General features: G+C 47.1%; 53 protein-coding genes and 1 tRNA gene (2 of these 54 cut by a window edge). 31 read left to right on the top strand and 23 right to left on the bottom strand.

What is annotated here, in order from left to right; translation table 11 throughout:
• A protein-coding gene (locus tag ABD031_RS07485; protein WP_343849949.1) for an aspartate kinase crosses the window boundary here: on the top strand, positions 1–1,019 show its 3' portion. It extends 250 nt beyond the left edge of the window; the window shows 1,019 of its 1,269 coding nt (coding positions 251–1,269); the start codon falls outside the window, past its left edge; its stop codon occupies positions 1,017–1,019.
• A 74-nt stretch (positions 1,020–1,093) separates the two neighbouring features.
• Positions 1,094–2,197, top strand: a complete 1,104-nt coding sequence (locus tag ABD031_RS07480; protein WP_343849947.1) for a Gfo/Idh/MocA family protein — start codon at positions 1,094–1,096, stop codon at positions 2,195–2,197.
• A gap of 27 nt (positions 2,198–2,224) precedes the next feature.
• Here ABD031_RS07480 and ABD031_RS07475 read toward each other — a convergent pair whose 3' ends face one another.
• The 3 genes from ABD031_RS07475 to ABD031_RS07465 are packed head-to-tail and all read right to left on the bottom strand — an operon-like array spanning position 2,225 to position 4,087.
• Positions 2,225–2,737 carry a GNAT family N-acetyltransferase gene (locus ABD031_RS07475; protein ID WP_343849945.1) on the bottom strand — a complete coding sequence of 171 codons (513 nt, stop codon included), beginning with the start codon at positions 2,735–2,737 and terminating at the stop codon, positions 2,225–2,227.
• The gene (locus ABD031_RS07470) at positions 2,734–3,609 is read right to left on the bottom strand and encodes a fructosamine kinase family protein (protein WP_343849943.1); all 876 of its coding nucleotides are present in this window, start codon (positions 3,607–3,609) and stop codon (positions 2,734–2,736) included. Before ABD031_RS07470 ends, ABD031_RS07475 begins: the two co-directional genes overlap by 4 nt.
• Positions 3,602–4,087, bottom strand: a complete 486-nt coding sequence (locus ABD031_RS07465; RefSeq protein WP_343849941.1) for a low molecular weight protein-tyrosine-phosphatase — start codon at positions 4,085–4,087, stop codon at positions 3,602–3,604. The genes ABD031_RS07470 and ABD031_RS07465 overlap by 8 nt, the downstream gene beginning before the upstream one ends.
• Positions 4,088–4,275: 188 nt before the next feature.
• Here ABD031_RS07465 and ABD031_RS07460 point away from each other — a divergent pair, with 188 nt between their 5' ends.
• Genes ABD031_RS07460 through panB form a run of 4 tightly spaced genes read left to right on the top strand, consistent with a single transcriptional unit; the run spans position 4,276 to position 7,815 of the window.
• Positions 4,276–5,523 carry a 3-deoxy-D-manno-octulosonic acid transferase gene (locus tag ABD031_RS07460; protein ID WP_343849939.1) on the top strand — a complete coding sequence of 416 codons (1,248 nt, stop codon included), beginning with the start codon at positions 4,276–4,278 and terminating at the stop codon, positions 5,521–5,523.
• On the top strand, positions 5,520–6,443 hold the full coding sequence (gene rsgA, locus ABD031_RS07455) for a ribosome small subunit-dependent GTPase A (protein ID WP_343849937.1): 924 nt from the start codon (positions 5,520–5,522) through the stop codon (positions 6,441–6,443). Before ABD031_RS07460 ends, rsgA begins: the two co-directional genes overlap by 4 nt.
• Before the next feature lie 54 nt (positions 6,444–6,497).
• Entirely contained in the window at positions 6,498–6,989 is a 492-nt protein-coding gene (locus tag ABD031_RS07450; protein ID WP_343849935.1) for a phosphoribosyltransferase family protein, read from the top strand.
• A gap of 4 nt (positions 6,990–6,993) precedes the next feature.
• Positions 6,994–7,815, top strand: a complete 822-nt coding sequence (gene panB / locus ABD031_RS07445) for a 3-methyl-2-oxobutanoate hydroxymethyltransferase (protein ID WP_343849933.1) — start codon at positions 6,994–6,996, stop codon at positions 7,813–7,815.
• Positions 7,816–7,979: 164 nt separating this feature from the next.
• Here panB and ABD031_RS07440 read toward each other — a convergent pair whose 3' ends face one another.
• The 5 genes from ABD031_RS07440 to ABD031_RS07420 form a co-directional block, all read right to left on the bottom strand.
• Entirely contained in the window at positions 7,980–9,185 is a 1,206-nt protein-coding gene (locus tag ABD031_RS07440) for a glycoside hydrolase family 57 protein (RefSeq protein WP_343849931.1), read from the bottom strand.
• The gene (locus ABD031_RS07435) at positions 9,182–10,471 is read right to left on the bottom strand and encodes a glycosyltransferase family 4 protein (protein WP_343849929.1); all 1,290 of its coding nucleotides are present in this window, start codon (positions 10,469–10,471) and stop codon (positions 9,182–9,184) included. The genes ABD031_RS07440 and ABD031_RS07435 overlap by 4 nt, the downstream gene beginning before the upstream one ends.
• Positions 10,472–10,483: 12 nt before the next feature.
• Positions 10,484–12,400 (bottom strand): amylo-alpha-1,6-glucosidase, encoded by a 1,917-nt coding sequence (locus tag ABD031_RS07430; protein ID WP_343849927.1) that lies wholly within the window; start codon positions 12,398–12,400, stop codon positions 10,484–10,486.
• Between the two features lie 345 nt (positions 12,401–12,745).
• Positions 12,746–12,821: transfer RNA gene (locus ABD031_RS07425), tRNA-His, on the bottom strand.
• A gap of 77 nt (positions 12,822–12,898) precedes the next feature.
• Positions 12,899–14,242, bottom strand: a complete 1,344-nt coding sequence (locus ABD031_RS07420; RefSeq protein WP_343849925.1) for a dihydroorotase — start codon at positions 14,240–14,242, stop codon at positions 12,899–12,901.
• A 47-nt stretch (positions 14,243–14,289) separates the two neighbouring features.
• Between ABD031_RS07420 and ABD031_RS07415 the strand changes: the two genes are divergently transcribed.
• Positions 14,290–15,651 carry a DEAD/DEAH box helicase gene (locus tag ABD031_RS07415; RefSeq protein WP_343849923.1) on the top strand — a complete coding sequence of 454 codons (1,362 nt, stop codon included), beginning with the start codon at positions 14,290–14,292 and terminating at the stop codon, positions 15,649–15,651.
• Positions 15,652–15,782: 131 nt separating this feature from the next.
• Here the strand turns inward: ABD031_RS07415 and ABD031_RS07410 are convergent, their stop codons facing one another.
• On the bottom strand, positions 15,783–17,279 hold the full coding sequence (locus tag ABD031_RS07410) for a M28 family peptidase (RefSeq protein WP_343849921.1): 1,497 nt from the start codon (positions 17,277–17,279) through the stop codon (positions 15,783–15,785).
• Between the two features lie 191 nt (positions 17,280–17,470).
• On the opposite strand from ABD031_RS07410, the gene gcvP reads away from it, so the two are divergent.
• The gene (gcvP, locus tag ABD031_RS07405; RefSeq protein WP_343849919.1) at positions 17,471–20,365 is read left to right on the top strand and encodes an aminomethyl-transferring glycine dehydrogenase; all 2,895 of its coding nucleotides are present in this window, start codon (positions 17,471–17,473) and stop codon (positions 20,363–20,365) included.
• A 65-nt stretch (positions 20,366–20,430) separates the two neighbouring features.
• Here gcvP and lipA read toward each other — a convergent pair whose 3' ends face one another.
• Entirely contained in the window at positions 20,431–21,309 is an 879-nt protein-coding gene (lipA, locus tag ABD031_RS07400) for a lipoyl synthase (protein WP_343849917.1), read from the bottom strand.
• A gap of 54 nt (positions 21,310–21,363) precedes the next feature.
• Entirely contained in the window at positions 21,364–22,092 is a 729-nt protein-coding gene (locus ABD031_RS07395; RefSeq protein ID WP_343849915.1) for a hypothetical protein, read from the bottom strand.
• Positions 22,093–22,162: 70 nt separating this feature from the next.
• Here ABD031_RS07395 and ABD031_RS07390 point away from each other — a divergent pair, with 70 nt between their 5' ends.
• Positions 22,163–22,567, top strand: a complete 405-nt coding sequence (locus tag ABD031_RS07390) for an OsmC family protein (protein WP_343849913.1) — start codon at positions 22,163–22,165, stop codon at positions 22,565–22,567.
• Between the two features lie 49 nt (positions 22,568–22,616).
• On the top strand, positions 22,617–23,525 hold the full coding sequence (gene sdaAA, locus ABD031_RS07385; RefSeq protein WP_343849911.1) for an L-serine ammonia-lyase, iron-sulfur-dependent, subunit alpha: 909 nt from the start codon (positions 22,617–22,619) through the stop codon (positions 23,523–23,525).
• On the opposite strand, the gene ABD031_RS07380 is transcribed toward sdaAA, so the two are convergent.
• The 4 genes from ABD031_RS07380 to ABD031_RS07365 all read right to left on the bottom strand — a co-directional run bounded on the left by ABD031_RS07380 (position 23,514) and on the right by ABD031_RS07365 (position 27,090).
• On the bottom strand, positions 23,514–23,972 hold the full coding sequence (locus ABD031_RS07380) for a hypothetical protein (RefSeq protein WP_343849909.1): 459 nt from the start codon (positions 23,970–23,972) through the stop codon (positions 23,514–23,516). The genes sdaAA and ABD031_RS07380 overlap by 12 nt on opposite strands.
• Positions 23,969–24,910 carry a calcium/sodium antiporter gene (locus ABD031_RS07375; RefSeq protein ID WP_343849908.1) on the bottom strand — a complete coding sequence of 314 codons (942 nt, stop codon included), beginning with the start codon at positions 24,908–24,910 and terminating at the stop codon, positions 23,969–23,971. Before ABD031_RS07375 ends, ABD031_RS07380 begins: the two co-directional genes overlap by 4 nt.
• Positions 24,911–24,914: 4 nt before the next feature.
• Positions 24,915–25,556: a uracil phosphoribosyltransferase gene (gene upp, locus ABD031_RS07370; protein WP_343849907.1), complete on the bottom strand. Its 642-nt coding sequence runs from the start codon at positions 25,554–25,556 to the stop codon at positions 24,915–24,917.
• Between the two features lie 259 nt (positions 25,557–25,815).
• On the bottom strand, positions 25,816–27,090 hold the full coding sequence (locus ABD031_RS07365) for an OmpA family protein (RefSeq protein ID WP_343849906.1): 1,275 nt from the start codon (positions 27,088–27,090) through the stop codon (positions 25,816–25,818).
• A 176-nt stretch (positions 27,091–27,266) separates the two neighbouring features.
• Between ABD031_RS07365 and ABD031_RS07360 the strand changes: the two genes are divergently transcribed.
• The 9 genes from ABD031_RS07360 to ABD031_RS07320 all read left to right on the top strand — a co-directional run bounded on the left by ABD031_RS07360 (position 27,267) and on the right by ABD031_RS07320 (position 35,310).
• Positions 27,267–28,175, top strand: a complete 909-nt coding sequence (locus ABD031_RS07360; protein WP_343849904.1) for a zinc-binding metallopeptidase family protein — start codon at positions 27,267–27,269, stop codon at positions 28,173–28,175.
• Between the two features lie 9 nt (positions 28,176–28,184).
• The gene (gene hpt, locus ABD031_RS07355; protein ID WP_343849902.1) at positions 28,185–28,724 is read left to right on the top strand and encodes a hypoxanthine phosphoribosyltransferase; all 540 of its coding nucleotides are present in this window, start codon (positions 28,185–28,187) and stop codon (positions 28,722–28,724) included.
• A gap of 18 nt (positions 28,725–28,742) precedes the next feature.
• On the top strand, positions 28,743–29,315 hold the full coding sequence (locus ABD031_RS07350; RefSeq protein ID WP_343849900.1) for an adenylate kinase: 573 nt from the start codon (positions 28,743–28,745) through the stop codon (positions 29,313–29,315).
• Between the two features lie 76 nt (positions 29,316–29,391).
• Complete coding sequence (gene obgE / locus ABD031_RS07345; protein WP_343849898.1) at positions 29,392–30,384, top strand: GTPase ObgE; 993 nt, start codon at positions 29,392–29,394, stop codon at positions 30,382–30,384.
• Positions 30,385–30,466: 82 nt separating this feature from the next.
• Positions 30,467–31,024, top strand: a complete 558-nt coding sequence (locus ABD031_RS07340; RefSeq protein ID WP_343849896.1) for a nucleotide exchange factor GrpE — start codon at positions 30,467–30,469, stop codon at positions 31,022–31,024.
• Positions 31,025–31,031: 7 nt separating this feature from the next.
• The gene (gene dnaJ, locus ABD031_RS07335; protein ID WP_343849894.1) at positions 31,032–32,141 is read left to right on the top strand and encodes a molecular chaperone DnaJ; all 1,110 of its coding nucleotides are present in this window, start codon (positions 31,032–31,034) and stop codon (positions 32,139–32,141) included.
• Between the two features lie 80 nt (positions 32,142–32,221).
• On the top strand, positions 32,222–33,106 hold the full coding sequence (locus ABD031_RS07330; protein WP_343849892.1) for a hypothetical protein: 885 nt from the start codon (positions 32,222–32,224) through the stop codon (positions 33,104–33,106).
• 7 nt (positions 33,107–33,113) lie between these two features.
• Entirely contained in the window at positions 33,114–34,007 is an 894-nt protein-coding gene (locus ABD031_RS07325) for an ABC transporter ATP-binding protein (protein WP_343849890.1), read from the top strand.
• Positions 34,000–35,310 carry an ABC transporter permease gene (locus ABD031_RS07320; protein ID WP_343849888.1) on the top strand — a complete coding sequence of 437 codons (1,311 nt, stop codon included), beginning with the start codon at positions 34,000–34,002 and terminating at the stop codon, positions 35,308–35,310. The genes ABD031_RS07325 and ABD031_RS07320 overlap by 8 nt, the downstream gene beginning before the upstream one ends.
• A gap of 182 nt (positions 35,311–35,492) precedes the next feature.
• Here ABD031_RS07320 and ABD031_RS07315 read toward each other — a convergent pair whose 3' ends face one another.
• Positions 35,493–35,963: a Dps family protein gene (locus ABD031_RS07315; protein WP_343849886.1), complete on the bottom strand. Its 471-nt coding sequence runs from the start codon at positions 35,961–35,963 to the stop codon at positions 35,493–35,495.
• Positions 35,964–36,193: 230 nt separating this feature from the next.
• Between ABD031_RS07315 and ABD031_RS07310 the strand changes: the two genes are divergently transcribed.
• A complete protein-coding gene (locus tag ABD031_RS07310; protein ID WP_343849884.1) occupies positions 36,194–37,429 on the top strand; it encodes an ATP-binding protein in 1,236 nt (411 codons plus the stop codon).
• 262 nt (positions 37,430–37,691) lie between these two features.
• Positions 37,692–39,272, top strand: coding sequence for a peptide chain release factor 3 (locus tag ABD031_RS07305; RefSeq protein ID WP_343849882.1), 1,581 nt, complete (start codon positions 37,692–37,694; stop codon positions 39,270–39,272).
• Positions 39,273–39,349: 77 nt separating this feature from the next.
• Here ABD031_RS07305 and ABD031_RS07300 read toward each other — a convergent pair whose 3' ends face one another.
• Positions 39,350–40,303: a metallophosphoesterase family protein gene (locus ABD031_RS07300; protein WP_343849880.1), complete on the bottom strand. Its 954-nt coding sequence runs from the start codon at positions 40,301–40,303 to the stop codon at positions 39,350–39,352.
• Between the two features lie 76 nt (positions 40,304–40,379).
• Here ABD031_RS07300 and ABD031_RS07295 point away from each other — a divergent pair, with 76 nt between their 5' ends.
• The gene (locus ABD031_RS07295; protein WP_343849878.1) at positions 40,380–40,814 is read left to right on the top strand and encodes a hypothetical protein; all 435 of its coding nucleotides are present in this window, start codon (positions 40,380–40,382) and stop codon (positions 40,812–40,814) included.
• 3 nt (positions 40,815–40,817) lie between these two features.
• Here the strand turns inward: ABD031_RS07295 and ade are convergent, their stop codons facing one another.
• The gene (gene ade, locus ABD031_RS07290; protein ID WP_343849876.1) at positions 40,818–42,455 is read right to left on the bottom strand and encodes an adenine deaminase; all 1,638 of its coding nucleotides are present in this window, start codon (positions 42,453–42,455) and stop codon (positions 40,818–40,820) included.
• 131 nt (positions 42,456–42,586) lie between these two features.
• Here ade and cmk point away from each other — a divergent pair, with 131 nt between their 5' ends.
• From cmk to ABD031_RS07245, 9 genes are all read left to right on the top strand, one after another.
• Complete coding sequence (cmk, locus tag ABD031_RS07285) at positions 42,587–43,291, top strand: (d)CMP kinase (RefSeq protein WP_343849874.1); 705 nt, start codon at positions 42,587–42,589, stop codon at positions 43,289–43,291.
• Positions 43,275–44,171: a 4-hydroxy-3-methylbut-2-enyl diphosphate reductase gene (locus tag ABD031_RS07280; RefSeq protein ID WP_343849872.1), complete on the top strand. Its 897-nt coding sequence runs from the start codon at positions 43,275–43,277 to the stop codon at positions 44,169–44,171. Before cmk ends, ABD031_RS07280 begins: the two co-directional genes overlap by 17 nt.
• Before the next feature lie 120 nt (positions 44,172–44,291).
• On the top strand, positions 44,292–45,641 hold the full coding sequence (locus tag ABD031_RS07275; RefSeq protein ID WP_343849870.1) for a Na(+)-translocating NADH-quinone reductase subunit A: 1,350 nt from the start codon (positions 44,292–44,294) through the stop codon (positions 45,639–45,641).
• 3 nt (positions 45,642–45,644) lie between these two features.
• The gene (locus tag ABD031_RS07270; protein WP_343849868.1) at positions 45,645–46,847 is read left to right on the top strand and encodes an NADH:ubiquinone reductase (Na(+)-transporting) subunit B; all 1,203 of its coding nucleotides are present in this window, start codon (positions 45,645–45,647) and stop codon (positions 46,845–46,847) included.
• A complete protein-coding gene (gene nqrC, locus ABD031_RS07265) occupies positions 46,834–47,589 on the top strand; it encodes an NADH:ubiquinone reductase (Na(+)-transporting) subunit C (RefSeq protein ID WP_343849866.1) in 756 nt (251 codons plus the stop codon). The genes ABD031_RS07270 and nqrC overlap by 14 nt, the downstream gene beginning before the upstream one ends.
• 30 nt (positions 47,590–47,619) lie before the next feature.
• A complete protein-coding gene (locus tag ABD031_RS07260; RefSeq protein WP_343849864.1) occupies positions 47,620–48,303 on the top strand; it encodes an NADH:ubiquinone reductase (Na(+)-transporting) subunit D in 684 nt (227 codons plus the stop codon).
• 15 nt (positions 48,304–48,318) lie between these two features.
• Positions 48,319–48,930, top strand: a complete 612-nt coding sequence (gene nqrE, locus ABD031_RS07255) for an NADH:ubiquinone reductase (Na(+)-transporting) subunit E (RefSeq protein WP_343849862.1) — start codon at positions 48,319–48,321, stop codon at positions 48,928–48,930.
• 122 nt (positions 48,931–49,052) lie between these two features.
• Positions 49,053–49,682 carry a 3-keto-disaccharide hydrolase gene (locus ABD031_RS07250; RefSeq protein WP_343849860.1) on the top strand — a complete coding sequence of 210 codons (630 nt, stop codon included), beginning with the start codon at positions 49,053–49,055 and terminating at the stop codon, positions 49,680–49,682.
• Positions 49,683–49,761: 79 nt separating this feature from the next.
• Positions 49,762–50,319: a DUF502 domain-containing protein gene (locus tag ABD031_RS07245; protein WP_343849858.1), complete on the top strand. Its 558-nt coding sequence runs from the start codon at positions 49,762–49,764 to the stop codon at positions 50,317–50,319.
• Here the strand turns inward: ABD031_RS07245 and selD are convergent.
• The 5 genes from selD to ABD031_RS07220 all read right to left on the bottom strand — a co-directional run.
• A complete protein-coding gene (gene selD / locus ABD031_RS07240; RefSeq protein ID WP_343849856.1) occupies positions 50,316–51,359 on the bottom strand; it encodes a selenide, water dikinase SelD in 1,044 nt (347 codons plus the stop codon). The genes ABD031_RS07245 and selD overlap by 4 nt on opposite strands.
• Positions 51,349–52,383 (bottom strand): tRNA 2-selenouridine(34) synthase MnmH, encoded by a 1,035-nt coding sequence (mnmH, locus tag ABD031_RS07235; RefSeq protein ID WP_343849854.1) that lies wholly within the window; start codon positions 52,381–52,383, stop codon positions 51,349–51,351. Before mnmH ends, selD begins: the two co-directional genes overlap by 11 nt.
• Before the next feature lie 169 nt (positions 52,384–52,552).
• Entirely contained in the window at positions 52,553–52,873 is a 321-nt protein-coding gene (gene trxA / locus ABD031_RS07230) for a thioredoxin (RefSeq protein ID WP_343849852.1), read from the bottom strand.
• Positions 52,874–53,006: 133 nt separating this feature from the next.
• Positions 53,007–57,296, bottom strand: a complete 4,290-nt coding sequence (gene dnaE / locus ABD031_RS07225) for a DNA polymerase III subunit alpha (RefSeq protein WP_343849850.1) — start codon at positions 57,294–57,296, stop codon at positions 53,007–53,009.
• Positions 57,297–57,635: 339 nt separating this feature from the next.
• Positions 57,636–57,671, bottom strand: the final stretch of a protein-coding gene (locus ABD031_RS07220) for an ATP-binding protein (RefSeq protein WP_343849848.1). The gene runs 1,134 nt beyond the window's last position; the window shows 36 of its 1,170 coding nt (coding positions 1,135–1,170); its start codon lies off the right edge, out of view; its stop codon occupies positions 57,636–57,638.

Below are 57,671 nucleotides of genomic sequence, written 5' to 3'. Positions count from 1 at the left end.
GACATGCTGTGTTTGCGCAGCTCGAGAACCTCTTCACCCAGCTCAACAATAAGCTGGAGCAAGAGCTGAACCGGGAAAACTACGACGAGTTTTACGATGCCATTGTCGGTTTTGGGGAGTTGATTTCTTCCCGAATTGTGGCGGAATACCTCTGCTCCCAAGGATCGATCGTACTCTGGCAGGATGCCCGCGAGGTGATCCATACCAATTCTGACTTTCGCTTTGCAAGGATTGACTGGGAGAAAACCAAAAGATCATGTCAGGCCATTTGGAAACCAATCCTGGAGAATTTCCCCATCCTGACCCAGGGATTTATCGGCTCGGACCCCAAAGGAAGACCGACGACGCTAGGACGCGAAGGTTCGGACTTCACTGCCGCCATCCTTGCGACAAGTCTGGATGCCGGCTCAGTCACTATCTGGAAAGATGTTCCAGGTGTGCTGAATGCCGATCCCAAGCTTTTCCTCAACACCCGGAAGTTTGACGAACTTGGCTATCGAGAGGCTGCGGAGATGACCTACTTCGGCGCTTCGGTCATCCATCCGAAAACCATTAAGCCGCTGGCAAATGCTGGAATCCCACTTTTTGTCAAATCGTTTCTAGACCCTGAAGCTTCTGGGACAAAAATACATGAAAATGTCTCGGCTCACGAAGTTTCTACAATTGTGCTGAAAAAAGATCAAATCCTTGTCAGCTTCAAAGTCACAGATTTTACGTTCGTCGAGGAGATGCACATTCATCGGGTTTACGAGCAGCTTCAAGCGCTAAAGCTCCGGGTAAATATGCTTCAGCTTTCTGCTATCAGTATTTCGATTGTGATCGACGCACAGCTTTTTAAGTTGGAGCAATTACTCGAAAAGCTAAAGTCTGATTTCGAAATCCGATACAATGAGGAGCTGGAACTCCTGACGATTTTGCATCCAAAAGCAGCGGAAATACCAAAGTTTTTGGACGGGTATGAAGTGCTTTTGGAGCAAGCGTCGAGAAATACATTTCAGGTGGTACGGAGAAAGGTCTGATCCAAACGCTACTAATTGAAATACCTTCGGAGATTTTTATAAATTCAGCAAACAAACCCAAAACCTATCTACCGATGACTACCAGAAGAATTTTTCTCCAGAAAGCGGGAATCTCCACTTTGGCGTTGAGCCTGCCTTATACAAACACACTTTCAGCGATGCAAACAGAAAAAGAAGATAAAATACTCCGGGTCGCCATCATGGGACTGGGAAGCTACGGAACCCGCGTGGCCGAGGCCATGAAGGATTGTAAAAGAGCTAAGCTCGTCGGCGTGGTCAGCGGGACACCATCCAAAATCACCGACTGGCAAAGTAAATATGGCATCCCTGCCAAAAACTGCTACAACTACGAGACCTTTGACCAGATCAAAGACAATCCGGATATCGACGTGGTGTACATGACCACGCCCAATTCCCTTCACAAACCACATTGCCTACGCATCGCCGCTGCCGGCAAGCACGTGATCAGCGAAAAGCCCATGGCGCTCAATGCCGCCGAAGGCCGGGAGATGGTTGCAGCCTGCAAGAAAGCCGGTGTCCACCTGTTGGTTGGCTATCGCATGCACTTTGAGCCAAAGACGCTGGAAGTGGTTCGCATGCAGCGGGCAGGTGAGTTGGGGGAAACTCTGTTTTTCCAAGGTCTGAGCGGCTTCATCATCGGAGATCCTACGCAGTGGCGACTCAATCGGGAGTTGGCCGGAGGTGGATCCATGATGGATATCGGGATCTATTCGGTCAATGGGACGCGATACATGCTGGGCGAGGAGCCGATCTGGGTGACGGCACAGGAGTCCAAGACCGACCCGGTTAAGTTCAAAGAGGGCGTGGATGAGACGATCACCTTTCAGATGGGCTTTCCCTCCGGTGCGATGGCTTCCTGCCTCTCTACCTATGCGCTGAATAACCTGGATAAGTTTTTCCTGAATGGTACCAAAGGCTTTGCGGAGATGCAGCCTTCCACAGGCTACGGACCGATCAAGGCCTGGACAAAAAATGGTCCCATCGAGCGCGAACACGTCACGCACCAGACGGTGCAGATGGATGAGATGGCGGCGATTATGCTGGATGGGAAAAAGCCCGTGATTCCGGTGGATGGAGAGGAAGGACTCAAAGACCTGGTGATCATCGACGCGATCTACGAAGCGGTGAAGACGGGGGAAAAGGTCATGCTGGGCTAAGTCGCTGGACTGGCTAATTTGTCCTGCCTAGCGTTTTTCTACTGGATTCAAAGTCAACTGCATAAAGACTAACGTCAGCCACTTTCCAAGTTTGAAAGCGACCTCCGGGAACCGGGCAACTTCTTTGAACCCCAGCCTTTCGTGAAAGCGATAGCTGCCCAAGTTCTCTGAATCCATGCCGGCAATCATTACGTGATAGCCTTTTTCCTTTGCGATAGAAATTATCTGCCGCATCAGTTTTCCTCCCAGACCTTGGTTCTGGGCCTTCGCGGTCAAGTAGATCGAGTGCTCAATCGTGGAGTTGTAGCCGGGTTTTGCCCGGAATTTTCCAAAGGTCGCATAGCCGCAGATCTCCCCATTTTGCTCCGCTACCAAGATTGGGAAGCCATCAATGATCTTCGAATCAAACATCGCGGTGACTTCCTCTAGTTTCTTGGGCTCGTAGTCGTAGTTGTGAAAGGTATTCAGGATGGAGTCGTTGATGATCTCTAGGATAGCTGGGGCATCACTTTCCTGATAGTGGCGGATCTGGAAATTCATGATTGAAAGCGTTTGACGATTTTTTCGATTCCGGGAAGGTAAGAGGTTCCAAAGAGGTTGAGATGGACGAGCAGCGGATAGAGATTGTAGATGCCCATCCGGCTTTCGAAGTCAGGTTCTAAAGGGACAATAGACTCATAGGCCTCATAGAATCTTGCATCAAACCCCCCAAATAGCCTAGAAAACGCCAAATCCATCTCCCGATGTCCGTAGTAGACGGCAGGATCGATCAGGCAAGGTTGTCCGTTACCGTCACAGATCACATTCCCAGACCATAGGTCGCCATGGAGCAATGCGGGCTTTTCTTTGGGGAATATTGCTTCGATTCTAGGGTAGATTGACTGGAGATTTTTCAGAAAATCCAAGGGAATCAACCTGTCAAAGTAGGCTTTTCCCACCATTGGCTCCAGCCGCTGCTCGATGAAAAAGTCTGCCCAGTTGTCAGATTGATGATTTTTTTGATGTAGGGAGGCGATGAAATTATCGTCAGCCAGTCCAAATTGCCGGGAGGCATTGAGGTGCAGATGGGCCAGTCCTAAGCCGAGATTTTCCCAATAATCCAACTGTTGCCGAGAGGAAGGGATAAATTCGGAGAGAAGGTAGTTATAGTCGCCGATTCTTCCGTGGCCAAATGTCTGGGGAACCCGAAGAAAAGTGGATTTTCGGAGAATCTGGAGACCATCAGCCTCTTTGACCAAGATATTTCTTTCGTGATCGAAGTTGAGTTTGAGGAAGTAAGGGCCTGCTGTGGTTTCCAGTCGGACACCCTGATTATGGTTGCCGGCCGCGACAAGGCTTGCGGATTTCAGCTGAGCTATCGGGCCGAGCGTTTGTGTGATTACTTGTTCGTAGATCTGGTGTTGCTCATGCATAGTTCTGATGAACGGCTTTGATTTTCGCCAGGAAGCTCTCGATAGAGGTGTCCAGAATCTGATAGATTTCATCAAATCCCTCCTCCCCGCCATAATAGGGGTCGGGAACAGACAGCCCTTCACAGCCATTGACAAAATCACGCATCAGGAAGATCTCTTTGTTGGGATAGTTATACTTGGCCGAAAGTGCTTGAAGGTTGGTCAGGTTGCTCTCGTCCATAGCGATGATGTAATCAAAATCCCTAAAATCAGTGCGATTTACCTGTCTGCCGCGGTGCGAGATATTAAGCCCCTTTCGGTTCGCACATTGCACAGATCGCTCGTCAGGAAGCTCGCCGATGTGATAGTCAGAAGTACCGGCGCTGTCTGATTTGAATTTGCGTGACAATCCCAAGGCCTGGATTTTATGATTGAAAATGGCCTCAGCAAGGGGTGAACGACAAATATTGCCCAAACAAACAAATAGTACTTTAATCATGAGTGAAGATAAACTTGGGCTGTTTTAGAATTGGTGATAAAACAGGACAGCATTGAATTTAAATATTTTTCAGGGTTTTTACACGGGCCAAATCCTAAAGTTGTCGACTTTTTTTGGCTGGCGATTTTTTTTGTTTTCCCCATTTTAAGAAAAAAGGGGGTTTTACGATCGAATGGCTACTTTTGAGAATGAAATTGATTTATCGCCTGCTTTTCTTTCTGATTCCAGGCATTTTGTCTTTGCTCAGGCCTTTTTCTTCCAAGCTGAATAATTTTTTGGAGGGCAGAAAGTTTGGGCTCTCAAAATTGAGAAATTTTCGTGATTCTTATCCCGGAAAGCTTGCTTGGTTTCACGTTGCATCTCTAGGTGAGTACGAACAAGCCCGGCCGTTGATTGCATCTCTGAAATCAAAAAGACCTGATTTGGGTGTTTTGGTTAGCTTTTTCAGCCCATCCGGTTTTGACCATGTTGTAAAAAAACCTCAGGCTAACGTTGACTTCATTACTTACATTCCACTGGATCGGAGAAGTTGGGCGGAGAAATTTGTCGAAATCCTGAAACCGGAGCTTACGTTTTTTGTCAAATATGACCTGTGGTTTCATCACATTCAGGCTTTGGAAAAGCACGGCAAACCGATCTTTTTGGTTTCTGCGAGCCTGCGCGAGGATCAAAGTTTCTTCGGGCCGCTGGGAGCCTTTTTCTGCCAAAATCTCTTTGCCATGGATTGGATTTTTACCCAAAATAAAAAAAGCATCGAGCTGCTTCGAGAGATTGGGTATACACGATCTTCTCTAGCTGGAGATACGCGTTTTGATCGTGTAGCTGCGACAGCCTCTGCTCCCCTATCAATGCCTCAACTCGAGCGTTGGATCCAAGGCAAGCCGACTGTTGTCGTTGGATCCGCCTGGGAGGAAGATATGAAGCTGTTGATTCCTCTGATCAATTCCCGTCCAGACTACCGCTGGATCATAGCACCTCATGATTTGAGCCCCGAGCCGATGGAGCGCTGGGCTTCGAGGATAGTGCTGGACTCAAAGCGATTTTCCATGTGGCGAGCCTCGGATACCAATTCAGTTCTGTTCATAGACAACATCGGGATGCTTTCGTCGCTGTACCAGTTTGCAAAGATTGCCTATGTCGGGGGTGCTTTTGGCAAAGGGCTGCATAATATCTTGGAGCCGCTTGGTTTCGGAGTGCCTGTAATCTTTGGGCAGGTAAAGAGGGCTTCGCGATTTCCAGAGGCGGAGCAGAGCCAAATAGAAGGGTGTGGATTTTCGGTTTCGGATGAAAGCTCGCTTTTTGAGATTTTTGGAAGAATGGAACAGACTGATTTTTATAATAATTCGGTCAACTCTGCCCAAAATTGGGTAAACTCAAATCTCGGAGCGGCAGATCGAATTCTTGAAAAAGTAACCTCGTTAATCCCTGCAAAATGAAAGGAAGAGTCATCAAATCAACCGGCAGCTGGTATGTCGTCCAGGTCGACGAAAAGGTGGTCTCTGCCCGCTTGAAAGGGAAGTTTAAGCAGGACGAGCTGAAGTTGACCAATCCGATAGCCGTGGGGGATTGGGTGGAGATGGAAGAAGAGACCGGCCAGGCGACGGCGGTGATTTCTGAGATTCTCCCGAGGGAGAATTACGTGATCCGAAAGTCTACCCGAAAGCAGCACTTTTCCCATATCATTGCCAGCAATCTCGACCAGGCCATCCTGGTCATCACCATGAAAAAGCCTCGGACATCCTTGGGATTCATCGATCGGTTTTTGGTCAGTACGGAAAGTTTTCGAATTCCGGCGATTCTTGTCGTCAACAAGATAGATCAATTAGAGGGCGAAGTGGAGGGGGAGTGGCTGCAGGATATTCATGAGATTTACGAGCCTTTGGGTTATTCGGTGTTGGAAGTTTCGGCGCTGAGAGAGGAGAATCTGATGGAGAAGTTTTTGCCTTTGATCCAAGGGAAATCAAGCCTGATCGCTGGCCATTCCGGCGTCGGAAAGTCCACGCTTCTAAATGCACTGGTTCCCGAAGCCAAACAAGACACCAAAGATATTTCTGGATACAGTGCCAAAGGGGTACATACCACGACGTTTGCGGAGCTTTTTGTTTTGCCAGAAGGCGGAGACCTGATCGACACGCCAGGGATCAAAGAGTTTGGGATCTTGGACGTAGATGACAATGAGCTTTCTCACTATTTTCCCGAACTGAGAAAATATCTGGGGCAATGCAAATACAATAATTGTACGCATATCAACGAGCCAGGATGTGTGGTGCTTCAGAAACTAGAGGAGGGATTCATACATCCCTACCGCTATCAGAGCTATGTGAATATTCTCAACGAGGAGGATAGCTTCCGCTGATCGGCTTTGAATCCAAACCAAATTGGCCTAATTTTCATTTTTCAAAATCAATCTATGAGCGAAGTACTCAATCATAAACAAGTCGGGCAAAAGATCACCCGCATGGCTTTCGAAATCTATGAGCGAAATCTGAATTCAGCCGGTGTGGTATTTGCCGGGATCACTGGGATGGGTATGACTTTGGCCAAGCTTCTTGCGGATGAACTCAAGCGTATTTCGCCTATTCAGGTGGAAGAGCTCGAAGTCATTTTGGACAAAAATGAAGTAGCTAAGTCCGAGATAGAACTTTCCCAGGAACTAGATCTGACCCACAAAAATATCATCTTGGTGGACGATGTGTTGAATACTGGCAAGACCTTGGTTTACGCCATGAAGCCGTTTTTAGACCTTGAAATCCAAAAAATGGAGATCGCGGTGTTGGTTAACCGCAGCCATGGATTTTTTCCACTTCGGCCGGATTATACCGGTTTTGAGCTTTCTACTACGTTCAACGAGCACATCAAAGTAGATGTCTCAGGTTCCCAACATTCGGTTCAGTTGCATTAATTCTATGTCAGTACACTCTTCTGCTAATATTAAGCGCATTACGACCCACACGCTCCAGGAGATGAAGCTTCGTGGGGAGAAAATCTCCATGCTGACCGCCTACGATTATTCCATGGCGAGGATTGTGGACGAGGCGGGTATCGACATCATCTTGGTAGGTGACTCTGCGTCCAACGTGATGGCGGGTCACGAGACGACTTTGCCGATCACTTTGGATCAGATGATCTATCATGCCTCCTCTGTGGTGCGCGCGGTTAGGCGGGCCTTTGTCGTGGTGGATATTCCCTTCGGAAATTACCAGGGTAACAGTTCTGAAGCACTGAGGTCAGCTATCCGGATCATGAAAGAGTCTGGCGCCCATTCCGTAAAAGTCGAAGGCGGCTCCGAAATTAAGGAATCGGTTCTCCGAATTCTCAGCGCCGGCGTGCCGGTGATGGGGCACTTGGGGCTTACGCCACAGTCGATCTATAAATTTGGCACCTACACTGTCAGGGCAAAAGAGGATACCGAAGCACAAAAGCTGATCGACGACGCCAAAGTCCTGGAAGAATGCGGTTGCTACGCCATTGTGCTGGAGAAAATACCTGCGGCCTTGGCGACCAAAGTAGCTGAGACAGTCTCAATCCCGGTGATCGGAATCGGTGCGGGTGGTGGAGTGGATGGTCAGGTTTTGGTTATGCACGATATGCTCGGCATCACTCAGGAGTTTAAGCCGCGTTTTTTGCGCCAATACGCAGATTTGCAGTCGGTAATGATGAATGCTTTCAAAAGCTATATCGCTGATGTCAAAGCGAAAGATTTTCCCAACGAGTCGGAAAGCTATTGAGTTTTGGTGGTTGGATTTATGGAATAATTTCAGCTCGGATTCGAGTGTTTTTCGGGTAGACTTGAATGAGAAAAGCCTTTTCGATTGGATGTCGAAAAGGCCTTTTAATTTAATAGGAATGTATATTAGCGAAGCTACAAACTGGCCGAGCGTGTAATTGAAGCCTAGCTTTGAAGTTCGGCATGTTTCTGTTTAACTCTCAGCATAAAGTCACTCAATACATTCATAAAGTTGATGAATGCATCATACGGCGTATCATAGGGACTGAAGTATTCGTGTACAGAGCCGTCAGAGAAGAACTTGGTACACATGTAGTAGAAGTGATCGGACGTTTGCAAGTATCCCCAGTCTCGCTGGATTTCGGGATCATCGATACCGTTCACGAGTTTTTCCAACTCATACAACCGGTCAAAAGCTTCGTCCTGCATGTCATTGCCCAGCCATGCCGTCAAATCACGTTCTTCGTCCGCCCAAGAGATCGGTACCGGGACATGGATCTTACTCACTGGAGAAACGTTGGCAGATACTTCTGAAGGTGTGGAAAAGCTAAAGTTGGATTGGCTTAGTACAGCCTCCGGGAGGTGTCGCATGAATTCGAAAATGCCGGTTTCTTCCCACTGATGCTCCCCGAAGGTTTCATAGTCCATAAATAGATTTAGAACCTGCTCTTCCTTTGGAATGGCGTTGATCCACTTGACAAATTTGTCTGTGGTCAGAGGATAGTCATTCCAGGATTTGTTGCTAAACCGGAAGGCAATGTCATCCGAAAGCAAGAAGTTCTTGAGCAACACTTTCAATTTCGGTTCGATCGAATTGGAATAGACATAATTGGGACTTTTCCATCCCAAGACGTGTTTTGCTCCTTCGGTCAAAACTGCCTCATAGCCGAGTTCGGCGACCATGGCCCCAATCTGATCTGAGTAGATCAGCTCGGTATTTCTGAAGACTTTGGGCGTATATCCATTGAAAAGCTGCTTGATTCGGTCTTGGTGTTTTTTTACCAGTAGCTGAAACTCATCCTTACTTTTCAGCGCAGCCAAAGAGTGTGTATAGGTTTCGTTCAGTAATTCTACCTGACCGGTGGCAACGAGCTTTTGGAAACTCTCCAACACATCGGGAGCGTATGCTTCCATCTGATCGAGAAAAGTACCAGATAGTGAAAAGGCTACTTTGAATTTTCCGTTGTACTGTTGGATGAGCTCCAGCAGCAGGGAGTTCATCGGCAGGTAACACTTTTGCGCTACTTTGCGGATTACATTTCGATTCAAGAAATCATCCCAATAATGATGGTCTTCCCCAATATCAAAAAATCGGTATGGTTTCAATCGAAAGGGCTGATGCACCTGAAAGTAAAAGCAGATGGTTCTCATGATCGTTCGGCTAAGGTTTTTTCGTAAACAGTGACAAGTTTGGCAGCTACGTGCTCCCACTTCAATTTTTTTAGTTCCTCGCTTCCCAATTCTTTGAACATCCGGGAGATCCCGTCATAGTGAAGTAGTGCAAAGATCGCATCAGCCATGGAATCGACGTCCCAAAAGTCCACCTTGATGGCGTTCCTGAGTACCTCTGCCACTCCTGATTGCTTGGAGATAATCACAGGAGTGTTGTGTCGGACAGCTTCGAGGGGAGCAATGCCAAAAGGCTCCGAGACTGAAGGCATCACATAGACGTCCGAGATCGCATACATGTGATCTACGTCGTCTCCTTTCAGAAATCCGGTGAAGTGAAAGCGAGTGGCCATTCGCAGTTCGGCCACCCGATCGATCATCCGATTGAGAAGGTCGCCGGATCCTGCCATTACAAATCGGACATTTGGATCGCGATCGATGACTTTTTTGGCAGCTTCTACAAAGTATTCAGGGCCTTTTTGAAAAGTGATTCTCCCCAGGAACGTGACGATTTTCTCAGGTACTTTTTTCTCATAGGCAGATTTGATGATGCTGGCATCGAGCACCGCATTGTGGAGGACGGTGACCTTGCTGGCTGGAATTCCGTACTTTCTGACTATGATGTTTTTGGTCAATTGGCTTACCGCTACGATATGGTCTGCTGCATGCATTCCTGCACGCTCGATGTCATAGACAGGTTGATTGACAGATTCGCCGGAGCGATCATATTCCGTTGCGTGTACGTGAACGACGAGAGGCTTTCCGCTGATTTCTTTTGCAGCAATCCCTGCCGGAAAAGCCAACCAATCGTGAGCGTGAATGATATCAAAACTGTTTTTGTCCCGGGCAATCTGAGCGGCCACCAGCGCATACCTGGAGACTTCCTCCATTAAATTTTTTCCATACTTGCCACTGAACTCAAACTTGTTGGAAAAGATGCTCTCATCTACATCTGTTCGGTCATGGATGGCGTAGTCGGTGAATTTTTTGAATTCGTCAGGACCTAGATAGGGTACCAAAAAACTGCTTACTTCCAAGTAAGTGAGGTTTTTCCAGAATTTCTTGAAACGCTTTTCGCGGTAGTCGATCCTGACATCGCTTGCATTGACAAAATCCGCCAGCGGCTCTTCATCACCCCACAGTTTGGGTACTACGAAGATCACTTCTTGGCCATGGTGGTTCATTCCTTTTACCAAGCCATAGCAGGCTGTGCCTAATCCTCCGGAAATATGAGGTGGGAACTCCCACCCAAACATTAAAACTTTCATAAAAAAGTCATTTTATATCCTTTTGACTAAGTCCATCATTCTAAGCAGTTCTGCTACGCTCCAAGCTTGTGATACGGAACCTTTAGGACGGTGTGGAGGATCTCCGTCGTAAATTTCTGCTACCGTTCCGACTCCAAATTGGGTCATGACTCCGTCAAAACCCTTGATTATTTTTTGAAAGAAATTCTTCGATGCTTTGCCATGCAGAGACAAATATCCATCTGCAAAATGTCCTAAGAGCCAAGTCCATGCAGTGCCGTTGTGATAAGCATGGTCTCTGCTGATCTGGTTGCCAAAATAGTATCCCTTATAGCCTGGATCGTCAGGAGAGAGTGAACGAAGGCCCCGGGTCGTCAATAGCTTTGATTTCACCATCTCTAGGATGATGTCATTTTTCTCTTCGCTGAGCATTTTGTAGGGTAGAGAGGTCGCAAAAAGCATGTTGGGTCGGATTGACCAGTCTTTTTCTTCGCCATTGACTACGTCTGCCAAATATTCATATTCCCAAGACCAAAACGCTCGCTCGAAGGAATTCCGAACCTTGGCGGCAAGGGTGGCGAATTCTTCTTCTTGTGTCAACTCATTGAAAAAGCACAGGGCGTTGTACCAAAGTGCCTGAATCTCTACCGGACAGCCGATACGGGGAGTGACCGGTCCATCTGGTGTGATGGCGTCCATCCAAGTGAGTGCCAGGTCAGGACGACCTCCCCAGATCAGACCGTCAGGCTGCATGTGGATATTGAAGTCCGTTCCATGCATGTATCCGTCGATGATGCCTCTTAGTTTACTGAGGTACCGATCTTTGATGGTTTTTGTGTCCCCTGTGTAGAGAATATATTGCTGCAGGCTCCAGAAAAACCACAGCGGAGCGTCTATTGAAGTCATGTTGGTAAAGTCGCCGCTGCCAATGTTCGGGAATAGAGGCCCTTTGAGATCCTTGGACATGGAGTCCATTATTTCCAGAAAAGTCTCCGTATCACCGCTGGTAAGGGTCAGGCCCGGAGCGGCTAGAAAGGTGTCTCTGCCCCACCAGCCGAACCATGGATATCCGGCGATTATCCTCGTGTCGCCATCTCTACGACGGATAAACTGCCCAGCTGAATTTCTCAGACAATTTTCGAAGTTGTTTCGTGGAATACGTCGAGAGATTTCTTTTTGAAAAGCGTTTTGGCGGGTTTTGGGGTCCGCTTCAGTTAACCCTGCGGAGAAAATAACCGACTCTCCCCTTTCAATATTGAATTCAAAAAAGCCTGGTGCAAAAAGGTCTTCCTGATACTCATAGCCCCGTTCACGTTCCTGAATGTATTCAATGTTGTGGTACCAGTCCGGCAAGGAAACGAACTCACCTTTCTTGGAGAGCTGCATGAAAAGCGGATCGTATTTGGGGTAAAGCTTGAACTTGACTCCATTTGGGGCTTTTTCAAAACTTTTATTAATCTGATCATTTTCCTTGATCAGGTTATGATATCCTCTGAAAGCCAGAAAGGGTTGAATCCTGATTTTGGTTGGCGAGTGGGCTTCAAGCAACGTGTAGCGAATCATCACCCGGTCACGATTGCTGTCCAAGATGAGCTCTTTTTGGAGAACCACACCGCCGACCCGATAGGTCAGTTTCGGGATAGGCTCAGAGTCAAAGTCTTCAAGGTATTTGTGACCTCTCGGTGAGTAATTTCCGGGATACTTGCTGATGCCCAGATTGAAGCTGGCTCCATGCTGAATGACAGTCTCATGGACGGTTGACAAAAAGACATGGTTTTGGGAATCGATCTGCGGCTGAGGAACCACCAGTAAGCCATGGTACTTACGTGTGTTACATCCGATAATGGTCGTACTCGTGTACGCGCCAGACCGATTCGTCCGAATAATCTCCCGGTCAAGGGAGTAATTCAGATTGATTAATTGGGTTTTATCAAAGTGGATATAACTCATAGGGGAAAAATTCTAAGAATTTAAAAATAGAGTTTTGTGGCGATAAGAAAAATTGTGAGTAAAAAATAAAAGGTTATGTTTTCATAACCTTCTTTTTGTGTAGATCTAAAATGATCAAGAACGAATCGCTTCTTTTTGAATTTCTTCGAAAATTCTTAGTGACTCTTCGAATTTCACAAAATAGTTGGTGACGACCCTGATATTAACCCGTTTTACCACCGGGAATCTTGGAGAGGACTTGTACAACGTAAACATCTGAGTGTGGTTTAGTTTTTTTCTTTTTTGACAAATGTTGTGCCAACTAACACCCGTAAAAAAAGCAAAACCCCTCTAAAAGAGGGGTTTGGGTGAAAGACCGGGTTCGAACCGGCGACCTCTGGATCCACAAACCAGCGCTCTAACCAGCTGAGCTACAATCACCGTGTGGCTTATTTGAAAAGGTTATTCTCAAATGGTCTGCAAAAGTAATAATTAAGACTACTTGGCGCAATACCAGTTTCAATTATTTCTCGAAAATGTGATTCTTTCCCCCTTCTTTTCTTCGTGAAACTTGCCGTCTTCGTACGCTAAGTGTCCAGAAACGATCGTATGGGTGACTTTTGAGCGGAAAGTGTGCCCTTCAAATGGCGACCATCCGCATTTAGAAAGGACGTTTTCCTTCGAAACTGTCCAAGGAGAATCCAGATTCACCAAGACTAAGTCTGCAAAATAATTTTCGCGGATGTAGCCTCTTCCCTGGATTTGAAACAGGATGGCCAGGTTGTGAGCCATTTTTTGGGCGATTTTTTCCAAGCTGATTTTTCCTTGATGATAAAAATCCAACATCGCCACCAGGCTATGTTGATTGAGCGGGCCTCCGGAAGGAGCCTTCAGGTAGGAGAGGGATTTTTCCTCCAAGGTATGTGGGGCATGATCCGTTGCGACTACATCAATCCGGCCGTCGAGCATGGCTTGGAAGATCTGATCTCGGTCATTCGCAGTTTTTACGGCTGGATTCCATTTGATCAGGTTGCCTTTGGTGGTGTAGTCTTCCTCCGAAAACCACATGTGGTGGATACAGGCCTCGGCCGTCACGCGCTTTTCTTCCAGCGGTATTGAATTGTCAAACAGCTCCAGTTCCTTGGCGGTGCTGATATGGAGGATATGGAGCTTGGTGCCGTATTTTTTTGCCATCGCCACAGCGCGGCTGGAAGCATCGTAGCAAGCCTCTTCCGAGCGGATCTTTGGGTGGTATTTGACGGGAATGTCCTCACCGTAGATCGCCTTGAACTCTTCCAAGTTTGCCTTGATGATGTTGTCATTTTCGCTGTGGATGGCGATGAGTGTTTTGCATTCTTTGAAAATCTGCTCCAAAACCTCAGGGTTGTCGACGAGCATATTGCCTGTGGAGGAACCTTGAAATATCTTCACGCCGCAGACGTTTTTAGCGTCGACTTTCAGAATTTCATCCAGATTATCATTCGTTGCCCCGAAGAAAAAGGAATAATTAGCGAGCGAGACCTCGGATGCACGGGTATATTTTTGCTCCAGAAGATCAATCGTGACCGACTGAGGCACCGTGTTGGGCATCTCCATGAAGGTCGTGGTGCCACCGGCAACCCCGGCTTTGGCTTCGGTATAGATCTCCGCCTTGTGGGTTAGCCCTGGTTCGCGAAAGTGTACCTGATCATCGATCACGCCTGGAAACAGGTGTTTCCCCCGTCCATCAATATGAATCTCAGCAGATTCGGCGCTCAAGTCGGTTCCGAGTTTTGCGATCCGGCCATCTCTGACCAAAACATCGCCCGGACTTATCCGGCCTTCATTGACTATATTTGCGCCGGTGATCAGGATACTTTTCATCGTTTCTTTTGTTTTCGATTTCAGATTTCTCTCCAAAAATAACAATCATGAGTGATGAGGCCTTAGGTTTTGATGCTTTTAAGCTAAACAAGCAATTGCTCGATGCGGTGGCTTCTGCGGGATATACCGCTCCGACGCCGATTCAGCAGAAAGCCATTCCGCTGGCTTTGGCCGGACACGACGTGCTCGGCGTAGCGCAAACCGGTACAGGAAAGACTGCGGCGTACGTGCTTCCGCTTTTGATGAAAGTGAAATATGCGCAAGGCCAACATCCACGCGCGCTGATCTTGGCGCCGACGCGGGAGCTGGTCATGCAGATAGAGGAAGTGGCCAAGCAGCTTGCCCAGAACACCGATCTCAGGATCGTCAGTTTATACGGCGGCTTGGGGCCAAAAACACAAATAGAAAACATCGCCGCTGGGGTGGATATCCTCATCTCGACTCCCGGTCGTTTTATGGATCTCTACCGAAAAGGAAATATCCTTCCCAAGGAAATCAAGACGATGGTCTTGGACGAGGCGGACAAAATCATGGACATGGGATTCATGCCTCAGATTAGGGCGATTCTCGAAATAATTCCATCCAAACGACAGAACCTGCTTTTCTCAGCGACCTTCAGTGCTCGAGTCGAAACACTGTCTGCCGAGTTTCTGGAATTTCCTGAGAAAGTCGAAGTCACTCCCTCTGCCACCACGGCTGAAACCATCGCCCAGGTCAAATACCACGTGCCCAATATTAAGACCAAGATCAACCTGTTGTCCCATTTGTTGGAAAACGAGGAGATCAGCCGGGCGATTATTTTTACCAGAAGCCGTAAAAATGCCGAGTCGGTTTTCAGCTTTTTGGAAAGGAAGAATATCGGTGAGATTCGCGTTATCCATGCCAACAAAGGTCAAAATACCCGGATTAACTCCATGGAGGATTTCAAAGGCGGAGAGGTTCGGATCTTGGTGGCGACCGATGTGGCTTCGCGAGGATTGGATGTGACGATGGTATCACACGTGATTAATTTTGACGTACCTCTTATATATGAAGACTACGTGCACCGAATTGGGCGAACTGGTCGTGCAGAGAATGAGGGCAAAGCGATCACATTTGTGAACCCAGCTGAGATCTATCACTTCGAGTGTATTGAAGATATGATCCGGATGCAGGTGGACTTGCTGGCGATCCCGGGCAAAGTAGACGTGCCGGATACGCCTTTCGAAGAAAAGCAAGCGTACGCAAGGGAGCTAGATCGCTTAAAGCAGCGGGACAATCCGGATTACAAAGGTGCCTTCCATGAGAAAAAAGCGATTCCCCCTAAAGTTAATATTGGCAAAGGAGAAAAAGTGAAGGCCAAAAAACACGTCAAGAAACCGAACAGGAATCAGATGAAGACAAAGAATCAAAAGAATAAGGGAAAATAGAAAGTACTTGGAAGTCAGGAGATCGATTCGGAAGCAGAGTTGCCGCGAATTCCATACTTGTAGAATCTTGACACTGGTCTTCTGAGGATTATAAATTAAAAAGGCTCCCAAATATTTCGGGAGCCTTTTTCTTATCTGTCAGTTCTGGTGTTGGTACCGTCCACAGGAGGTTTTTGCTCCCGGTTAGCTAGATCCCAAGTCGTGTGGAAGATCAACTGCGCCCGTTTGGTCATCAGTGGAAACTCGATCTTGTCTACCGTATCAGTCACCTGATGGTAGTCGTCGTGTACGCCGTTGAAAAAGAAGATTACCGGGATGTTGTGCTTCGCGAAGTTGTAATGATCTGAGCGATAATAAAATCTGTTTGGATCGTCGGCAGCATCGTAGCGATAATCCAAGATGAGGTTGGAATAGGTGATGTTGTTGTATTCGTTGATCTTCTTCAGGTGTGAAGAGAGCATCTCAGACCCGATCACATAGACATAGTCCTTGTTTTCCTCCTTGTCGTATTCATAGTCGATTCTGCCGACCATGTCAATGTTGATGTTGGTCACGGTGTTTGCTAAGGGAAAAACAGGGTTTTCTGAATAATACTCAGAACCCAAGAGGCCTTTTTCTTCGCCGGTTACATTAAGAAACAGGATGCTTCTTCTTGGCTTGATGCCGTCTTTGGCAGCCAAGGCAAACGCTTCAGCGATCTCAGTCACGGAAACTGTACCGGAGCCGTCGTCATCTGCGCCGTTGAAGACTTCGCCTTCGCTGCTTACACCCACGTGATCATAGTGTGAGGAGATGACGATTACTTCGTCTTTTTTGTCTGTCCCTTCGAGGTAGCCCATCACGTTGTAGGCCTCCACCGGAGATTTGGTTTTTACGACTTGATAAGTTGCTTTTTGCGAAGCGATGGTTTCCGGAGTTGATTTAGCAGCTTCTTTCAGAGTCTCTACCGGAGTACCGAAAAGTTGGGCCATCTTGTCTGAACTGACCATGAAGATTGGTCTTTGCTTGGTTTCTTGGTCAAAACCGATACGGCCTTTGTCAGTCAAAGTCTTGTATCTGCCGGCAATTCGGTCAAAGTTTGCCTGACCTTCCATTGACACGATCACGATGCCCGCAGCACCTGCATCCATCACTTTGGTCACTAGGTCGTTGCTACGAACTCCTACGGCCCAGAGTCCGACAAGTTTACCTTTGACGTCAACTTTCGTCAGGTTTTCATCAGTAACTAGTCCGAGAAATACCAGCTCAGTTTTAGCCGCTTTCGGCATGTTTCCATCACCGATGAAAACGAAGTCCTGATTTTCAACTAGCTTGTTTTTACCAACTTGGAGCGTAATTTTTGTGTATTTGGCGCTGACCAACGCAACAGCCTGCAAGTAGCTGCCGTTGACTGGCGCTGCAAACCCAAGACTTTTATAAAAGTCAGCCAGATAATTGGCTGCCAACTTTCCCTGTTCCGAACCAGTGTCTCGGCCGCCCATTTCGTCGGAGGCGAGATAAGTGAGGCGTTTAGTCAGATCCTCTACGGTGATCGTATTGGCATACTTCACCTGAGCGGGAGCTTGGGCAAAGCTTGGCAAAGCGAGTCCTATGGCCAAAGCACCGCTTAGTATAAATCCTTTGTTCATAAAATTTTGTGATTAGGGCTCTAAACTAGACAAAATTTTAACCCTTGGAAAAACCGTTTGTCAAGAAGGGGTGTTTTGAAGGAAATTATTCAGCGCAGCCAAAGTCTTTTCCTTTAAGAAATAGTACCTTTGCGCACTTAAAATCAGGATGATTTCAAACCCAAATACGTCACTCTACCCAAACGTACTTTATGCAGATCAATCTTTCTAATGCTGTCAAATTTCAGAACAGACACAATGGTCCCACTGAATTGGAAATCGTGGAGATGTTGGAGAAAATCGGAGCTTCATCTCTTGAGGAATTAATCAACCAAACTGTTCCAGAGGCCATTCAGTCTAAGCGTCCCCTAGACCTTCCAAAAGCGAAATTGGAATCAGAATTTTTGGCTGATTTCAAGAAATTAGCTTCCAAAAACAAAGTATTTAAATCCTTTATCGGGCTGGGGTATTACGATACCATCGTCCCAGGAGTAGTGTTGAGAAACGTGCTGGAGAATCCAGGATGGTATACTGCCTATACTCCCTATCAAGCCGAGATCGCCCAGGGAAGACTCGAGGCACTGATCAATTTCCAGACTGTGGTGATGGAATTGAGCGGGATGCAGCTTGCCAATGCCTCGCTTTTGGACGAAGGAACGGCAGCAGCAGAGGCGATGAACATGCTTCATGCTGTCAAGCCAAGGGAAAAGAAAAATGCCAATAAGTTCTTTGTAGACGAGAAGGTATTCCCTCAGACCAAAGCGGTTTTGACCACTAGAGCGGAGCCAATTGGTATTGAGTTGGTTGTTGGCTCGCTGGCAGATTTGGATTTGACAGATCCGGAGTTGTACGGGATCTTGATTCAATATCCGAATTCTGACGGAGCTGTTTCCGATTACTCTGCCTTGGTAGCTGCCGCAAAAGAGAACAAGATCACCACCGCATTTGCTGCCGATTTGTTGGCCTTGACGCTCTTGACTGCTCCAGGCGAAATGGGCGCAGACGTGGTCGTAGGTTCGGCGCAGCGATTTGGCGTGCCGATGGGCTACGGTGGGCCGCACGCGGGTTTTTTTGCAACCAAGGAAGACTACAAACGACAGATTCCGGGCCGCATTATTGGGGTTTCTCTGGATCGTGCAGGGAATAAAGCCTATCGAATGGCGCTCCAGACCCGAGAGCAGCACATCAAAAGAGAAAAAGCAACTTCCAACATCTGTACCGCTCAGGTTCTTTTGAGCGTGATGGCAAGCTTTTACGCCGTCTATCACGGCCCAGAAGGCCTGAAAAACATCGCTTTGAGAGCCCACGGTCTGGCTAAATTGACTGCGCAAGCGTTGAAGCAAGTCGGACTTAAAGTGGCTGATCAGCACTTCTTCGATACCATTCAAGTGAAGATGAGTGACGTAGCGAGAGAAAGAGTGAGAGGCTTGGCACTGGGCGCTAAGATGAACTTCCGATACGACACTGATTCCGTTTTCATCACTTTTGATGAGACCAAAAGCTTGGAAGATGTCAAAACCATCGTGAATATCTTCGCGGCGGAAGAAGGAAAGCATACGCTTGACTTAAATGAACTGGTGGCAAACCTGGAATTGGATCTCCCAGAGGGCTTGAATAGAAAATCAGAATACCTGACACACCCGGTGTTTAACAGCTACCACTCGGAGCATGAAATGCTTCGCTATATCAAGCGGCTCGAAAACAAGGATCTTTCATTGGTGCATTCCATGATTTCTTTGGGTTCTTGCACGATGAAGTTGAACGCAACTGCTGAGATGATCCCGGTGACTTGGCCGGAATTCGGACAGCTTCACCCTTTTGCTCCGATGGATCAGGCGCTTGGCTATCAGGAGCTTTTTACCAATCTTAGAACTTGGCTCACGGAGATTACCGGTTTTGCAGATACCTCCCTTCAGCCCAATTCCGGTGCACAAGGCGAGTACGCAGGCCTGATGGTCATTCGGGCATTTCACATGAGCCGTGGTGAAGGTCATAGAAATGTAGCTTTGATCCCTACCTCCGCTCACGGCACCAATCCTGCATCTGCAGTGATGGCCGGGATGAATGTTGTCTTGGTGAAGTGTGACGAAAAAGGAAATATCGACATCGAAGACTTAAGAAAAAAGGCGGGCGAGCATGCCAACGACCTCTCTTGCCTGATGGTAACTTACCCATCTACGCATGGTGTATTTGAGGAGGGGATTCGTGAGATCTGCGACATCATCCACCAAAATGGCGGTCAGGTCTACATGGACGGCGCCAATATGAATGCACAGGTTGGATTGACTTCGCCAGGTGGTATTGGTGCTGACGTGTGCCACTTGAACTTGCACAAGACATTTTGTATTCCTCACGGCGGCGGTGGACCCGGCATGGGGCCGATTTGCGTGGCTAGTCACTTAGCCCCTTTCCTTCCAGGGAATCCGATGGTGAAAACAGGTGGTGAATTCGCTGTTTCTGCTATTTCATCGGCACCTTACGGTAGTGCCAGCATTCTGCCGATATCTTACGCCTATATTGCAATGATGGGCGGAGACGGGTTGACGAATGCGACCAAGATGGCGATCTTGAACGCCAACTACATCAAAGAAAGATTGAGTGGTCACTTCCCGATTCTCTATACTGGTACCAAAGGGCGGGCAGCGCACGAGATGATCGTGGATTGTAGAGCGTTCAAAGAGGTAGGAGTAGAAGTGGAGGATATTGCCAAGCGATTGATGGACTACGGCTTCCATGCTCCGACTGTTTCTTTCCCCGTTGCGGGGACCTTGATGATCGAGCCGACGGAGTCTGAGACCAAAGCCGAATTGGATAAATTCTGCGATGCCTTGCTATCTATCCGGGCGGAGATCCAGGAGATCGAAGATGGAAAAGCTGATCGAGTAGAAAACGTGTTGAAAAATGCGCCTCACACTGCTACGATGGTGTTGACCGGAGAGTGGACGCTTCCATACACTAGAGAAAAAGCTGTGTTCCCATTAAGCTTTGTGAAAGAGAATAAATTCTGGCCAACCGTGAGACGGATCGACTCTGCCTACGGTGACAGAAACTTGGTTTGTAGCTGTATTCCTGTAGAGGAATATGCCGAAGCAACAGAGCAGGCGTAACTAATACGCAAAGACACCAAAAGGGGCTCCCGAAAAGGAGCCTCTTTTGTTATTGGAGAAATTTTTCAAACGTTGACATGTCTTTCGGCATGGTAAGACGAACGTACCAAAGGCCCTGACTCCACATACTTCAATCCTCTAGCCAGCCCTTCATCTCGATATTCCGCGAAAAGGTCAGGATGGATAAATTCAGCCACTTCGATGTGCATCTTGGTCGGCTGGAGGTATTGTCCCAAAGTCAGGATATCGCAACCGTGGGCAGCCAGGTCATCCATTGCTTTCAAGACCTCTTCCTTTTGCTCTCCCAATCCCAGCATGATACCGGTCTTGGTTCGCTTGCCGTACTCCTTGGTCAGTCTGATCTGCTCTAGGGAGCGCTCGTATTTTGCTTGAGGTCTTACTCGACGATAGAGACTTCCTACAGTCTCCATGTTGTGGGAGACAACTTCCTGACCACCGTCAATCATTCGGTATAGAGCATCCCAATTGGATTTCACATCTGGAATGAGTGTTTCGATGGTCGTGGCAGGAGAGAGTTTTTTGGTCTGCACAACGGTCTGATACCAGATCTCGGCACCTTTGTCTTTCAGTTCGTCTCTATTGACTGAGGTGATCACAGCATGCTTCACGCCCATTAGCTTAATGGCTTCAGCTACTCGACTCGGCTCATCGGTATCGTACTCTGGCGGACGGCCGGTTGCCACTGCGCAAAATGAACACGATCGCGTACAGACATTCCCTAAGATCATGAAGGTAGCAGTTCCTGCTCCCCAACATTCGCCCATATTGGGGCAATTTCCGCTTTCGCAGATCGTGTGAAGTTTGTGTTCGTCGACGAGTTTTCTGACTTTGGCGTATTCTTTTCCTACAGGCAATTTTACGCGCAGCCAGTCTGGCTTTTTGCGGCGGGTTGCCTCTTCGGATATTACGGGTAATTCAATCATCACTTTCGGATTTGTTGCAAAGGTAATTTAGACGGGGTCAAAAGCCAATTTCTACTATTGGCGGAATCCGTAATAAAAGGTCAAATAGGCCGATTGGAAGATCTGATTGTTTTCGGTGGTCGGGATTAGGGGAATTTCCTTGTTATATCCCTCAAGCATATAGCCAACTTCCACTCCGGTAGCACTACTTCTGAACACACCAAATTCAAACATCAGGGCGGCTTTTAAAGTTGCGCCGAATGCGACCTCTGATTGTCCAAGTCCTTCCAGTAGACGGCCGGTGCCTAGGATGTTATAAATGCTCTGGTGTTTTTCCGCGTCGTACTGTTCAGTCACGGTTTCCACACGGTTGATGGCGTATTCGATGTAGTAGGGTGCAATAAGTCCGATTGTCGGGCCGACAGCTGCCAAAGCACTAACCTGCACGCCTTGATTCGGTGCTTTTTTGAAAAGAATTATTTCACGCCCATAATGTGGACGGATCGCATAGAGGTAGTTAGACTTGCCGAAAATAAAGCTGTTGCCCAAAACGGTATTGTACCTGTCCTCCTTCGGGTTTTTTACATTGGATAGCTCTATACCCCAAAATGAAAATTGGGTGTCATCGATGCGTGTGCCGGCTTTGAAAACAAATCCTCCGATCAGCCCACCGTTGGTGTTTTTATTGATCCCAAAGAGGTATTCTTTTTCGTATTCGTAGTTGCCCACATCCTCTCTTTGGGAAAATGCTTCCAGGCTACTAAGGAGAAAAAAGACGGGTAGGATTAATTTCAGCTTGCTCATTCGAGTTGGTCGAAAATATTGCTCTATTTTTGAATTTAAGTATTTAACTGAATTTTAAAAGTAAGAGTTTATGCCCACTATAAAAAGTTCGTATTTGGGGAATTTAAGGACGCAGTCTATACACCTGCAGTCCGGTACTGAGTTGCTGACCGATGCACCGGTAGACAACAACGGCAAAGGGGAGAAGTTTTCTCCCACCGACTTGGTGTCTAGTGCTCTGGGCAGCTGTATGGTTACGATCATGGGGATTGTGGCTGAGCGAAATGGGGTATCTTTGGAGGGGCTTACTTGGGAAGTAACCAAAGTTATGCAGTCCTCTCCTAGAAAAATTCAGGAAATTGTGGTGGATTTTCAATGGGAAAAACCAGCAGAAGATCCAGCTACTCTTCAAAAACTGAAAAACGCTGCGTTAACTTGTCCGGTTGCATTGAGTCTGGATCCGGCGATTAGGCAGACGGTTAATTTCAATTTTTGATCGGAGGACATTTCTCCCGATCGTTTTTATTGCTAAAACCCCAATACTCATGTGCTATCTTTTCGAAAGTTTCAAAGGCTGGAAACAGTATTGTGACACCCACGACGTCAGCTTGGTTCAATCAGTGATTGAGTATGAGGTCGAGCAAAAGAATTCCTCAGAAGAGAAAATTTGGGTTGGCCTTCAGAACGCGTATACCGTAATGAAGGATGCCGTAAAGGTCGGGTTGGAGGAAGAAACGGTCTCTCGATCGGGCATGATCAACAATGGTGCAAAGAAGGTGTACAATCATCCGCTCACCGTGCTTTCACCAGAATTTCAAAAATTGATTTCAAGAGCTCTTGCGGCTAAGGAAGTGAATTCTTGCATGGGGAGGGTCGTAGCCGCGCCGACCGCAGGTGCTTCGGGCATTCTACCGGGTACGATGGTTACTCTGCAGGAAATTCACGATTTGCCCGACTCTAAGATTCTGGAGGGGCTCATAGTGGGAGCCGGGATTGCTTTGATTATTGAGGAAAAAGCAAGTCTAGCTGGTGCTGTTGGTGGATGCCAAGCAGAAACCGGTTCGGCAGCGGCAATGGCAGCCGGCGGGATTGTACACTGTTTAGGAGGGACTAATGATCAGGTTTTTAATGCCGTCGCGATCACAATTCAGTGCATGCTCGGTTTGGTTTGTGACCCGGTTGCAGGTTTGGTCGAAGTGCCCTGTGTGGTGAGAAATGCCAGTGCGGCAGCGATTGCTTTTAGTTCGGCGCAGATTGCATTGGCCAATGTCAATGCGGTCATTCCGGTAGATGAATGCATTGAAGCCATGGGCGAGATCGGCGCGTCTATGGAGAGTAGATATAAAGAAACCGCAATGGGCGGATTGGCGGCTACGCTGACAGGCCAGGAAATTGCAAATCGGGTTTTGATTCAGGACATTGAAATTTTACCTGATGAAAATCTATCCGAGTAGTTGACTAAAGAAGGGGATCTGGAGAATCTGATCGATAGTGAGTCCAAACACTGTCGACCACAACAAGGCGCTCCAAAGCATGTGGAAATAGATTTTACTTTTTTTGGTGCCAAAAGAAACCAGGATTAATGTGCCGCCGATAGGAGTGAGGACTAAGGGGGTAAAAAATGCAATTCCGATTTCTCCGTATTTTGCCCGAATGCGAACTATTGATCTATTCTTTTTGGAAAAAAGCGACCTTTTCGTAGTGGTTAATGAAATTAGAATTTTTTTGGCCTGACTCCCCACAAGCGTGAAAATAAAAACACTGCTCATCATCCCGGAGACAGTCACCAGGATTATTTCCCAAATATTGTAGCCTGCAGCGTGCCCCAAAAGCGGGCCCGCAATGAACTTAAACATACTCAGGAGATAGATGCCGAAAAACGTAATCAGGGACTCATTCATAACAAGAAAACCAAATAGGCAATATATGCGACAAGAAGGACTAGACCTTCTACTTTGGATATACGCATTTTCGTTTTCATGAGAGGATAAAGTAGCAGAGAGATTCCGATCATCCAGAGATAGTCTGATTGGACAAACGCCTCAGAAACTGAAATGGGTTTTACGATCGCCGTAAGACCGATAATAGAGAGAATATTCATGATGTTGCTACCAAGAATATTTCCCAAGGCCAAGTCTGTACGCTTAGAAAGGGCTGCTATGATTGATGTAATCAGCTCGGGAAGGCTGGTTCCAATGGCAACAATTGTTACCCCAATGATTCGTTCAGATACCCCGAATTCTCTTGAAATGAGAATAGCGTTATTTACCAGAAGCTCAGACCCGAAGTATAGTCCGCCTATACCACCTGTAAAAAGGCCGATAGAAGCGAGCCAAGAATAATTGCGTACATCTTCAATTTCTTCTTCAGCGGAATCGGTTTCTTGTTGAATTCCCTTTCCCAGGTTTCGAAAGAGGAAGGCATTAAATCCGACAAATCCAGAGAATAACATGATTCCTTCAATTCTGGTGATTTCTAAATCTATACTTAAGCCATAGTAGATTATCGTAACCAAAATCATCATCGCATATTCGAACCGAACGTGGCTTTTGCGAATCAGAATTGGGTAGAAAATCCCGCTGATACCCAAGACAAGACCGATATTGGCGATGTTGGATCCTACGACGTTTCCGATTGAGATATCGCTGTTTCCTTTCAAAGCGGCATTCAGGCTTACTAAAAGCTCTGGTGCAGAAGTGCCGAAGGCAACCACGGTCAACCCTATCAGTCCTGTACTCATACCAAGTTTTAAAGCAATAGAGGAAGCACCGTCTACTAGGATTTTGCCTCCGTAAAGAAGTATGATCAGGCCCAGTGCCAGTAATAGATAAACCGTCATTAAATTAAATTTTTTCCCCGAAGGCCAAATCCCCAGCGTCACCTAGACCTGGAACAATGTAAGATTGTGCGTTGAGGGATTGATCGATCGCCCCGATCCATAGTTCAAATGGGACATGGATGTTTTCGTGGAGGTATGATAACCCTTCGGGTGATGCTATGGCTACTGCGATATGGATAATTTTGGGTGTGCCGTGGGAAAGCAGCGTCTCTATGGACTTTATGAAAGATTTGCCTGTTGCAAGCATCGGATCCGCCAACACGACTGTTCGGCCTTCGAGGTCAGGGCTGGCATGGTAGCCTAGATTTATTTTGATTTCTCCCTCGCCCTCTTCGCGAAAGGCTCCTACGAAACCACTGTCTGCTTTATCGAAGACGTTAAGGAAACCATTGTAAAATGGCAATGAAGCGCGGAGAACAGTAATTAAGACAGGGTTGGAATCAGGGACGCGTACTGTAGTTTGAGCGAGTGGTGTGGTGATAGGTTTGGTCTGGTAGCAGAAAGTTTTGGAGATTTCATACGCTAAAATTTCCCCGATACGCTCCAAATTTTTTCGGAATCTCAATCGGTCTCCTTGGATGGTTACATCCCTAAGTTCCGCTATAAATTGATTTCCGATAGAGTCAGATTCTGTCAATACAAACATCTGGCAAGTATAAAGAAAAAGCCCGGCGGATTAAAACCACGCAAGTAATTTGGGTCTATTTGAATTTAAAGCTTAAGCTTCGTTTTGTCGTCATGCTGCTGTTTGGGAACCTGTCTAGGTCAGTGACTGCCGTAAGACCCCCTAGATTCCTATCGAAACGATGTGCTGAGGTTCATAAAGGGTAATTAGATTCGAATTGGCACGAAAAAAAGCCCGATCAGTTTGATCGGGCTTTCGATATAAACAGGTATTACATTCCTTATTTGACTTCGAAGCTAGCTCTTCTTGCCATCTGGCGAGCATCTGCAGAGGCTTTGTCTACAGAAGTGTCTTCACCGTATCCTTTGTAAGAAACTCTAGATGCATCAACTCCTGAAGAAACAAGTAGGTCATAAACCGCTTTTGCTCTTTTCTCAGAAAGCTTCATGTTGTAGTCTTCAGGGCCTAATTCGTCGGCATATCCTTTAACTTCAACTTTCACCCCTGGATTTCTTTTTAGGAAGTTTGATACATATTGAGCAGCACTTACTGAGTAGCCAAGTGGCTTAGAGCTGTCGAATGCGTAGTATACGTTTACATAGCCATCATTGATTGCTTTCTTCAAGTAGTCGGTTTCATCAGCAACAACCTCAACTGGGCAACCTCCCTGAGACGCAGGTCCAGGTTGGAATGGACATTTGTCAACGTGATCAGGAGTGCCATCGCCATCAGAATCAAGCGTAGTTCCTGAGGAGTTTACACGAGCCCCAACTGGAGTGTTTGGCTCTTTATCCAAGTAGTCAGGAACGCCGTCGCCGTCAGAATCTTTCAGCATGTCTTTAATGCCGTTGATTTGAGTAGCCAATTCTTCTTTGGTAGCATATTTATCAGCTGCAATGTACCAATCAGCATGCTGCTCTGCCTTGCCAAGATAAAAGTTCAAACCAATTGTACCTGTCCACCAAGTACCGTTTGCGCCATAGTATCCCGGTTCTTCAGGTCCGATTGCGGTTGCTCCGTCAAAGCTAACAGTCTGCCGACCATTGAGAACGGTAGAAATGTCACCAACCAATGCGACTCTATTTCCTAGTTTCAATTGCGGCGTAATACCGAAAATAAGAGTGTAGACATTGTCGTCAAAATCGTTGAACGTGTTTTCTTCAGGGTTAACAAGCCCGATACCCGCGCCGCCATGTAACAATAACCCAAATGATCTAGAGAACGACTCGAAGTTCATGATGCGGCCCATGTTGGCTACAGCCTGAAGATTAAATCTGTTGTATTTGGTGTCAAAAGAAGGACTGTCTCCGTCGACTTCCTTAAATGAACCCAATCCGTAGTCCAATTTGAGGCCAAATTTCTCATTAAACATATAGCGCACGCCGAAATCCACGTGGCCTAGGTTTAAAGTAGGAGAAAGATAGCCTGGGGTCAACGGAGCCATAGGCTTGTTGAAACCACCAGTAGCCTCTAGAGAGAACTTGTTAAATTCCTGAGCGTTAGCAGTTAATGCTAATGCGCCGGCCATAAGAGATGAGAGTATAAATTTTTTCATGACAAAAAATTTTTGTTCAAGTTTTGAGTGAATGTTATAAGTGTGAGCGCAAATTTATAAACTTTTAATTTATTACAAATCTAGCCGATTAATTTAAATCGCAATCTTGGGAATAAAAATTATCCAGACTTTTTAAATTTCCAACAGGAAAATTTAACTACATAATCGATGCCAAAATGAAATTTTTGTCTGAATTGTTGTTTAAACATAGTGTTTCTGGAGATGAAACGGAAATTGCGCACTTTATTTTCGATTACGTTCGGAAACAGTCTTCTATTTGGAAGGTTCCGCCAGAGATATATTTTGGCGAAGAATACCACGATTGCCTGATGCTGAAATTCGGGGTGCCTCGGACAGCGGTATTTGCCCACCTAGATACGATCGGGTTTATGACTCGGTACGAAAATCAACTCGTGGCCGTTGGTGGCCCGGAGGTAATAGAGGGTACTCGATTAGTGGGGAGAGATAGTAAAGGGGATATTTTGTGTAGGATTATTGGTGATGAGCAAGCTTGCTTCCATGATTTGCCTAGGGGTATAGACCGTGGGACTCGACTTTCCTTTGAACAGAATATTAGAGTGGATGAGGAGTATATTCAAGCCGCATATCTTGATAACAGATTGGGTATTTACAATGCATTAAAATTATGTGAAACCCTTGAAAATGGGTGGGTTGTGTTTTCAACATACGAAGAGCATGGCGGCGGGAGCATGCCTGCTTTGCTTAATTTTATTCAAACCAATAGCCCTATCCGACAGGCTCTTATATCTGATATTACGTGGATTACAGAAGGTGTCGAACACCATAAAGGAGTGGTAATTTCCATCCGAGATAAATATATACCAAGGAAGAAATTTATCAACAAGTTGGTAAGTTTTGCTGAAAAAAGCGGTGTTCCTTTCCAATTGGAAGTTGAAGCATATGGAGGTAGCGATGGACGAGAAGTTCAGTTTTCGTCACATTTTATCGATTGGTGTTTTGTAGGTGCAGCCGAAGATCAAGTTCATACGCCGGATGAAAAGGTTTCTCTTTTCGATTTGGACTGCATGCTGCGGATGTATAGTTTCTTGATGGAGAAGCTTTAATTTGGAAGCATGAAAAAGATAAAAGTCAAGGATCTTTCTTTTGAATTAATGATTTCCGAGGAAGAAATCAAGGCCAAGATGTCTGAGATCGGCAGACTAATCAGCAAGGAATTTTCTGGAGAGGAGTTGGTGCTCCTCGGGGTGTTAAATGGATCCTTTATCGTAATGGCTGATTTGGCGAGGGCGATCGATCTCCAGGTAAGCGTGGAGTTTTTGAGGATTTCTTCCTATTCAGGCACGAATAGCACGGGGCAGGTCAAGTCTCTGCTAGGACTGACTACTGATCTCAAAGGGAAAAATGTGCTTATTGTTGAAGATATAGTCGACACGGGAATAAGTATGAATTACCTCATTTCTGAGCTTTCCAAGCACAATACCAAGCGCTTGCGGATCGCCACTTTTTTGTTCAAAAAAGATGCATTCCAGTTTAATTACGGTTTGGACTATGTCGGATTTGAAATTCCCAATAAATTTGTCGTCGGCTACGGGCTAGACTACGATGGCCTGGGGCGAAATCTCCCCAATCTGTACCAATTAAGTGAAACTTAAATAAAAATGATTTCTGGAATGCTGAATATAGTATTGTTTGGTCCTCCGGGTGCGGGCAAAGGCACTCAAAGTGAAAAGCTGATTGAAAAGTACGGACTCACCCACCTATCTACGGGAGATCTCTTCAGAAAACACCTCGGCGAGGGTACGGATTTGGGAAAACTTGCCCGAACCTACATGGATCAGGGGCATTTGGTGCCTGATCAAGTGGTGATCAGCATGGTGGAAGATAAAATCTCCACAACGAAAGACAGCAAGGGATTCATCTTTGACGGATTCCCTAGAACTACCGCTCAGGCGGAGGCCCTAGACGCTATGTTGATCAGTAACGGAATGAAAATCTCCGGTATGATTGCCTTGGACGTGCCGCATGAAATCCTAAAAGAGCGGATAAAGGAAAGAGGAAAAACATCCAACCGAGCTGACGATCAGAACGAGGAGAAAGTCAATACTCGTATCAAAGTGTATTTGGACGAGACGCTGCCAGTCGCAAAATATTACGAAAAACAAGATAAATACACGAGTATCAATGGAGTAGGAGGGATCGATGAGATCTTCGAGGAGATTTCCGAAGTGATGGATAGCTACTGATTCACTTCAAATCGTTAATTTTGCAAAACCAAGATTTGGCTAAGCTTCTGGGCTTAGCCTTTTTCTTTCTTATAAAATGGCAGATTCCAACTTCATTGACTACGTAAAATTTTGTTCACGATCCGGCGCCGGAGGTGCAGGCTCTGTTCACTTCCGACGGGAGAAACATGTCCCCAAGGGTGGTCCAGACGGCGGAGACGGCGGTCGCGGTGGACACATTATCGTCCGCGGAAATGCCCAACATTGGACACTGCTTCACCTTAAATATAAGAAACACGTCATCGCTGAGTCCGGTCGAGGTGGGGAAGGTGGACGAAGGACAGGAGCAGAAGGCAAAGACGTGTATTTGGACGTTCCTCTCGGTACAATTGCCAAAGACGCTGAGACGGGTGAAAAGCGGTTCGAAATCACCGAAGATGGCCAAGAAGTTATTTTGACTTTGGGCGGACGTGGCGGACTGGGGAATGATCATTTCAAAACTGCAACGAATCAAGCTCCACACTTTGCTCAAACAGGTGAAGCAGGTATCGAAGAATGGATAATTCTGGAGCTGAAGCTGTTAGCGGACGTCGGCTTAGTCGGTTTCCCCAATGCCGGAAAATCGACGCTGTTGGCTTCTATTTCGGCTGCACGGCCTGAGATCGGCGACTATCCGTTTACGACGCTGGTGCCAAACTTGGGAGTGGTCAGCTATCGCAATGACCAGTCGTTCGTGATGGCTGATATTCCGGGAATCATCGAAGGGGCTGCAGAAGGCAGAGGACTTGGTATCCGATTTTTGCGGCACATCGAGCGTAATTCGATTTTGTTGTTTATGATACCAGCCGACGCGACAAGTATTGAGGAGCAATACCGGATTTTGCTTGGCGAGCTGGAGAAATACAATCCAGAATTGTTGGATAAAAAGAGAATCCTGGCAATCTCCAAGGCCGATATGCTGGACGCGGAACTGATGAAGGAAATGGCGCAGGAGATTCCGAAGGACATTCCCTATATCTTTATCTCTGCCGTGAGCCAATACAACCTCGACAAACTCAAAGACCTCGTTTGGCAGGCGATTCACGCCTGATAAATGTCACTTTGGCAGGAAAAGCGTTCTGGCAAAGTCATTGACATTTCCCAAAACAGAAACCAGCCATTGCTTAATTTCTATGAAAAATAAAGAACAAGTGGATCAAGAATTAAATCAGGAGTCAGAGGAGCAGCTTTTAGAGGGAACTCCTCAAAATGAAGGTGAGACCTCGATGGAAGCCGAAATCAATGAGGCTAAACTCGAATCTGAGATTGCCGAATTGAAAGAGAAGTATCTCAGACTGTATTCAGACTTCGAAAATTTTAGGAAAAGAACTTCGAAGGAGAGAATTGACCTTATTACCAACGCCTCTGAGGATGTCTTGAAAGACTTGATCCCTGTAGTCGATGACTTTGAGCGAGCGTTCAAGGCTTCTGAGACGGAGACCGATTCAGTGAAAATCAGAGAAGGTAACCAGCTCATCTTCCAAAAACTTGTCAGAATCCTTGAGACAAAAGGATTAAAGGTAATGGGAGATTTGTCGGGTAAGCCTTTCAACCCAGATACCCAGGAAGCGATTACCCAGATTCCTGCACCTTCGGAAGAGCTGAAGGGTAAGGTCATAGATGTAGTCGAAAAGGGCTATACCCTGGGTGAAAAGGTCGTGAGATACGCCAAGGTTGTAACCGGAGCATAAAAATATTATGGCAAAACGAGATTACTATGAGGTTCTTGGGGTTTCAAAATCTGCCAGCGCAGAGGAGATCAAAAAAGCCTATCGAAAATTAGCAATCCAGTTTCATCCGGACAAAAACCCGGATAACCCTGAGGCTGAAGATAAATTCAAAGAAGCTGCTGAAGCCTATGAAGTGCTCAGCAATACAGACAAGAAGGCACGCTATGACCAGTTTGGTCATCAGGGTCTGGGCGGCAATGGGGGCTACAGCGGAGGTGGAATGAACATGGAAGATATCTTCTCTCAGTTTGGCGATATCTTCGGTGGCGGAGGAGGATTCGGATCCTTCTTTGGCGGTGGAGGCGGTGGCCGACGAACCAAGAAAGGCACCAACCTTCGGGTGAAACTAAAGCTCAATCTGCAAGAGATTGCGAATGGAGTTGAGAAAAAAATCAAAGTAAAGCGCCATGTAGTTGCGGCGGGTGTGAGTTTTAAGTCCTGCGGAGCCTGTCAGGGCTCTGGTCAGGTCAAGAAAGTCGTCAATACGATGCTGGGCCAGATGGTTTCAGCCAGCACCTGCGGAGTCTGCGGCGGAAGTGGTCAAATTGTGGACAAAAAACCTGCTGAGGCAGATTCACGTGGATTGATCGTCAAAGAGGAGGTCATCTCGATCAACATACCAGGCGGCGTTGGCGAAGGAATGCAGCTGAGCATGTCTGGTAAAGGGAATGAAATTCCGGGTGGTATTGCGGGAGATTTGCTCATCGTGATCGAAGAAGCTGAGGACAACGTGCTTCAGCGAGAAGGAAACAACGTGATCTACGATCTGTATGTATCCTTCGTAGATGCTGCGCTCGGAGCTTCGATAGAAGTGCCGACCATCGATGGCAAAGTGAAGATAAAAATCGACCCGGGAACACAGAGCGGCAAAATGCTTCGTCTGAAAGGAAAAGGAATCAAAGATATCAACGGGTACACTCGAGGCGACCAGTTGATTATGGTCAATATTTGGACACCCACCGAGCTTTCCAAAGAAGAAAGGAACGTTTTGGAATCTTTGAGGGCTTCAGAAAATTTCAAGCCCGATCCGGGAAAGCAAGACAAGTCTTTCTTTGACAAAATGAAGGAGTTTTTCTAAAAACCTGAAAGCCGGAAGCGATTCCGGCTTTTTTTATATTTTTAAAAAACCTTTTCAAAGTCACCTCGTAACCTATCGGTATGCTTAAAAAACTGTGTCTGCTTGTATTCTGGATCATGGTGGGGGCGATTCCCGTTCAGGCGCAGTTTGTAAAGGAGTACAAAGTCACCGAGAGAAAAGGCTATGAAATGGTCTATCTCAATTTTTCTTCTTACAAAAGTTTTACCCAGCTCAAACGGGTGATTTCCTCAGACCCGATCTACGTTCACGGACATTTATTGAAATCGAATATGCTTCCCGACTTCAAGTATTCTGTCCACGACAATATGCTGGATGCCAGGTTGGTTCACAAGAATGTGGAATCTGACAACCTGGGTAAAAGCATCACATCCAAGCTTTTTTCAGACAATACAGATTTTGACCATTCCTGGGACTTGGGGCTAGCCTCTAATTTTCTCTATCACCTTGAGTTCAACTTGGGAGTCGGAAGGTCGGAATTTGACCTCGCTCAGATAGCAGTCTCCCAGCTTAAAGTAAAAAGTGCAAGTGCCGACGTGAAGATCCATTATGGGATTTCGGTTCCAAACCAGATCGAGATGGACACCTTGCTAGTGACCTTGAATATGGGCGTAGTAGAAATTCAGGACGCAAACTATACCAATTCCCGCAAAGTGATCATCGAGGTCAATTACGGGAAAATCGATCTGAACTACAGTGACGGCTTGGCAAGCGCCAGCCAGGTGATTGCAGCGGTAAGTGGGGGCAGCATCTACCTGAAGCTTCCGCCAGAGTCCACGCCTGTCAAGATCAGGATGAAGACGACTCCTATGTGTCGCACTGTTATCCCCAAACATTTAAGATCCTTGGATAAGGAAACCTACGTCACCAAAGGATATAAAGCCTCGGACCCAAGACTGCTTGAGCTGATTTTGGATGTGGGTGTAGGTTCGATTACCATCGAATAAACCGAGAATGCTGCAAATTACTCAGATAAACAAATCCTACGAAAATCACAGGGCACTGACGGACGTGGACCTCGAAGTGCCAAAGGGCGTGATTTTTGGACTTTTGGGGCCAAATGGCGCCGGCAAGACTACCCTGATCCGTATCATCAATCAAATCATCGAGCAGGACAGTGGGTCTGTGGAGCTGGATGGGAAAATGCTTTCTCCAGATGATATCCGAAAAATCGGTTATCTGCCTGAGGAGCGTGGTCTTTACAAGAAAATGAAGGTTTGGGATCAGCTGATCTATTTTTCAAGACTGAAAGGACTCAGCGACAGCGAAGCCAAAATCCAGATCAAGGCATGGCTCGAAAAACTGGAAATCGCTTCTTGGAGAGAAAAGAAAATTGAAGACCTGTCTAAAGGTATGGCGCAAAAGGTGCAGTTCATCGCGACTATCGTACATAAACCTTCCCTGCTGATACTGGATGAGCCTTTTTCCGGCTTTGATCCGGTCAATGCGGAAATCATCAAAAATGAGATTCTGGAACTCAAGGAAAAGGGAACAACCGTGATCCTGAGCACCCATCGCATGGAGTCTGTCGAACTCCTCTGCGACCAAGTAGCCATGATCAACAAATCCCGAAAAATCCTAGACGGTACGATCCGAGAGGTGAAGCGGAGTTTTCGTCCGGAAGTATTTCAGGTGGCAATAGCAAATCCAGCCCTGGATTTGCCTCAGGAATGGATTCCGAAGTTCTCGGATGAGGCTTGGGAATTTACCCTCCCTCTTTCCGGCAAAACTCCCAATCAATTGCTGTCAGAGTTGATGGAATATGGAGAAGTGGTTATGTTTCGGGAGCAGATTCCGAGTATGGAGGAGATTTTTATTCATCAGGTAAAAGCGTCGTCAAATGAGTAAGATTTTACTGGTCATCCAGCGGGAATATTTAGCGCGGGTCAAAAAGAAATCCTTCCTGATCGCAACGATTCTTACCCCATTGATTTTCCCCGCCATCATGGGCGTATTTGTGTGGATTGCCTTGGAAGAAAAAGACAGCCAATCCCTCCGCATCGTCGAAGTAATAGATGAGACGGATTTGTTTTTTATGGAGAGTTCAGAGCAGTATGCGTTTACTTCTTCGATCGACGATCCAGAGCTTGCCAAAAAAATGGTGCAGGATGGAGGACGCCATGGTTTTTTGTATATCCCAAAGCTAGATCTGGAAAACCCCAAGGGCATTCAATACTACGGGGTTGAAAATCCCAGTATGAGTCTGATGGGTTACTTGGAAAGTGCCCTCAAGCGCAAAATTGAAGATCAGAAGCTCTATGCGCAGGGAATTGACCCCAAAATCCTGAAAGACGTTCGAACCGATGTTGCCATTCAATCCATCATTCTGGGAGAGAAAGGCGAAGAAAAAATCAACAACGCCAACGTCAACTATGCCATCGGTTTTCTCGCGGGAATTCTGATCTACATCTTCATCTTTGTCTATGGTAATCAGATCATGCAGGGCGTGATCGAAGAGAAGTCCACGCGAATCGTAGAGATTCTGGTGTCTTCGCTCAAGCCATTTCAGTTGATGATGGGCAAGATCGTTGGAATCGGTGCGGTCGGCTTGACTCAGTTTATGATCTGGGTGGTGCTGATTGGAACGCTTTCTTCGATTGTGATGGGAGTGCTCGGGATGCAGATGCCGCAACAGCAGGCGATGGAGTTGGCCAATCCTGAATTTGCGCAAGCCACACCCGATTCTAGCGAATTGGCCGATATACTGGCAGTAGTCGGCGGCATTGATTTTTTTGCGCTGGTGGCGAGTTTTATGGTCTATTTCTTGGGAGGCTACCTGCTTTATGGAGCTTTGTTTGCGGCCATCGGTTCTGCCGTGGATTCTCCGTCGGATGCCCAGCAGTTTATGTTCCCGATTACCATTCCGCTGATCGTCGCCTATATGGGCTTGTTTGTGTTTGTGCTTCAAGATCCCACCAGTACGACCTCATTTTGGCTTAGTATCATCCCGCTCACCTCGCCCATCGCAATGATGGGCAGGATCAGCTATGGAGTTCCGTTTTGGGAGTTGGCCTTGTCCATGGGCCTGCTGGTCGTTGGTTTTTTGTCGACGACCTGGCTTGCCGGGAAAATCTACCGCATCGGGATCCTCATGCACGGGACCAAGCCGACCTATAAGATTCTATGGAAATGGATCAAAGCCAGCCAATAATAAAGAATCCCGGTGAAGCCGGGATTCTTTGTTATATGGTTATCCGCTTTTATGCCAGTAACTGGATTAGTCCATTCAAATCAACGGTAAACTCCGGCTGTGCCGAAACATCGGCCTTCGGTCTTCCGACCCGTGAAGAAACAGACTCGATCACTGGCAAAATTGCGGAGGTACTTTCTTTATTATTTCAGGTAGGCGGAAAGCATCCAGACGACCTTTTCTTTCTCCGTAATAAAGTCACTCATCAGCGAAACCGTACCTTCATCTGCGGCTTCTCCAGCGGCTTCGAGGGTTTTTCTTTCCAGACTTAGCAAGTCATTCTGGTTGTTGCGGATAATTTCCACCATTTTCAATGCGTCTTTCACCTCGAGTGCTTCTTTGATCCCCGAATTGTCGATGTATTCGGCGTAGGAAGAGAAAGGTCGTTCGCCCAAGGTCAGAATCCTTTCGGCAATCTCGTCTACCGCCAGGTTAGCCGTAGTGTAGAGCTCTTCAAACTTCGCGTGAAGCTCAAAAAAATTTGCGCCGGTGACGTTCCAGTGGAAGTTTCGCAGGTTTTGGTAGTAGATCTGATAATTGGCCAGGAGCACGTTGAGCTTTTTGACCAAGGGCTTGGATTCCTTTATTTCTAATCCGATGTCGTTTGTTTTCATAATATTATTAGGTTTTTGAAATGCCGTATGGAATCCTGCAGGTGGACAAGAAATCCTTTGTGGGAGGTTATCGATATGCTCGATTTCACATTTTTCTTTGTTTATTCCTGCATGATTTAGGCATAAATTTACAAAATGCCGGGAGGAAAGACCAACTGATAAAATCTATTCCCGACTCATACTATCAATGATATTTGGGAGTTAATACTCCGAAAACCACCTAAGACTGAATGGCAAAGCGATTCCAGGATCTCACCTCCATCGATTTTTACCAAAACAGAAAGCAAGTCAAATGGCTGGTTTTCCTAGTCTCCTTTTTGATCGGCTCGGGATCAATCTGGTACACCAGCCTGCTGGTCGACGAGCTGAGGGAGCGAGAAAGCAGGCAGATCCAACTTCTGTCCTCTGCGCTCGAATATGCGGCTACGACCTCGGAGAACCTGACTTTCATCAATCAGGAAATCATCCAGCAAAATCACTCGATTCCCATCATCATGGTGGATTCGGAAGGTGCGCCGATTGAGTTCAGGAACATCAAATTCAAAAATAATGCGGATGAGGCTGACTCCCTTAAAACGCTGGAACGGGAGCTTCTGGAGATGCAGGAGGAGTATGAACCCATCTATCTGCTGGAGGCTGATGTGCGCGTTTTTTACCGCAATTCTGAGTTATTGACCAATCTCCGCTTTTACCCCTATATCCAACTTGCGGTGATTCTGGTGTTTGGTGCGCTGGCCTATGCGCTTTTCAACCAAAGCAAAATCGCCGAGCAAAACCGGGTTTGGGCCGGATTGACGAAGGAGACAGCGCATCAGCTTGGAACTCCTATTGCCTCGCTGATGGCTTGGATTGATTACCTGAGAAATTCTCCTGTGTGGGAGGAAAACAAGGAGATCATCCAAGAAATGGACAAGGATGTGGTCAAACTCAGAATGGTGACCGAGCGTTTTAGCAGCATTGGGAGCAAGCCGGTAATCCAGTCCGAAAACCTCTATGAAGTCATCGAAGAGACGATCACCTACCTCCGGCCGAGAATTTCCACCAAGGTGTCACTCCACATCAACGCCGATTCTAAAGATCTGGATGCGATGATGAACAAGCCTCTGCTCGAGTGGGTAATCGAGAATATCTGCAAAAATGCAGTCGACGCGATGAAGGGTCGAGGGGAAATCACCATCACTGTCCTGCAAGACAGTGATAAATATGTCATCGTGGACATCACCGACACCGGCAAGGGAATCGAAAAAAAGAACTTTAAAAAGGTGTTTTATCCGGGATTTTCAACCCGCCAACGAGGTTGGGGATTGGGATTGACACTAGCCAAGCGGATCGTAGAAGGCTATCATGGAGGGAAAATTTTTGTCAAAAGCTCTGAGGTTGGAGTCGGTACGACTTTTCGAATCATGCTTTTGGGCAATTTGGAAGATGCCTCGCAGTTTATTACGGAGGGGATTTTGGAGTATTGACGATTTTTTGATTTTCGATTTACGATGCCTCTAAGAACTTCAAGGCGGCTTGCTCATTGTTGACTTTTTCGGTTGATACGGTTGTTCTTTTTTCATGAAGTGAAAAACGATGGACTATCGAAGAGCGAAAATTTACCCCATAACCTCGTAAATCGTCCTTCGTAAATCATAAATCCAAATTGGGCTAAGACTTCCCAACTTTCACCTTTGCACCCTTTCAACCTATTTTTTCCCTACCTTTGCCCGCTGAAAATCAATATCCATGAGTCTGACTAACGAGATCCAAAAACGCAGAACTTTTGCCATCATTGCCCACCCAGATGCTGGAAAGACCACTTTGACGGAGAAACTGTTGCTTTTTGGCGGAGCGATCCAGACCGCAGGCGCGGTGAAATCCAACAAAATTGACACGGCAACCAAGTCGGATTGGATGGAGATTGAGAAGCAAAGAGGAATCTCCGTAGCGACTTCGGTCATGGGTTTTGAATACAAAGGCATCAAGATCAATCTGCTCGATACGCCCGGTCACCAGGATTTTGCGGAGGATACGTATCGCACGCTGACTGCGGTCGATTCGGTGATCATGGTGATCGACTGTGTGAAAGGCGTCGAAATCCAGACCGAGAAACTCATGGAAGTCTGCCGGATGAGAAACACGCCGGTGATCTGCTTTATCAACAAACTCGATAGAGAAGGCCGCGATCCTTATGAACTGATCGAAGAAGTGGAGCAAAAGCTGGGAATCCAGTGTCATCCGCTTTCTTGGCCGATAGGTATGGGCAAGACATTCAAAGGTGTTTACAATCTGTTTGACCATAAACTCAATCTTTTTACGCCTTCCCAGCGAAAGCTTAGCGATGTGCGTCAGTCGTTTGAAGATGTAAATGATCCAGAGCTGGAAAAGTTGATCGGACCGAGCTATGCAAAACAATTGCGAGAAGATGTGGACTTGATCGAGGGCGTGTATCCGGAATTCGACGTCAATGAGTACTTGGAAGGAAAGATAGCCCCGGTGTTCTTCGGCTCTGCAGTGAATAATTTCGGGATCAATGAGATGCTTGACACGTTTATCAAGATCGCTCCAACTCCCAAAAGCCGGGAGACAGATATCCGTGAAGTAATGCCGGAGGAGAAGAAATTCTCTGGATTTGTCTTCAAGATCCACGCAAACATGGATCCGAACCACAGAAACCGCATCGCCTTCCTACGAATCTGCTCGGGTACTTTTGAACGAAATAAACCTTACAATCACGTCCGCGGGCCAAAACCGCTTCGCTTCTCCAACGTCACGCAGTTTATGGCGCAGGAAAAAGAGATCATCGACGAGGCCTTTCCCGGAGATATTGTCGGACTTTACGATACGGGAAACCTGAAGATCGGGGATACGCTGACTGAGGGCGAGGACATGGTGTTTACCGGGATTCCGAGCTTTTCACCGGAGATTTTTCGGGAAGTGGTCAACAAGGACGCGATGAAGACCAAGCAGCTGGAGAAAGGTCTCAAGCAACTGATGGAAGAAGGAGTCGCACAGCTTTTTACCTTTGATATTGGTTCCCGAAAAGTCGTAGGAACCGTCGGCCAACTTCAGTTTGAGGTCATCCAGTTCCGGCTGAAAAATGAATACAACGCCACAGTGGAGTTTCATCCGATGAACCTCTACAAAGCTTGCTGGATCACCAGCAAAGACAAAAAACAACTGGACGAATTTGTCCGCTCCAAAAACCGCTACATCGCCAGAGACCGAAATGACAAGCTGGTCTTTATGGCCGAGTCCAAATCATGGCTCCAAATGGTGCAGGACAACTATCCCGATATCGAGTTTCACTTTACTTCTGAGTACTAAGAAACCTGACCACTCCAGCTCTCCAAGGGCCTCTTTAGCAGAACTCTCCAAGGGTTTGAAACCCTTGGAGAGTTGCGTCAAAGTTGGAGTCTGAGCCGCTCGGCTTCCCATCCATGGTCGATGTATTCCCAGGAGTAATTTTCCCCTTGGACTTTGATCTGCACAAAGCCTTCCTTGGTGTTGTGTCTTCTGCCTTTCCATCCGTTTCCTGCGATGGAGCCACCGGTGATAAAGTCAAAGCGGTCATTGACCATGCCGTATTCCTTCCAGTGGATGTGGCCCTGCAGGATCAGTTTTAGGTTGTGGTTTTCCAGCATCCGGATTACTTCCGCGGAGTTTTCCACGCCGACGGCTCCGTTTTGTCCCTTGAGCTGCCAGTGAGTGCTGAGCATAGGAATGTGGGTGGTGACGACAATGGGGGTACTTTGGTCGGTGTTTTTGAGATCCTCAGCCAGCCACTCCAGCTGCTCTGCGTGGAAGACACCCTTGTATTTTTTATCCTCTGTGACATCCAGGGAATTGAGGACAATGAAATGCCAGCCCTTGTGGTCAAAGGAATAGTAGGTCTTGCCAAAATACCGTTCCCACATCCCGTATTTATAATCCGGGTGGTTGGCGTCTTCCGGGCTTTCGGGATAGATCGCGAACAAATCATGGTTTCCGACGCAATTGTACACCGGCATATTAAATCCCCGACTCATCTTCTGATAGAGATCGAAGAGCATATCGCTTCGCTCATAGTCACCGCGCATCACATCGTACACCAAGTCTCCTCCCATGATTGCAAAATCAGAATTTAGCTCATTCACCTTGTCGATGGCCATCTGAAAACCCAGGGGAGCGTTCATTTCCGGTTTGAGGTGGATGTCCGTCAGAAAGGAAAACTCAAAGCTGGTTTCCGGGGAATCCTTTGCAATTCTACTTTCTGGTTTTTGCGAAGCGAGGGAAAGGAAAGGCATACCGGCCATCGCCAGTCCGGATGTCTGGATAAACTGCCTCCGGTTCAGGTTTCCGGTTTTTTCTTTTGCCATGGTTCGATTTTATGGGTAGACGTCTAAGTGATACCCTAAAAGGGGTGGGGAAAGACCAGTCTGTTAGCTATTATTTTTGGCAATTGGAGTAGTTTTGCAGGCTTGTAAAAGAAATTTACAGATGTGGAAAAATTTAATGTTACTGACGGTAGTTGGGGCGATTTCGATTTTTGCTATCGCCAAATTGGTGCTGGTGTTAATTGATCTAGAACCAATAGATCCAGCAAATAATAGTATTTGTCGAACTGAGAAATACGCAAAGGAAGAATCCTTCAAAGGAAAACTGGCCAAAAAGTATCGAGACAAGCGAAACCATGACTATGAAACAATAATAGTTAGTTTTGATGGTGTTGACTATGAATCTAGAATTTTTGTAATAGAGGATAGCGGGGCTTTTGAGAAATTGATAATTGGAGATTCTTTGTTCAAAGAAGCAAGTTCTTTGCAAATGGTTGTAAAAAGAGCTGATCAGATATTAGAAATTGATTTGATCTATAATTGTAAAGACTGAATGTTAGCCTTGATTGTTTTCTAAAAATACCTCAGAAAACGTAAACCTTTGCCCATCAAACAATCCCTTATCACTCAACTTCAGATCTGGGATCACCAACAATGCCATAAAACTCAAGGTCATAAAAGGTGAGTTGAGCGTCGCTCCCATCTCTTTGGCAAGTCGGTCGATGCGGGTGTAAGCAGCTGCCACTTCGTAGCCATCGGAAGCTGACATGATTCCTCCGACTGGGAGTGGAAGAATTTCTTCCCGATCTCCAGTTACAGCCGAGACACCGCCTTTGGCTTCGATGATCAGGTTTACGGCCCGGCAGATGGATGCGCCATCTATTCCGACTGCTAGAATATTGTGCGAATCGTGCCCGACGGAGGAAGCGATCGCTCCTGTTTTTAGGCCAAAGTTTTTGATAAAAGCGACGGCAGGTGGAGCATCTTGGTAGCGATTGATGACGGCGATCTTAAGGATGTCTTCGGCTGGATTGGAGTCGGCCAAGCCATTCTTTACCATGATTTCACCCGAGATTTCCGGCGTGATCAATTGTCCATCCAGGGCTTCGATCACCCGAACTTTAGAGCCTTTGGCTTTGAGTTGAAAGTCCTCTGGTTTTTTTAGAGAAGTATGGAAGTTGTTGATGAGCTCGTTTTTGACAGAAGGAATCAAGGTTTTTCCATCTTCAGCTACTTTCTCTCCATTGATATGGGTGCCAAGGACTTTGAAATTCACCAGGTCTTTCACCAGGATAAAATCCGCCGGGTCTCCTTCCCGCAACTGTCCCACATTCAGGGAATAATGATCGATGGGATTCAGGCAGGCAGCCCGAAGTACTTTGAAAATATCTTTCCCTTTGGCCACAGCCCGAGCTGAAAGTTCATTGATGTGGGAGACCGCCAGATTGTCAGGATGCTTGTCGTCCGAGCAGAGCATGATCATCTCAGGATACTCATCAATCAGGTCGATCAGTGCTTCGAAGTTTTTGGCAGCCGAACCCTCGCGGATAGCGATCTTCATCCCCAGTTTCAATTTTCCCAAAGCTTCCTCAGCTGTGAAACACTCATGATCCGTGCTTGGTCCGGCGCTGACATATTTCTCCGCCAGCTCTCCCGTCAATCCAGGAGCGTGGCCGTCGATGGGTTTGCCGTATTTCTGAGAGATTCGGATCTTCTCCATCACGAGCTCATCCCGATTTACCGTCCCGGGCCAGTTCATCATCTCCGCCAGGTAGTGGATCTCGGAACGTGCCATCAGGCTTTCGATGTCAGCAGCATTGATCTCCCCTCCGGCGGTTTCAAAAGGCGTAGCAGGTACGCAGGAGGGAGCTCCGAAGTAAAATTTGAAAGGCACCTGTTTTCCGTTTTCGATCATGTATTCCACGCCGGCCATGCCACAGACGTTGGCGATCTCGTGGGGGTCGGAGACCGTGGCCACCGTGCCATGAACGACTGCCAGTCGGGCAAATTCTGAAGGGACTAGCATGGAGCTTTCCACGTGAACGTGGGCGTCGATGAAGCCGGGCATGAGAAATGGCAAGGAATCATCTGGCTGGATTTCTAGGATTTGGCTGATTTTCCCGTCGATAATTTCTAGGGTCGCTGCATAAATTTTTCGGTTAGGAATGTCGACGAGATTGCCTTGGATTTTCATGGATTTGAGATTAAAAACCAACGAATTTGACAGCCAATACTCCGGCTTGGATTCGGGATTTGGGAATGGGTTTGAATTAAAACTACTATATTTGCCCAAAATTAAGCAGTAAATCAAGCCAGGTTTTTTTAATGGGGAAAATCGTAATCGCCATCGATGGATATTCAGGTTGTGGCAAGAGCTCAACGGCTAAGGCGGTCGCTAAGGATTTAGGTTTCACCTATATAGATTCGGGCGCCATGTATCGGGCAGCTACCGTACATTTTTTGAACCACTACCTTTCCCCGGCTAATCCGCATGATGTGGAAAAAGGCTTGAAATCGCTGGAGGTGTCCTTTCACCTTAATCCAGAAACCAACAGACAGGAAACCTACTTGGGTGGACTGAATGTAGAGGATGAAATCCGTACCATGCGGGTGTCGGAGAAGGTGAGTGAAATCGCTACGATCAAAGAAATCCGAAAAGAGCTAGTCGCGCAACAGCAGCGGCTTGGAAAGAAAAAGGGCGTCGTCATGGATGGTCGGGATATTGGGTCGGTCGTATTTCCGGATGCCGAGCTCAAGGTATTCATGACTGCTGATCTGGAAACCAGGGCAATAAGACGACAACAAGAATTGCTGGAAAAAGGCGAACTGGTGGAACTAGAAGTAATCAAGACCAATTTGGCAGAGCGGGATAGGATCGATTCCTCCCGTGTAGAGAGTCCGCTAAAAAAAGTGGCCGATGCGGTCGAAATTGACACAAGTAATCTCACCTTTGAGGGACAGGTAGCAACGATCGTGCAGCTGGCCAGGGAAGTTATCGAAAAAGAAAAAACGTATGCAGGTAACCATTGATAAGAATTCAGGCTACTGTTTCGGAGTCGAGTTTGCCATCAAGATGGCCGAGGACGAAATGGAAAATGGCGACCGACTCTATTGTCTGGGTGATATCGTGCACAACGACATGGAAGTCAACCGCCTGAGTGAGAAAGGGCTGGTGGTCATCGACAGGGAGAGGCTGGCCGAGCTTCGCGACTGCAAAGTTCTGATCCGCGCGCACGGTGAACCTCCTGAAACTTATAAAACTGCCATCGAAAACAACATCGAACTGATCGACGCTTCTTGCCCTGTGGTGCTGAAACTCCAGCATCGGGTCAAAAATGCCTTCGATAAGATGGAGCGTGAAGATGGGCAGATCGTGATCTATGGAAAAAAAGGCCATGCGGAGGTCATCGGCCTGACCGGGCAGACCTTGGAAAAAGCCGTTGTGGTGATGGATGATGCCGATTTGGAAAAGATCGACTACACTCGTCCGGTGACACTGTTCAGTCAGACGACCAAAAGTACCAAGGGCTTTTACCAGCTTTCGCAGAAAATAGAAGACCGGATCAAGCTTGCAAATGGAGAAATCAACGAGGTGGACTTCAATGCCAACGACTCGATCTGCAGACAGGTGTCTAATCGAGAGCCCCAGTTGCAGCGATTTGCACAGGTCAACGATGTGATCCTGTTTGTTTCGGGAAAAAAAAGCTCCAATGGAAAGGCTCTCTATCAGGTTTGTCTGGAAGAAAATCACAGAAGCTACTTTATCGAAAACGAATCGGAGTTGGATCCCGAGTGGTTTCAGTCCGGCGATAAGGTGGGGATCTGCGGTGCCACTTCGACGCCGATGTGGCTGATGGAGCAGGTGAAATCTTATGTGGAAGGGCTCGAGGAAAGCATGCTTCATGCCTGAAATTCACCGCCTGTCCATCTATTCAAAAGTTCGAACAATTAAAGTGACATACACTCCATATCAACAGGTTTTTTTTTAGATTTGGGGCGTTTTTCAAAAGCTCATAGTTCAAAAACAGATATGTCTAAAATAGTGAAGCTTAAGAAAGGTTTCGATTTGAAGCTAGCAGGCAAGGCTCCTTTGGAGATGGCCAACTTAGCGTCTGCCCAGACCTTCGCAATTAAGCCGACAGACTTTCCGGGGATCCAACGCCCTAAAGTCCTTGTCAATGAAGGGGATACCGTCAAGGCCGGCACGCCCATACTGATCGACAAAGCCATGGATCAGGTTTTCTACGTAGCCCCGGTTTCCGGAGAGATCGTAGAGATCAAGAGAGGAGATAAGCGAAAGCTTCTCGAAATCAAGATTCTGGCTGACCAAACCATCACCCACGAAAACTTTGGAAAGATTGACCTCAACCAGGATCGCGATGCCTTGGCTGCAAAGCTGGCGTCTTCTGGCGTATGGCCAAACATCATCCAGCGTCCATACGGGGTAGTGGCCAATCCGGCAGATAGCCCGAAAGCTATTTTCATCTCTGCGTTTGATTCACACCCATTGGCTCCAGATTACGGGTTCACCCTCAAGGGGCAGGAAAAATTCTTCCAAGCGGGAATTGACGCTTTGGCAAAGCTGACCACGGGGAAGGTTCATGTGAACATCGACGGATCCAAGCCTGCACCGGCGATTTTCTCGGGCGTTAAAAATGCACAGGTCAATCAGTTCACTGGTGCGCACCCAGCAGGTAACGTCGGCATTCAGATCCACCACTTGGATCCGATCAACAAAGGCGAAATCGCTTGGACAGTTAGCCCTGTAGGAGTGATTCAGATTGGAAAGGCGGTATTGGAGGGGATTTATGATGCTTCAAAGACCATCGTGCTGACTGGATCTGAATTGACCAAGACTGGTTATGTAAAAACTTACACCGGTGCCAACGTATCGTCCTATGTCAAAGGAAATCTTAATTCTGGCCACGTACGCGTGATATCAGGGAATGTGCTGACAGGAGAGAAGATCAATCTTGACGGACACCTCGGATTTTACCACAGTCAAATCACCGTGATCCCCGAGGGAGACTATGAGGAGTTTTTAGGTTGGGTAATGCCTACCACTTCCAAATTGAGCGTCCACAGAGCTTTGGGAATGTTCTCATTCCTGAACAAAGGAGAGTTCAAAGTCGACACCAACACTCACGGTGAAGAGAGAGCATTTGTGGTGACGGGTGCATTTGAAAAAGTGCTTCCCATGGACATTCTACCGACCTACTTATTCAAAGCCATTATCGCAGAGGACTACGACGAGATGGAGGAATTGGGACTGTATGAGCTTGTCGAAGAGGACGTTGCCTTGTGCGAGTTTGTAGATCCTTCCAAAAATGAATTGCAGGTGTTGGTAAGACACGGGATTGAATTATTAATGTATAGTTAAGATATGAAGGTATTACAAAAACTCTTCGACGATCTAAAACCGAACTTTGAAAAGGGCGGAAAGTGGGAAAAGTTTCATACCCTGTATGAGGGGCACAGAACCATTGTTTTCGCACCCGACTTGATCACGAAGGCCAAAGGTTCGCAGATTAAAGATGCGACTGACCTGAAGCGTGTGATGATTACCGTAGTGATCGCGATGATCCCAGCATTGTTGTTCGGTATACTCAATGTTGGCGAGCAGCACTTCTTGGCGGTAGGTGAGGAAGCAACCTTATTGGACAAGGCGCTCTTCGGGATGATGTCGGTATTGCCGATCTTGATAGTAACCTACGGCGTTGGTTTGGTGACTGAATTTATCTTCTGCGTGGTGCGCAATCACCCGATCAGCGAAGGATACTTGGTGTCCGGGATGCTGATTGCCTTGGTGATGCCTCCGTTTGTTCCTCTTTGGCAGGTTGCCTTGGCGACGATTTTTGCAGTGGTGATCGGTAAGGAAGTATTTGGAGGTACAGGTATGAACATCCTAAACGTGGCGATGACTGCGCGGGCATTCTTATACTTTGCCTATCCGGCCAATATTTCCGGTGATCAGGTTTGGACTTATTTGAGTGAAAAAACTGCCGTGGACGGATTCTCCGGTGCTACCGCTTTGGCTGTAGCGTACAATGCGGGAGTTCAGGAAGTGAGTGCTGTCGAGGCGCTTAACGAACACAATTCGGCCATCGGAGACGGGCTGTACAGTCTTTCCAATATGTTTATGGGTTGGATTCCGGGATCCATCGGTGAGACTTCTACTTTGATGTGTCTGATCGGTGCGGCAATTCTGATCGCTACAGGCGTAGGAAGCTGGAAGATCATTGTCTCCGGTTTCGCAGGTGCCTATGTGATGGGATTGGTGATGAATCTTTTGGCAGTAAATGAATACATGGCTTTGCCTCCGGAATACCATTGGGTAATGGGCGGCTTAGCCTTCGGTATTGTCTTTATGGCGACTGATCCGGTATCTGCTGCTCAGACAGAAACGGGGAAATGGATATACGGCTTTTTGATCGGGGTATTCACGATCATTATCCGGGTAACCAATCCTGCCTATCCGGAAGGGATCATGCTTGCCGTTTTGTTCATGAACGTCGTAGCACCGTTGATTGATTATTATGTAGTAAAAGCTAACAAAACAAGGAGGTTACAACGTGCAACAGTCTAATACTTATGTAATTGTTTATTCCGCTGTATTGACTATTATCCTGGGGCTTTTGCTCTCAGGTTCGGCTCAGCTCTTGGGCCCAAGACAGCAGGAAGCGATCGCTTTGGATAAGAAAAAGCAGATCTTGGGCGCAGTGATCGATGGTGCGGAAATAGCCGCGATGACCCCTGATCAGGTTAATGAGTTTTATGCAAACAGCATCTCCGCCACAGTCGTGGATATCAATGGTAAAGAAATCACCGAGGGAGGTGTCACTGCCGAGAAAGTTGACATCGCGAAAGACTACAAAAAGCCGGCTGATGAAAGAGCCTATCCGGTATTCATCTACCATGCGGAAGGTAACCCATCTGACGTAAAGTCATACGTCCTTCCGCTTTATGGAGCTGGACTATGGGACGCTATTTGGGGATATATCGCTTTGGAAACCGATATGGACACGATCGCTGGAATTACCCTTGCACATGCGGGAGAAACTCCGGGATTGGGGGCCAGAATCACCGAATCTGAAGTGCAGAGCCGCTTCGTTGGCAAAAGCATCTTCGATGAGTCCGGCTCACTGGTCGCTGTACAAATGATGAAGGGCGAGGGTAAAGACTATTCTTCTGATCCACATAAGGTTGATGGAATGTCTGGCGCGACCATCACCGCAGTTGGCGTGAACAATATGCTCAAAGCCTACTTGGGAAACTATGAAGCCTACATCAAATCAAAGTCGGCTTCATCAGCAGTAGCTGGTCTTTAAATCATCTTCAACTCACCAAATTCAAATAAAATGAGTGCTGAAACTTTAGAAAATGCGATCGCTAAGAAGCCGGCTGAGGCCATGCTTTCCAAGCGAAGAAAAAAATTGGTTGCGGATCCTTTGGTAGATGAAAACCCGATTACCATCCAGGTATTGGGGATTTGCTCCGCATTGGCGGTAACTACTCAAATGAAGCCAACTTTGGTTATGGCAATTTCCGTGACCTTTGTAATCGCCTTGGCAAACGTGGTGATTTCACTGATGAGAAACACGATTCCTTCGCGAGTACGAATTATCGTACAACTGGCGGTAGTCGCCACATTGGTAACCTTGGTCAGTGAGTTGCTCAAAGCCTTCTCTTACGATATGTACAAGGAATTGTCTGTATTTATCGGATTGATCATCACCAACTGTATCGTAATGGGACGGCTGGAAGCTTTTGCCATGGGCAACAAGCCGTATGATTCTCTGCTCGATGGATTGGGTTCCGCCTTGGGATATTCTTGGATCATCCTGACTGTAGCCTTCTTCAGAGAACTTTGGGGTTCGGGATCAGTATTTGGTATCGAAGTGTTTGAGTTTGTGTCTGGATTATTCGGGCCTGATTTTCAGCTTGCTACGAATGGTCTGATGGTTTCTCCAGTTGGAGCTTTTATCATTCTTGGACTGATTGTTTGGGTACAGCGTACCAAGACAGGATATGTTGAACATTAATTGAGGAATAGAAAGATGGAATTATTTAGCCTTGGTATTCGGTCGATTTTTATCGACAATATGATTTTCGCTTACTTCCTTGGAATGTGCTCGTTTCTTGCCGTATCCAAAAAAGTAAGTACCGCCATTGGATTGGGTGCAGCTGTTGTATTCGTTCTTGGCGTGACAGTTCCATTCAACTGGGTGTTGAATGAATTCGTGCTCAAAGAAGGCGCCCTGACGTGGGTATCAGCGAGCTTGGCCACGATTGATTTGTCATTTCTGAGATTCATCATGTTCATCGCCATCATCGCAGGTATCGTGCAGTTGGTAGAGATGATCATTGAGAAATTCTCCCCGGCACTTTATGGACAGTTGGGTATTTTCCTTCCGCTGATCGCGGTGAACTGTGCGATTCTTGGTGGTTGCCTTTTTATGGCTCAGAGAGACTACACGATTGCTGAGTCAGCAGTTTATGGATTTGGATCGGGTCTGGGATTTATGCTTGCTATTGTACTCTTGGCAGCTATCCGAGAAAAATTGAAATATTCGGCTGTGCCAAACGGCCTGAAAGGTTTGGGCATCACCATGCTTTTGACAGGTTTGATGGGCATTGCTTTCATGTCTTTCATGGGCATCGATCTTTAATTGGAAAATCGCTAAAGAAAGGGCTCTGGAGTTTTCTTCAGAGCCTTTTTGTTTTCAATGGTAGTCGTATTTCATCTCAGACTTTTTATCTTAAAGACTCAATAACCTAGAGCCCAAAACACATGAAAAAACTATTTGCATTGCTCGTCCTATGCTTCTTCTCTATTGCCGCTTTCCCTCAAAATGGAGACTGGGTGGAACTTTTCAACGGAAAAAATCTGGATGGCTGGAAGTTAACAACTGACAGTCCTTCTTCTTTCACAGTGGAGGATGGGGTGATTAAAGTGGCCGGACCTCGTGCCCATCTCTTTTATGACGGACCTGTTGGAAATCACGATTTCAAAAACTTCGAAGTGATTGCCGAAGTGAAGACTATGCCTGGAGCAAATTCCGGAATCTTTGTTCATACGACCTATCAGGCTGACGGCTGGCCAAGTGTCGGGTATGAAATCCAGGTTAATCAGAGCCATGCGGATTGGAGAAAGACCGGAAGCGTTTATTCCTTTCAAGACGTAAAAGATGTCTATGTCAAAGACGGAGAATGGTACACTGAGCATATTATTATCAAGGATAACGTGGTGACGGTAAAGATCAATGGCGAAACAATCAACGTGTATGACCAGTCCAAGGATGAAAACCGCAAAGGTGATCTAGGCACTAAAAAGGCCGATCACGGAACCGTTGCGCTGCAGGCACATGACCCCAAAAGCGTGATCTATTATAAAAGTGTTAAAGTAAAACTGCTGGATTGATTTTCTGGTAATCCACAATAAACTGCCTGATCGGAAGATCGGGCATTTTTTTTGCCAAATTTGTGGGAAATCAGCTACAATGAAATTTACCTACAATCGCATCCTATCTTATTTTTTCAGAGGCCTTCTTGTATTGACACCCTTGGCAGTCACCTGCTATGTGATCTATACGATTTTCTTTTTTGTGGATGGATTAATTCCCGTGCCATTTCCCGGTATCGGGATTCTGATGGTTATCGGTTTAATCACTTTTGCCGGATATCTGGCAAGCTTGTTCTTTACCAAACCCCTGTTTGAATGGTTCGAACGAGGGCTTTTCAAAATCCCGCTCGTCAGCTTGCTTTATACTAGCATCAAGGATCTGATGAGTGCCTTCGTAGGAGATAAGAAAAAATTCAGCTCGCCAGTGATCGTACAAGTGAGCGAAACAGTATCCAGACTTGGCTTTTTGACCCAGGAAGATTTGAGCATTATCGGCAAGCCGGATCTGGTCGCCGTTTATTTTCCCCATAGCTACAATGTTTCGGGAAATGTTTTTCTGGTGAAGCGCGAGTTGGTGACTCCCTTGAAAGGGGTGAAAAGCTCCGACGTTATGAAGTTTATGGTTTCCGGAGGGGTGTCTCCTTTGGAGCATTAAACCACCTCAACGACAAAATCTCCCTTGTCCACAAACCGTCCGATTTCCCATATTACTTGGTTGTGAAGGTTCATGGTCTCTGCAAACCAGGCTTTGTTTTCGGGTGCGACGGAGATCAGTAGCCCTCCGCTTGTCTGAGGGTCGCAGAGCTTGACCAGGTCCATTCCCACCACGCCTTTGGATTTTGCGCTGTACCCATTCCAGTTGCGGTAGGTGTTGTCTGGGAAAATAAACTGGTTAATGTACTCTTGGATTCCTTCGATCAGTGGAAGTTTGTCAATTTCAAGTTGGGCGGAAAGTCCGGCTCCATCGGCCATCTCGATCAGGTGACCCAAAAGCCCGAAACCCGTCACGTCGGTCATCGCATGAACCTCTTCGTGATTACCAAGGACTGTACCAATCGCATTCAATCGACAAGCCGTATCGACGAGATTGAGATAGTCTTGTTCCTGTATTTTTTGCCGTTTCAGCGCAGTGGCCAAGACACCAATTCCCAAGGGTTTGGTGAGGAAAAGCAAGTCACCGCTTTGGCTGCCTCCATTGGTTTTGATCTTGCGGGGATTAATGATCCCGTTGACAGAAAGACCAAAGATCGGATCTTTTGCTGCGATCGAATGACCTCCTGCGAGTTCGATGCCTGCTGTTTTGCAGATAGATTTTGCGCCCTCAAGCACTTTCGCTGCCAGTTCCGGAGCTAGTTTCTCCACCGGCCAGCTCAATATCGCATTGGCAAAGACCGGTTTTCCGCCCATCGCATAGACGTCTGAGATGGCATTTGCTGCGGCGATTCTGCCAAAATCAAACGGGTCATCGACGATCGGCGTGAAGAAGTCAACCGTGTTGATCACAGCTAAATCATCCGAAACCTGATAGATCGCCGCGTCATCTTTGGTGGAGTTTCCGACAAGTAGGCGGGGATCTTTCTGGGAAAAAGAGCCACTTGCGTTCAGGATTTGATCCAGTATGGCAGGTGCGATCTTGCAGCCGCAGCCTGATCCTTCACTCCATTCGGTGAGTCGGGTAGGGAGATTAGTTGTCATATTGGTCTTTGATGTTCAGTAAAAGTTCGAGTTGCTCGTCGAGGGTTTTTTCTCCCAGATCCGCGACGACTTTTTTTCCTTTCTCATGCCTGGCAAGGTCAAATTCATAGGTTTTGTCATAGTAGATCAACAGATTGGAAATCCAGGATTCAGGTTCGTCTGCGATGATCGCCTCGACGGCTGCTTGGGTTCGCAGTCCGCCCAGATGCTTTTTGATCCGGTTGACCGCCGAGATCAATTCTTCGATTGGGAGTTTTCCATATTCCTCGTTGATATGGGTGATTCGCTCAGCGTCCGGCTTTTGAATATCAATGAGAAGGCTTTTTCCCATCTGTTCAAAGAATAAATCCGGCAGCGTAATTCTGCCGATATTGCGACTTTCGTTTTCGACCCAAAGTGGCACCGCAGGATCCGATGCGAGTAGCTGTTCGGCCATCAGGTTTTCGAACTGTTCCGCAGATGGCTGAGGCGGCATCCCTATCGCACCGAAGCTCGATCCTTTGTGATTGGCGAGGCCTTCCAAGTCGAGGACTTGTTCGCCTTTTCCCCGAAGCGATTTGAGCAAAACGGTCTTCCCTACTCCAGTTTTTCCGCCCAAGACGATCAGGTTGCGTTCTTTCCTGACTTCGGCGAAAGTAAACGTCCGATAGGCTTTGTAGCCACCGATGAGTCGGTAAACTTCGAAGCCAACCATGCTTAGCAGCCAAGTTAAAATCTGACTTCTCATCCCGCCCCTCCAGCAATAGAGGATTATTTTTTTCTCTGAAAATAGTTTTAGGGCTGCATTCTGGATCTCATGAAATCGTGGCCCAACTAACTCAAAACCCTTCATGGTCGCCTTTTCTGCTCCATCGTGTTTGTAGAGCGTGCCTACCACAATGCGCTCTTCATCGTTGAGAATCGGCAGATTGATTGCTCCGGGGATTTTGCTTTGCGCAAATTCACTTTCGCTTCGCGCATCAATCATCGGGATTGTTTTTCGCAAAGTCCAAAATTCATCCAGCGAAATCAGTCGCTCGGCCATCTGGGGTGTGGAGTTAGTGTTTTCAAAGATTGGGGAACTTCCCCTCAGACCTGAAAATAGGAAAACTTTCGAAGGGTTTGGTCGCAAACCTGCAATAGAGCTTATTGAAGGGCATGAAAAAAGCCGCAAAGTTAGCTTTGCGGCCTTCCAATCTATGTGGAATTAAGATTTAAAGTTGTGCGTCTAGCTTTTGAGCCAAGACTGTTTTTGGCACTGCGCCCACTTGTTTGTCTACGATTTGACCGCCTTTGAAGAACAACAAAGTAGGAATGGAGCGAATCCCGAAAGCCTGTGCTACAGCAGGATTGGCATCCACATCAACTTTGCCGATTACGGCTTTGCCATCGTACTCGGTGGCCAGTTGCTCGACCACGGGGCCGATCATCTTACACGGACCACACCATTCTGCCCAGAAGTCAACCATAACTAGTTGATCTCCAGCGATGATTTCTTCAAAGTTTGCGTCGGTGATTTCTACTGCATTTCCCATTTTATCCTTGGTTTATTTATTTCGATTTTTCAAATATATCTGCAAAAGTGGATTGAAGACTAATAAGTTCCTACCGACGGTAAATTTTTGTCAATCACCTATTGCCAAAAACAATGGCTTCAAAGCGATTGCCTCAGACAACCTTATACACCACTTCCGGAAGGGTTTTTAGTGCCCTGATCATGTCTGCGCTCGGGTCGATGGCGAATCGCTTGGAGAAAAGCTCTAGCGCGATGTTTTCCTTTCGGTCGATCACATCAATGTAGAGCTTGGCGTCTCCTTTGTATTTGGTCGTGATGGCCTCAAGTTTTTCCATCAGATCTAGAGTTAGATTATCCAAGTCAATGTTGATCCGCAGGCCTTTGATCATCTTGCCACGCACTTCGCTGAGGAGCATCATGCTGTTGATTTTCACTTCCAGTTCATTGTCTCCACCCCATTTTTTCTGTGCGACTGCGCAGGAGAGAAAGACAAACCATCCGTTCATGAAGTATTCTTTGAATCGCACGTAGTCGTCTCCAAACAGGAAGAAGGTGAAAGAACCTGCGTAGTCTTCCAAGGTGAGGGTGCCGAAAGGTTTTCCATTTTTGGTGGTGCGGTGTGCAAAAGAACTAACCGATCCGGCCAACTTCAGATCAGATTTACCTTTGAGACCGTCAAGATCGGTCAAAGCAGGCAAGGCCGTATTGGTAAAAGCCTCGATCTCAAGCTTGAACTCATCCAGGGGATGGCCGGAGATGAATAGGCCGACGACATCTTTTTCAATATTGAGTTGCTGAATCTGGGAAAAAGGCTCCATGGGCGCGACCGAAGGAAGCGGCACTTCCATGTTGCCGTTGCCGCCGCCGAATAGACTCACTTGAGCACTATCTTCCTCTTGCTGCACTTTTTGGGCATATTTGGTGGCCTTTTCGATTAATGAGAGATCATTGTCCGGGGCTTCTAAATATTGTCGTCGGTGGTGTTCTTTGAAGCAATCAAAAGCTCCTGCCATGGCTAACGCTTCCATGGTTTTCTTATTCAAAGCCCTGGAATTGACTCGCTTCGCAAAGTCGAAAATGTTTTTGTACGGGCCGTTTTTCTCCCGCTCGATGATGATTTCCTCTACGGCGGCGGAACCGGCGCCTTTGATGGCGGCCATTCCAAACCGGATTTCGCCGGCTTTGTTGACCGTGAAGCCGCCCTTGGATTCATTCACATCCGGGCCGGCCACTTTGATCCCCATGCGTTTACACTCTTCCATGAAAAAGGTCACCTGCGTGATATCGTTCATGTTGTTGCTCAACACAGAAGCCATGTACTCCGCCGGATAGTGCGCCTTGAGGTAGGCAGTCTGGTAGGCAATCCAGGCGTAGCAAGTCGAGTGGGATTTGTTGAAGGCATAGGACGCAAAGGCCTCCCAGTCCGTCCAGATTTTCTCCAGCCGCTTGGCATCGTGGCCTTTTGCCGAAGCTTGCGCCACGAACTTCGGCTTCATCTTGTCTAGGACGTCCTTCTGCTTTTTACCCATCGCCTTACGCAAAACGTCGGCCTCACCTTTGGTGAAACCTGCCAGTTTTTGGGACAAAAGCATGACCTGTTCCTGGTAAACCGTGATACCGTAGGTTTCCTCCAAGTATTCCTTCATGTCGTCCAGATCGTAGGTGATCGGCTCGGTCCCGTGTTTTCTTTTGACAAAAGAAGGGATATAAGCGATCGGCCCTGGACGGTACAGTGCGTTCATGGCGATCAAATCCGCAAAAACCGTCGGCTTTAGTTCGCGCATGTATTTCTGCATCCCGGCAGATTCATATTGGAAAATGCCGACTGTCTCGCCACGCTGGAAAAGCTCATAGGTCACCACATCATCGATGGGGAACACATCTGCATCCAGTTGGATTCCGTGTCGTTCCTTCACGATCTTGATTGCATCCTTGATGAGTGTGAGTGTTTTTAATCCCAAAAAGTCCATCTTCAACAAACCGGCGGATTCCACGACCGAGTTGTCAAATTGGGTACAAACCATCTCAGAGTCTTTGGCTAAAGCCACCGGGACGAAATTTGTGATGTCGTCAGGTGTGATGATCACCCCGCAGGCGTGTATGCCGAGATTTCGCACCGATCCCTCAAGCATGGCAGCTTGATTGATTGTCTTGGCGGATTCGTCGTGCCCTTTCGAGATGCGGATTAGTTCGTCCGCTTTCGCGATCATTTCCGCCTGATCTTTGAGTTTGTCAGCGATGGCCGCCCGATTTCCCTGTAGGCTAAAAAGCGATTTCAACTTGATGTCCGGCACGAGATTCGCCAATCTTCCTGCTTCCGCAAGAGGCAAATTCAGCACTCGTGCGGTGTCACGAATCGCAGACTTCGCCGCCATGGTGCCGTAAGTGATGATCTGAGCGACCTGGTTGGAACCGTATTTTTTGATCACGTAATCGATGACTCTTCCCCGACCTTCGTCGTCAAAGTCAATGTCAATATCGGGAAGTGAAACCCGGTCTGGATTTAGAAAACGTTCGAATAGGAGGTTGTATTCGATGGGGTCAATGTTGGTTATGCCCGTGCAATAGGCCACGGCTGATCCTGCCGCAGATCCACGGCCGGGGCCGACGGACACGCCCATCTTTCTCGCCTCCACTATGAAATCCTGTACGATCAAAAAGTAACCCGGATAACCGGTGTTCTGAATGGTTGCCAGCTCAAAGTCCAGTCGCTCCTGAATCTCTGGGGTAATCTCTGGATAGCGTCTTTTGGCGCCTTCATAGGTTAAGTGCCTCAGATAGGCATTTTCACCTCGCTTGCCTCCATCGGCGGCATCCTCCTCGTGGACGAATTCTGCTGGGATACCAAACTTCGGAAGCAAGACCTCACGGGCGAGTTTGTAGGCTTCGACTTTGTCTACGATCTCCTGCGTGCAGGCAATTGCCTCGGGCAGATCTGCGAAAAGCTTTTTCATCTCCACAGGACTTTTCAGGTAGAATTCATCGTTGGGAAAGCCGTAGCGAAATTCCCGGCCACGCTTACCGATGTATTTCTTAGGTTTATCGAAGAGTTCGCCGTCTTTGACACAGAGCAGGACGTCGTGTGCCTGTGCATCGGTCTTTTCGGTGTAATAGGAGTTGTTGGCTGCGAAATAATTTACGCCGTATTTTCGGGCAAAATCCAGAAGTACTTCGTTGACTTTTTCTTCTTCGGGGATGCCATGGCGCGAAAGCTCGACATAGAAGTCGTCGCCAAATTGCTCTTTCCACCAAACAAAAGCCTCCTCAGCCTGAGTCTCACCGACATTCAAAATGAGGAATGGAATCTCACCCCAAAGTCCTCCGGTCGTCGCGATCAGGTCACCTTTGTATTGCGCCAGCAGCGCTTTGTCAATTCTAGGCAGATAGTAAAAACCCTCGATATTGGCGTAGGAAGCCAGCTTGGCGAGATTGTGATAACCAGCCTTGTTTTTGGCCAGAAGCACCGTTTGATAGCCGTCGTCCTTGTTGCTCTTGTTTTTTCGGTCTCGACACAAGTTAAACTCGCAGCCCAAGATCGGCTTGATGTCTTTGCCCATCGCTTCTTTGACAAAGTGGAAAGCGCCCATCATGTTCCCGTGATCGGTCATGGCGATGGCTGTCATGCCAAGACTTTTTGCCCTAGCCACCATCGCCGGAATCTCTGAAGTTGCCTGAAGAACTGAGTACTGGCTATGGACGTGCAGGTGGGTAAAAGGCACATCCGTCAGGTCTGAAATGTCTGCCTTTCCCGCTTGTTTCAGGATGTCTTTTGCAGCGGCTTTTTGCGTGTCTTTTGCCTGTGCAAAGTTCGCTTCGGCTAGTTTCGGAGCTTCGTAGATTACTTCAGAAACTGAAATCCCCGAGATCGGAGGCTGCACTCCCTGAGTGATGAGACCAAAGAAACAGCGTGCCGTCGCATCCACATCGTAGGCTGCATCGTGTGCGTCGCCAAAACCTTTTCCAAAGAGTTTTTGGTGCAACTCGGTCAGGGTTGGCCACTTGAATTTACCACCTCGACCTCCCGGCAGCGCACAAAAATCGGTAGAGATGTCTTTGGTGTCAAGCGGCGGAGCCGTGAGCGGCATGGTTGCCGCTGCTCGGAGAAATTCGGAACCAACCACATTGATGTCAAACTCAATATTGTGTCCGACCAAAAACTTGGCCTGCTGCACATCTCCTTCAAAAATCCCCAAGATCTGCTTGAGCTCATGACCTTCGGCCAAAGCGCGCTTGGTGGAGATTCCGTGGACTTTCTCGGCATTGTAGGGGATGGTAAACCCTTCCGGCCGGATGATGTAATTGTGATGCGAGAGTAGATTTCCTTTGGCATCATGGAGCTGCCAAGCAAGCTGCACGAGCCTAGGCCAGTTGTCCACATCGGACATGGGAGCATTGTAGTCGCGGGGCAGACCGGTAGTCTCGGTATCAAAAATTATATACATGGCTTCGGGAAATGAGGCTTCAAATTAGGGCTAATCTTGGGAGCAAAAAACCGATTGGCAGGAATTGTCGGAAAGAATCGCGTAGAATTCTGATACTCTTTGCTTTAAGATTAAGGCGTTGATTTTTAGGTTGATAGACGATTTAACCCGTGAATTTTCAGGTAATTGCCTCGATGACAGATCGTCGGTAAACCTCTCTCAATACATGAGGCCTAGTAGGTATAGCGGAAGTTTTTTTTCCATCCAATCTCTAAATCATCAGAGAAGACAAGGAGAATTGGGTGCCCTGTCACTTGGGCTGTGTTTTTTCCAATTCCTCCGAAATTCCATAAGGAAAGATCATTTGAAATCATAAAAATCACGCCAGGATGTAAC

Origin of the sequence: Algoriphagus jejuensis, assembly GCF_039523455.1 — a bacterium.
Classification (GTDB): Bacteria; Bacteroidota; Bacteroidia; order Cytophagales; family Cyclobacteriaceae; genus Algoriphagus; species Algoriphagus jejuensis.
Note: the sequence above shows the minus strand (reverse complement) of the source record. Positions and strands in the feature narration are given on the sequence as shown.

Coding starts and splice junctions, on each gene's coding strand:
- ABD031_RS07480 (WP_343849947.1), top strand. CDS start 1,094: ATGACTACCAGAAGAATTTTTCTCCAGAAAGCGGGAATCTCCACTTTG.
- ABD031_RS07475 (WP_343849945.1), bottom strand. CDS start 2,737: ATGAATTTCCAGATCCGCCACTATCAGGAAAGTGATGCCCCAGCTATC.
- ABD031_RS07470 (WP_343849943.1), bottom strand. CDS start 3,609: ATGCATGAGCAACACCAGATCTACGAACAAGTAATCACACAAACGCTC.
- ABD031_RS07465 (WP_343849941.1), bottom strand. CDS start 4,087: ATGATTAAAGTACTATTTGTTTGTTTGGGCAATATTTGTCGTTCACCC.
- ABD031_RS07460 (WP_343849939.1), top strand. CDS start 4,276: ATGAAATTGATTTATCGCCTGCTTTTCTTTCTGATTCCAGGCATTTTG.
- rsgA (WP_343849937.1), top strand. CDS start 5,520: ATGAAAGGAAGAGTCATCAAATCAACCGGCAGCTGGTATGTCGTCCAG.
- ABD031_RS07450 (WP_343849935.1), top strand. CDS start 6,498: ATGAGCGAAGTACTCAATCATAAACAAGTCGGGCAAAAGATCACCCGC.
- panB (WP_343849933.1), top strand. CDS start 6,994: ATGTCAGTACACTCTTCTGCTAATATTAAGCGCATTACGACCCACACG.
- ABD031_RS07440 (WP_343849931.1), bottom strand. CDS start 9,185: ATGAGAACCATCTGCTTTTACTTTCAGGTGCATCAGCCCTTTCGATTG.
- ABD031_RS07435 (WP_343849929.1), bottom strand. CDS start 10,471: ATGAAAGTTTTAATGTTTGGGTGGGAGTTCCCACCTCATATTTCCGGA.
- ABD031_RS07430 (WP_343849927.1), bottom strand. CDS start 12,400: ATGAGTTATATCCACTTTGATAAAACCCAATTAATCAATCTGAATTAC.
- ABD031_RS07420 (WP_343849925.1), bottom strand. CDS start 14,242: ATGAAAAGTATCCTGATCACCGGCGCAAATATAGTCAATGAAGGCCGG.
- ABD031_RS07415 (WP_343849923.1), top strand. CDS start 14,290: ATGAGTGATGAGGCCTTAGGTTTTGATGCTTTTAAGCTAAACAAGCAA.
- ABD031_RS07410 (WP_343849921.1), bottom strand. CDS start 17,279: ATGAACAAAGGATTTATACTAAGCGGTGCTTTGGCCATAGGACTCGCT.
- gcvP (WP_343849919.1), top strand. CDS start 17,471: ATGCAGATCAATCTTTCTAATGCTGTCAAATTTCAGAACAGACACAAT.
- lipA (WP_343849917.1), bottom strand. CDS start 21,309: ATGATTGAATTACCCGTAATATCCGAAGAGGCAACCCGCCGCAAAAAG.
- ABD031_RS07395 (WP_343849915.1), bottom strand. CDS start 22,092: ATGAGCAAGCTGAAATTAATCCTACCCGTCTTTTTTCTCCTTAGTAGC.
- ABD031_RS07390 (WP_343849913.1), top strand. CDS start 22,163: ATGCCCACTATAAAAAGTTCGTATTTGGGGAATTTAAGGACGCAGTCT.
- sdaAA (WP_343849911.1), top strand. CDS start 22,617: ATGTGCTATCTTTTCGAAAGTTTCAAAGGCTGGAAACAGTATTGTGAC.
- ABD031_RS07380 (WP_343849909.1), bottom strand. CDS start 23,972: ATGAATGAGTCCCTGATTACGTTTTTCGGCATCTATCTCCTGAGTATG.
- ABD031_RS07375 (WP_343849908.1), bottom strand. CDS start 24,910: ATGACGGTTTATCTATTACTGGCACTGGGCCTGATCATACTTCTTTAC.
- upp (WP_343849907.1), bottom strand. CDS start 25,556: ATGTTTGTATTGACAGAATCTGACTCTATCGGAAATCAATTTATAGCG.
- ABD031_RS07365 (WP_343849906.1), bottom strand. CDS start 27,090: ATGAAAAAATTTATACTCTCATCTCTTATGGCCGGCGCATTAGCATTA.
- ABD031_RS07360 (WP_343849904.1), top strand. CDS start 27,267: ATGAAATTTTTGTCTGAATTGTTGTTTAAACATAGTGTTTCTGGAGAT.
- hpt (WP_343849902.1), top strand. CDS start 28,185: ATGAAAAAGATAAAAGTCAAGGATCTTTCTTTTGAATTAATGATTTCC.
- ABD031_RS07350 (WP_343849900.1), top strand. CDS start 28,743: ATGCTGAATATAGTATTGTTTGGTCCTCCGGGTGCGGGCAAAGGCACT.
- obgE (WP_343849898.1), top strand. CDS start 29,392: ATGGCAGATTCCAACTTCATTGACTACGTAAAATTTTGTTCACGATCC.
- ABD031_RS07340 (WP_343849896.1), top strand. CDS start 30,467: ATGAAAAATAAAGAACAAGTGGATCAAGAATTAAATCAGGAGTCAGAG.
- dnaJ (WP_343849894.1), top strand. CDS start 31,032: ATGGCAAAACGAGATTACTATGAGGTTCTTGGGGTTTCAAAATCTGCC.
- ABD031_RS07330 (WP_343849892.1), top strand. CDS start 32,222: ATGCTTAAAAAACTGTGTCTGCTTGTATTCTGGATCATGGTGGGGGCG.
- ABD031_RS07325 (WP_343849890.1), top strand. CDS start 33,114: ATGCTGCAAATTACTCAGATAAACAAATCCTACGAAAATCACAGGGCA.
- ABD031_RS07320 (WP_343849888.1), top strand. CDS start 34,000: ATGAGTAAGATTTTACTGGTCATCCAGCGGGAATATTTAGCGCGGGTC.
- ABD031_RS07315 (WP_343849886.1), bottom strand. CDS start 35,963: ATGAAAACAAACGACATCGGATTAGAAATAAAGGAATCCAAGCCCTTG.
- ABD031_RS07310 (WP_343849884.1), top strand. CDS start 36,194: ATGGCAAAGCGATTCCAGGATCTCACCTCCATCGATTTTTACCAAAAC.
- ABD031_RS07305 (WP_343849882.1), top strand. CDS start 37,692: ATGAGTCTGACTAACGAGATCCAAAAACGCAGAACTTTTGCCATCATT.
- ABD031_RS07300 (WP_343849880.1), bottom strand. CDS start 40,303: ATGGCAAAAGAAAAAACCGGAAACCTGAACCGGAGGCAGTTTATCCAG.
- ade (WP_343849876.1), bottom strand. CDS start 42,455: ATGAAAATCCAAGGCAATCTCGTCGACATTCCTAACCGAAAAATTTAT.
- cmk (WP_343849874.1), top strand. CDS start 42,587: ATGGGGAAAATCGTAATCGCCATCGATGGATATTCAGGTTGTGGCAAG.
- ABD031_RS07280 (WP_343849872.1), top strand. CDS start 43,275: ATGCAGGTAACCATTGATAAGAATTCAGGCTACTGTTTCGGAGTCGAG.
- ABD031_RS07275 (WP_343849870.1), top strand. CDS start 44,292: ATGTCTAAAATAGTGAAGCTTAAGAAAGGTTTCGATTTGAAGCTAGCA.
- ABD031_RS07270 (WP_343849868.1), top strand. CDS start 45,645: ATGAAGGTATTACAAAAACTCTTCGACGATCTAAAACCGAACTTTGAA.
- ABD031_RS07260 (WP_343849864.1), top strand. CDS start 47,620: ATGAGTGCTGAAACTTTAGAAAATGCGATCGCTAAGAAGCCGGCTGAG.
- nqrE (WP_343849862.1), top strand. CDS start 48,319: ATGGAATTATTTAGCCTTGGTATTCGGTCGATTTTTATCGACAATATG.
- ABD031_RS07250 (WP_343849860.1), top strand. CDS start 49,053: ATGAAAAAACTATTTGCATTGCTCGTCCTATGCTTCTTCTCTATTGCC.
- ABD031_RS07245 (WP_343849858.1), top strand. CDS start 49,762: ATGAAATTTACCTACAATCGCATCCTATCTTATTTTTTCAGAGGCCTT.
- selD (WP_343849856.1), bottom strand. CDS start 51,359: ATGACAACTAATCTCCCTACCCGACTCACCGAATGGAGTGAAGGATCA.
- mnmH (WP_343849854.1), bottom strand. CDS start 52,383: ATGGCCGAGCGACTGATTTCGCTGGATGAATTTTGGACTTTGCGAAAA.
- trxA (WP_343849852.1), bottom strand. CDS start 52,873: ATGGGAAATGCAGTAGAAATCACCGACGCAAACTTTGAAGAAATCATC.
- dnaE (WP_343849850.1), bottom strand. CDS start 57,296: ATGTATATAATTTTTGATACCGAGACTACCGGTCTGCCCCGCGACTAC.